The following is a 48,326-nucleotide window of genomic DNA, read 5'->3' on the forward strand; positions in this document are numbered from 1 at the left end:
CTGAGGGAGGGCGGCTACCCTCTCTCAGCGTTCCTTTCTGACCCATTCGGCAGCGAAAGTCATAAGACAAGCAATTCCAGGAAAAGTGTGAAACGGTTTTCCGTACGGAATTGCGCAAAAACAAAGAGATAGAGCGGTTCGGCGGTTCCGTGAACGATGAACCACTCTAGCCATTGTTGTAGGGGAAGAGCTTGAAATACGGCTGCGCTTCCTCGATCACACGGGCAACCGAGGGGCGTTGCAGCAACCGGTCGTGATAGCGCCTGACCGCAGGATATTCGTCTCCGAACGGCTCGACCTTGTTGGCGTAGAACAGCGCGGGGGCGGCAGCGCAGTCGGCCATGGTGAAGCTCGCACCCACCGCCCATGTCGTCGACTGCATGTCCTGTTCAATGATGGCGTAGGAGCTGCGCAGCTGGGCGCGGGCCTGCTCGACGCCGAACGGATCGGTCTTGCCCTCCGGCCGCAGCCGGTCACCAACGATCTTCTGCATCGGTTCCTGGACATAGAAGTCATAGAAGCGGTCGGCGAGCCGGGTCTGGCGAGCGAGATTGAGATCGGCGGGGATCAGTTCGACCGGCCCAGGATAATACGCGTTGAGATATTCGATGACGATCGTCGATTCCGGCACGGTCCGGTCCAGCGCTTCATCGCGCAGCACCGGCATCTTGCCGAGCGGCCACAATTTCAGAAACGCCGCGCGCGACTGTTCATTGCCGAGATCGACAACGACCAATGTGAATGGCGTGCCGTTCTCATAGAGCGCGATCAGCGGTTTCCAGCAGAAGGAGGCCAGCGGATGAAGATGCATCGTCAGGGACATTTTTGCTCCTATCTTTGGTGCTTCGTCTCGCGGGCATCCGGTGTCAAGGTTCGGCCCGCTGCTACGTGGCCCGGGCTGTGGGCGACGATCGCATCGATGATCGCGGCCCAATCGTCGGGATGCAGCTCGTGGCCGCCGCCCTCGATCCGGACCAGTCTTGCACCGGCGACCGCGTCGGCAAGAGCGGCGCCATGCTCGGCTGGAAAGATCGGATCGTCGGTGCCGTGGACAACGAGGAGCGGAATCTTCATCTCGTGCAGCCGCCCCGTCCAGTCCTCGCCGCTCCGATCTTCGCCGCCCTTGAGCATGAAGTGATTGGTCGCGCTGAGAAAGCCGCCGGACCGGTCGTAGTCCTGTTCCACGAACGCTCTCGTCCGCGCCTCATCGAACGGATGCGCGGTGCCGGCGAGCGCACGCGCGTTTTTGACCATGAAATCGACCGCTTGGCCACGGTCAGACCAGTCGACCTTCGCGCCTTCGGCCGAATGTTTCCTATAGGCCTCGGTGGTTCCGGGCAAATGCGACGTATCGATGCCCAAGGGCGAGCTGCTGATCACCGTCAGCGAAGTGACACGCGACGGGTATTTCAACGCAACGAGCTGCGCGATCATGCCGCCCATCGACATGCCGACCACGTGCGCCTTTCGGATTCCCTGGTCGTCAAGGACGCGGACGGCATCGTCCACCATGTCGTCGAATGTATAAGGCGGCTCGCCCGGCGCGTATTTGGTCGAACGGCCGGTATCGCGATTGTCATAGCGGATCACGAAGCGACCCTCGCCGGCCAGCTTCCGGCAAAACGCTTCGGGCCACCAAAGCATGGAAGCCATCGCGCCCATGATCAACAACACCGCCGGATGGGCCGGATCGCCGAACGTCTGGGATGCGATTTCGGGGTGTTCGGCGTTTTTCATGGCTTTCCTCCTTGGGCTTCCAATCCGATTGCATTTTGCAATCAGTTGCACGATATTAAAACCGATACGATAATGCAACCGGTTTTTGGAGATTCGCATGAACATCGATCGTCGGTCCGGATGCCCCATCAACCTGTCGCTCGAAGTGTTCGGTGACCGGTGGAGCCTGATCATCCTTCGCGACATCATCTTCGGCGGCAGACGCCACTTTCGCGAACTGCTCAACGGCTCGATGGAGGGCATCGCCTCCAACATCCTCGCCGACCGGCTGAAGCGGCTGATGGAGCTCGGCATGCTGACCAAGGCAGACGATCCCTCCCACAAGCAAAAGGCGATCTACAGCCTGACCGAAATGGCGATTACGCTGGTGCCAATCCTGGCGCATCTCGGCGCCTGGGGCCGCGTCTGGCTGCCGGTCAGCGAAGAGCTCTCTATCCGTGCCGAGCTTCTGGAAAAAGGCGGCCCGCCGATGTGGGATAAGTTCATGAACGAGTTGCGCCACGAGCATCTGGGTGCGTCTCCCGCCCCATCTGGACCCACCGTCCGCGCGACTTTGCAGGCCGGATACGATGCGGTAGTCGCCCGCAAGGCTGAGCGAGTTGGCTGCGATCCGGCGCCATGACCAACTTATTTTCCCAATTGCGGGCTGGCTCTGCTATCAAGGGACTGAAGATAATTTACGGATTGGATAACGCTCTTGGTCGAGAACTCTAAGGACACTGCCCGTGCGCGGGCCGATTTGCGTTTCAAGAAACAGGAAGAGGCAGCCACGGTTCGCCAGAAGGCGATGGCGGAATATGTCGCCGAGAGCGACGCTCGCCAAGCCAAGACCAACAAGCTGCGGGCGCTGCGCCTCGCCAAGGAAGCGGAAGACCTGGCCAATGCGCCTCCGGCCCCGGTGAAGAAGCCTCGCGCCAAGAAGAAATAGGCCGGCGCTTCCAGAATGCATGCTTCCTTTCGCACGCGAAACAGTTCACTCGGAGTCTGTTCTGCCGGTTGATAACTGGCGCGTTTAGGAGACGGCCATGACCGCACTGACGCTCGACAAAGCCCTTGAAATCATCGCCGCCGCCTTTGCCAAGGGTGCCGAGCTCAAGCTCAGGCCGCTTGGCGTCTCGGTGCTCGACGCCGGCGCCCATCTGGTCGCGTTCCAGCGTCAGGACGGCGCCTCGTTCCTGCGTCCGCAAATGTCGGCCGGCAAGGCCTATGGCGCGCTCGCTATCGGAATGGGCTCGCGCCGGGTGGAAGCTTTCGCCAAGGAGCGCCCGCATCTGATCGCCGGCGTCTCCGACGTGTCGGGCGGGCGCGTCCTGCCGGTCGTCGGCGGCGTGCTGATCCGTGACAACGCCGGCACGATCATCGGCGCCATCGGTATTTCCGGCGACACGTCCGACAATGATGAAACGGCAGCCATCGCCGGTGTCGAGGCGGCTGGCTTCTCCGCTGACCCGGGCTGAGTCGGGATCCTTAACTCATATTGATGTCGCGGGTGGCCGACCGCATCGACACCGAAAAGCCGGCCAGCACGTCGATCAGCGCTATGACCATCAGTGTGAAGAAAACGGAATGGGCGGCGCCCTTCACCAGCAGGAACTCGACCAGATAGGCCACAAAGACGAAGGTCGACAAAAGATGGTCCATGATCGAGGCATTTGTCGTGCGCGTCGACTTCACCACTTCGACGAACAAGAAGATCAGTGCGATCAGCACGATGAGGTCGCCGAGGGTCATCGAGAACACGCCACCCGACATCATCCGGACCGAAAACATTTCGGTGGCCCACGGATCGTCGCCGCTGCCGAATATTCCCAGAAGCCCGAGATTGTAGAGGATGAAAGGCACGATCAGCAGCGGGATGGCACCGAACATGTGGCGGCTCCGGTTGGACTGATCTTTGTAGAGTGCGCCCGGCGTTCGCCGTCAAGAATTTTCGTGCGGCCGATAAACACGGACAAAGACGGCGTGAAACAACAATGTCAGGCCCGGCTGATACGATCAGTTGTCGCAAACGCAAAAAGACCGGCCAATGGCCGGTCGTTTCGCAACCCATAAACCGTCGAAAGCTCTCTCAGCTTTCCTTCGGCTCCAGAACCTGGCGACCGCGATACATGCCGGTCTTCAGGTCGATATGGTGCGGACGGCGCATCTCGCCGGAGTTCTTGTCCTCGACATAGGTCGGGGCCTTTAGTGCGTCGGCAGAACGGCGCATGCCGCGCTTCGACGGAGAGGTTTTTCGTTTCGGAACGGCCATGGATATGCTCCACTACATGGTCAAAACGCCCCGGCGGCCCTCGTGAAAGGGCCACATCAGGGGCCGGAATCTGAGAAAGTCGGGTGCCTATACACGCCCGACGGCGTTTTGGCCAGCGTCGCCGTGTTTTTTTTTGACACTATCGCAGGCAACCGACATAGGCGCCGGCGCGGCCGGCGCGCCGTTCGATCAACGCGGCAAGCCGCCTCAGTCCCGGCCCGGGCTTCGCCGGATTGCGCACGATCGGATTCGGCAAGGTGACGGCAAGCAGCGCTGCCTGCCGGCGCGACAGGCGTTTTGCCGAGACGCCGAAATGATGCTGGGCGGCGGCCTCGATGCCGTAGATGCCCGGTCCCCATTCGGCGATGTTGAGGTAGATCTCCATGATCCGCCGTTTCGACAGCACCGCATCGAAATAGACGGCCAGCGGCAGTTCCACGACCTTACGGACCGAGCCCAACGGCCGCGACCATAGATAAAGATTCTTTACCGTCTGCATGGTGATGGTCGAGGCGCCACGTGTCATCTCGCCGGCGAGCGCATCGTCGACGACGCCGCGCAACTCGCCCAGATCGACGCCGCGATGGAAACAGAACTGCCCGTCCTCCGACATGATGACCGAATATGCCAGCACCGGCGCCACATCGTCGATGGAAACCCAGCGCCGATCGTAGCCAGAAAACGTCGCCAGGTCCTTCAGCATCAATGTCGACACCGGATGCACGAATGTCGGCAGGTACAGGAAGGTCAGCACCACCGGCACCAGCGCCAGCACGACGGCGACGGCGATGCCGCGCCGGACCCAGCGTTGAAGACCGATGCGGCTGCCGCGTCTCGGTCTCGCCATGTCCAACCCTTCGGTTTCGTGATCGACGATCGGTTCCGCCAAGCCACCCAGTCCGCGCTACTCCCTGCCCCCGGCATAATGGCGCTTGGCTTCTTGCGCAACGTCTGAGTGTCGGCTACCGCTCCCGACCATGACGAAAGACGATCAAATGGCGTTCGAAGCTGCACTTATTGCCCGGGCAGTTCCGCTCGAGGCGCTGCTGAGGCGGTTGCTCGACGGACGGACGCTTTCGGGCGAGGTCGCGCGGCCCGAACGCCTGATGGCGGCAATGCGACATGGCGTGCTGAACGGCGGCAAACGACTGCGTCCCTTCCTGGTCATGGAAAGTGCTGCACTGTTTTCAGCCGACGGCGAGGCGGCGCTGCGCGTCGCGGCGGCGCTCGAATGCGTGCACTGCTATTCGCTCATCCATGACGATCTGCCGGCCATGGACGACGACGATTTGCGCCGCGGCCAGCCGACCGTGCACAGGGCTTTCGATGAGGCGACCGCCATTCTTGCGGGCGACGCCTTGCTGACACTTGCCTTCGACATCCTTGCCGACGAGGCGACAATGCTGCCGGCCGAGCGCAGGGCAACGCTGGTGCTGGCACTGGCCCGCGCCGCCGGGGCGGGAAGCATGGTCGGCGGCCAGATGCTCGATCTCGAAGCCGAACAAAGCCGGCCGGACGAGGCCGGCATCATCCGGCTTCAGGCGATGAAAACCGGTGCGCTGATCCGCTTTGCCTGCGAAGCGGGCGCTATCCTTGCCGGCGCGCCGTCGGGCGACCGCGAAAGGCTGGCCGAGTTCGGCTCGGCGATCGGGCTTGCCTTTCAGCTTGCCGACGATCTGCTCGACCTGACCGCCGACGCGCATCAGATGGGCAAGGCGACCGGCAAGGATGCCGCGGCCGGCAAGGCGACGCTGGTCGCGCTGCACGGACCGGGCTGGGCGCGGGGCCAGCTCCATGGCCTCGTTGACCAGGCTCATGCGCTGCTCGAGCCTTTTGGCGCACAAGCCGCGCTTCTGAAACAAGCGGCGCAGTTCGTAGCGGCCCGCAACAATTAAAAGCGCTCCCTATGGCGCGCCGGAGAATTGGCGACTGATCGGCCGGACGCCCTCGCAACCGGCCGATCGGGATCATTTCCGGCGATGTCGGACCACATGGACCAGCCATACCAGTTGCCGAGCCATTCTTCAGCCTCGCGGCAGGGTTCCGCGGCTCGGGTGGACAGCGGTCAGCCTTCGCCAGTTGTCTTTTCCACCACTGGCTGCGGAACCGGTTCCATCTCGGCCGCCGCCTCGACCGCCTGCGCCTCGGCCGGCTTGCGCCGGTTGCGGATGAAGGCGGCGATGCGGTCGCGGATTTCGCCGGCGCTGAGGAACACCGGAACGCGAGCCACCGGCGCGGTCGGCTCAAAGGACAGGCCAAGGCCGGTGATCCTGCCCTTGTCGTCGACGTCGCGGACGATCAGCTCGATCGGACCGAGCAGCACGCGGTCGGCGTATTCGGCGTGGCCGCCGAGCCGGGTAGTGACCAGGTCGCCAATGCTGAGCTTGCGTTCCGCTTCGGTCAGGCCCGGCGCGTAGGCGGTCTCCAGTTCCTCGGCGGGGCGTGACGGATCGACGGCGAAGGCCCCGAAGAAATCCGCGTCCTCGGGATCGACCACGGCACGGCTGGCGAACAGCTTGTCGAGCAGGCGCGGATAGCGGTCCGGCACGAAGATGTAGACATGGTCGCCGGCCGCGAGCCGGCCCATATCCTGGAAGCGCATCGAGCGTCCGTCGCGCAGCACCAGCGACGGCCGCGCCCAGCGCGGAATGCGTTCGCCGCGCGCCACCGGGCTGCCAGGTGCCACGCGGTAGGCGAGAAGCTCATGATGGGCGGAGCCCGGCAGTTCCAATTCGACCTTGTCGAGCGGTCCCAGGCGGGCCGGCACGATAAGGCCGAGACGGCGCGCCAGCGGCCCGACGGTCCATCCCTGGATGATCAGCGAGACCAGCACGATGATGAAGGCAGTGTTGAAGATGAGGCGGCCGTTCTCAAGACCGCCGAGCAGCGGCGTGATGGCAAGCAGGATCGACACGGCACCACGCAGGCCAACCCACGAGACGAAGGCGACTTCCGGGCGTGGCAGACGGAACGGCACCAGGCAGAGCCAGACGGCGATTGGCCGTGCCACAAATACCAGGAACAGGCCGAGCAGCACTGCCGGCACCAGGATCGCCGGAAATTGCGAAGGCGTCGCGAACAGGCCGAGGATCAGGAACATGATGATCTGCGCCAGCCACGACATGCCGTCCTGGAAGCGCTTGAGGATGGTGACGGCCCGGATATCGGAATTGCCGGCAATCAGGCCTGCGAGATAGACCGCCAGGAAGCCGGAGCCGCCGACGGCACCGGCGGCAGCGAACACCATAAGCGACAGCGTCAGCACGAAGATCGGCAGCAGGCCGTGATCGAGATTGAGGCGATCGACAAGGCGCACGATGGCCATGCCGCCGAGAATGCCGATGACCGCGCCGAGCCCCATGTTGACAAGGAAGCCGACGGCAAGATCGGTGACCAGCACCTTGGCCTCGGGGTGGGTATTGGCGGCGATGACCTCGACCAGCGTGATGGTCAGGAAGATGGCGATCGGGTCATTTGTGCCGGATTCCACCTCGAGCGTGGACCGCACGCGCTCGCGCAAATTGATCTCGCCGGCGCGCAGCAGGAAGAACACCGCCGCGGCGTCGGTCGAGGCGACGGCGGCACCGAGCAGGAAGGATTCCAGCCAGGTCAGGTCGAGCAGATAATAGGCGGCGGCGCCGAAGAGCCCGGTGGTCAAAAGGACGCCGAATGTGGCCAGCGACAGCGCCGGCCCGGCCGCCTGCCGCAAGGCGTTGAGCGGCGTGCCGAAGCCGGAATCGAAAAGGATGACCGCCAGCGCCAATGAGCCGGCAAAATAAGCAACTCGGGCATTGTCGAAATGGATGCCGAGACCGTCGGTTCCGGTGGCGAGGCCGATGCAGAGAAACAGCAGCAGGAGAGGGGCGCCGAAACGGAAGGCGATCAGGCTTGAAAACGCGGCGGCAACGACAAGTGCTGCGCCAACGAGCGTCACAAGATAGATACCATGCTCCATTCGTTGGTCGCCCCTAGTCGATATGCTCCGGCATCACGGGAGAGTGGGGCGAAGACATGGCCGCTGCAAGGCAGCAGCGTGGCTTTTTGCCCCACGCTGCCGATCGTCGAAAGTTTTGGCACCCCCGAGCAGCGGAGCGTGCCTCGGCGGTTCGTGCTGCAATGAAAAACGCCCGGACTGAGCCGGGCGTCTCCAGGTCGAGAAGCTGGCTCTGCGATCAGGCGATGGTCTTGCCGAAGGCGACGGCGGTATCGCCCATGCGGTTGGAAAAGCCCCACTCATTGTCGTACCACGACAGCACCGAAACGAAGTTGCCGTCCATGACCTTGGTCTGGTCGAGCGCCACGATCGAGGAATGCGGATCATGGTTGAAGTCGATCGAAACATTGGGGTGACGGGTAACGGCGAGGATGCCCTTCAGCTTGCCGTTCGAGGCGGCGATCACCGCGTCATTGATCTCCTGGACGGTGGTCGGCCGCTTGGCGATGAACTTGAAATCGACGAGCGAGACGTTCGGGGTCGGCACGCGGATGGAGATGCCGTCGAGCTTGCCCTTGAGCTCGGGCAGTACCAGGCCGATGGCCTTGGCAGCACCGGTCGAGGTCGGAATCTGCGACAGCGCGGCGGCGCGGGCGCGGTAGAGGTCCTTGTGCATGGTGTCCAGCGTCGGCTGGTCGCCGGTGTAGGAATGGATCGTCGTCATCATGCCCTTTTCGATGCCGACCGCCTCATTCAGCACGGCCGCCAGCGGCGCCAGGCAGTTGGTGGTGCAGGAGGCGTTCGAGATGACGATGTGGTCCTTGGTCAGCTTGTCGTGATTGATGCCATAGACGACGGTGAGATCGGCGCCCTCTGCCGGAGCGGAGACGAGAACGCGCTTGGCACCGGCGGTCAGATGGGCGACGGCCTTGTCGCGGGCGGTGAAGATGCCGGTGCATTCGAGCGCGATGTCGATGCCAAGCTCCTTCCAGGGCAGTTGTGTCGGATCCTTGATCGCGGTGACCTTGAATTTTTCCTTGCCGACGATGATCTGGTCGCCGTCAACCGTCACCTCGTGCGGAAAGCGGCCATGCACGCTGTCGAAGCGCAGCAGATGCGCGTTGGTCTCGACCGGGCCGAGATCGTTGACCGCGACGACGTCGATATCCTTGCGGCCGGATTCATGGATGGCGCGCAGGATGTTGCGGCCGATGCGGCCGAATCCGTTGATGGCAACTCTGACGGTCATTGTTCTCTCCCTGGGAGTTGGAGGCCGAAGATCAAGTCCGCAGCTTCATAACGGCGGACGGGCAAAGAATCCAGCCGCCGAGGCGTGGATTTAAATCGATTAGTGCTCCACCGCCCGGCAAAACCGCTATGCCAGCCTTTGCCGGGCGGGGCTCACTTTCATTTGCCATGCAGACGGGCTTCCGCCGCCTTCACCGTTGCCTCGGCTGTGATGCCGAAATGCGGGTAGAGCTGTTCGATGGTGCCGGAGGCGCCGAAGCCGGTCATGCCGACAAAGATGCCGTCGGTGCCGATGAAGTGATCCCAGCCCTGACGGATGCCGGCTTCGATGGCAATCTTGAGCGGCGCATTGCCGATCGTCCTGCTGCGATAGTCGGCGCTCTGCTTGTCGAACAATTCGAAACACGGCACCGAGACGACGCGGGTCGCGTGGCCGTGCTTTTCCAAGGCCTCGCGGGCGGCCAGCGCGATCTCGACCTCGGAGCCCGAAGCGAAGATCGTCACCGCCGCCTCGCCACTGGCGGCGGCAAGTTCATAGGCGCCGCGGCTGGAGAGGTTTTCCGCAACGAAGTCGTTGCGTACCGTCGGCAGGTTCTGCCGGGTCAGCGCCAATGTCGAAGGCGTCTTTTCCGACTCAATGGCCAACTGCCAGCATTCCGCGGTTTCCACCGCGTCGGCCGGGCGTAAGACATTGTGGTTCGGAATGGCGCGAAGTGCTGCCAGATGCTCGACCGGCTGATGGGTCGGGCCGTCTTCGCCAAGGCCGATGGAATCATGGGTCATGACGAAGATCGAGCGGATGCCCATCAGCGAAGCAAGCCGCATCGCCGGACGGGCATAATCGGAAAAGCACATGAAAGTGCCGCCATAGGCGATAATGCCGCCATGCAATGTCAGCCCGTTGAGCGCGGCCGCCATGCCGTGCTCGCGAACGCCGTAATGAACGTAGCGCTGGCCGTAATCGTCGGCGGTGATGTTCTTGGTCTGGCTGGTCTTGGTGTTGTTGGAGCCGGTCAAATCGGCCGAGCCGCCGATGGTTTCGGGCACGGCGCCGTTGATGACCTCCAGCGCCATTTCCGATGACTTACGGGTGGCGACCTTCGGCTTGTCGGCGGCGAGCTTTTTCTTGTAATCGCCAATGACGGCGTCGAAGTTGGCTGGCAGCGTGCCACTGATGCGGCGTTCGAACTCTGCGCGCAATTGGGCATCAGCCTTGGCAAGCCGGCTTTCCCAGTCGGTGCGCGCCTTGACGCTGGTCCGCCCGGCGGTACGCCATGCGTCGACGATGTCGGCCGGGACCTCGAAGGGCGGCGAATCCCAGCCGAAGAATTTTCTGGCGCCGGCGATTTCCTCGGCGCCGAGCGGCGAGCCGTGCGCCTTGTTGGTGCCGGCCTTGGTCGGCGCGCCGAAGCCGATCGTCGTCTTGCAGGCAATCATCGTCGGCTTGTCGGAGTGGCGGGCCGCTTCGATGGCATAGGCGATCGCTTCCGGGTCCTGGCCGTCGATATGGCTGGCATTCCAGCCGGACGCCTGGAAGCGGGCGACTTGGTCGGTGTTGTCGGCCAGCGACACCGGGCCATCGATCGAGATGTTGTTGTTGTCCCAGAAGACGATCAGCTTGTTCAGCTTCAGATGTCCGGCAAGCGCAATGGCTTCCTGGGATACGCCTTCCATCAGGCAGCCGTCACCGGCCAGCACATAGGTGTAGTGGTCGACGAGATCATTGCCGAAAGCGGCATTCATGATGCGCTCGCCGAGCGCGAAGCCGACAGAATTGGCGAGGCCCTGGCCGAGTGGGCCGGTCGTCGTCTCGATGCCGGCGGCATGGCCGTATTCCGGGTGACCCGCGGTCCTCGACCCCAATTGGCGGAACTGCTTGATCTGGTCGATGGTGATGTCTTCGTAGCCGGTCAGATAGAGCAGCGAGTAAAGCAGCATCGAGCCGTGGCCGGCCGACAGGATAAAGCGATCGCGGTCCGGCCAATGCGGGTTCTTCGGATCGTATTTGAGAAAGCGGGTGAACAGCACCGTGGCGATGTCGGCGCAGCCCATGGGCAATCCGGGATGGCCGGAGTTTGCCTTCTCCACAGCGTCCATGGCGAGAAAACGGATCGCATTGGCCATCCGGTCATGTTGTTCGCGCGAAGTCATGCTTCCTCCAAAATGGGGGTTTGGGCCTTGGGAAAGCCCTTGAAAAGGGTGCGCGACACATAGCAGGCGCGGCCTTTTAGTCAACAAATCGGTGTGCTTTTGCCGGTCTTGTGATGGCCATGCGCGACTTACATTAGCGTTAGCAGGGGACAGTCGCGACAGCTTTATTGACGTGTGGTTCACACGACGCGTAATGTTTCAGGGATAACGCGTTCTGAACGTGGATGATTCGGTGATGGGCAGGGCGCAGGACGAAAGCCATGACCGGGGAAACGACCCTCAAGGAAGTCATTGCCAGGCTGGGTAAGGCCATCGAAGGGCTGGAAAACGCCGTCGCGGCCAAGCTCGAGCACGAGCGGGACTATTCGGAAGCCGAGGCCGAAGTGCAGCGGATGAACGCCGACCGCTCGCGGCTGGCGCAGGAGCTCGACAATTCCGAAGCTCGCGCCGAACGGCTGGAAGATGCCAACAAGGAAGTGTCGCGAAGGCTGGTGACAGCCATGGAAACCATCCGCGCGGTACTGGACAGGTAGGCCAATGGCACAAGTCACGGTTTCCATCGACGGCAAGCAGTATCGGATGGCCTGCGACGAGGGCCAGGAAGAGCATCTGATCGATCTTGCCGAGCGCTTCGACCGCTATGTCTCGCATCTGAAGGATTCTTTTGGCGAGATCGGCGACCAGCGGCTGACCGTGATGGCCGGCATCATGGTCATGGACGAGCTTTCGGAACTGCAGAAGCGGGTCAAGGGCATGGAAAGCGAAGTGCTGACGCTGCGCAAGACGCGCGACGATGCACTGACCAAGGCCGACAAGAACGATTCCGCGCTGACCGGGGCGCTCGGCGCGCTGGCCCAGCGCATGGAAGACCTGGCGACGACGCTGGCAGTGAACAAGGCCTGAGCCAGCGCAGCGAAAATTCCTGCGGCATTTGCCGAGAAGCAATGAAAATATTTCGCCGCCGGCCTTGATGCCGGCGCAACAGGCATTTGAAGGATGACGCCGGAGTGATAGAAAGGCAAAAGCAGCGCCGGTCAACGCCGGCTGCGATCTGCACTCACAGGGTAGGGACACGCTATGAGCCTTCGTATCAACGATATCGCACCGGACTTCACCGCTGAGACCACGCAAGGACCGATCAGCTTCCATGAATGGATCGGCGACGGCTGGGCAGTATTGTTCAGCCATCCGAAGAACTTTACGCCGGTTTGCACGACCGAACTCGGCACGATGGCCGGGCTCGAAGGCGAGTTCAGGAAGCGCAACGTCAAGATCATCGGCATCTCGGTCGATCCCGTCCAAAGCCATGAAAAGTGGCAGAATGACATCAAGACCGCGACCGGTCATTCGGTGAACTACCCGCTGATCGGCGACAAGGATCTCAAGGTCGCCAAGCTTTACGAGATGCTGCCGGCGGGTGCCGGCGAGAGCTCGGAAGGCCGCACGCCCGCCGACAATGCCACGGTGCGTTCGGTTTACGTCATCGGGCCCGACAAGAAGATCAAGCTGGTTCTCACCTATCCGATGACGACCGGCCGCAACTTCGACGAAATCCTGCGCGCCATCGATTCCATGCAGCTGACCGCCAAGCACCAGGTGGCGACGCCGGCGAACTGGAAGCAGGGCGAGGACGTCATCATCACCGCTGCCGTCTCGAATGAGGATGCCATCAAGCGCTTCGGCGCCTACGAGACGATCCTGCCATATCTCAGGAAAACCAAGCAGCCTTCCGCCTGAGCAGGCAGAGGCGGCACGGAGAATTTTCGGTTTTCCTGGTCGTGTGAGTGTGGGGTGCTTGACGGCGCCTGGTTGACGGACAACCATGCCTTTCATTTGCCGTGGCAGAGAAAGTCATTCCTGCCACGGTGAGGATCAAGGGGGGCTGGGATTGGACGCATTATCGGCCAGGTCGCAGGTCACCGGCTTCTATGACAAGCCGAGCGGGTCCGTCCAGTATGTGGTCGCCGACATGGCGACCCGCAAATGCGCCATCATCGATCCGGTGCTCGACTTCGACGAAAGGTCCGGTGCAACGGCAACGAAAAACGCCGACGCCCTGCTCGACTTCGTCAGGGAAAGCGGGCTGGAGGTCGAGTGGATCCTCGACACGCATCCGCATGCCGATCATTTCTCCGCCGCCCATTATCTGAGGGGGAGAACCGGAGCGCCGACGGCAATCGGCGAAAAGGTCATCGACGTCCAGAAATTGTGGAAGGTGATCTACAACTGGCCGGAATTCCCCGCCGACGGTTCGCAATGGGACAGGCTGTTCGCCGACGGCGCAACTTTTTCGGTCGGCGGCCTTCCGGCAAGAGTGCTGTTTTCGCCGGGCCACACACTGGCCTCGATAACTTACGTCATCGCCGACGCCGCCTTCATCCACGACACGCTGTTCATGCCGGACAGCGGCACCGCCAGGACAGACTTTCCCGGCGGCAGCGCCGAGCGGCTCTGGCGTTCGATCGAGGACATCCTGGCGCTGCCGGACGAGACACGTCTGTTCGTCGGTCACGACTACCAGCCGGGTGACCGCGAAGCGCGGTGGGAAAGCACGGTGGCGGAGCAGAAAGCCGGCAACATCCATGTTGCCGGCTGCAAGACGGAAGCCGACTTCGTCGCGCTCCGCCAAGCCCGCGACAGGACGTTGCCGATGCCGCGGCTGATCCTGCACGCGCTGCAGGTCAATATGAATGGCGGACGCCTGCCGGAACCGGAATCCAACGGGCGGCGCTATCTGAAATTTCCGCTCGATTGCCTGTGAGGAGATGGGTCGCTGCCACTACAATGCCGTTCAGACTCGGCGCTGCGCTCATCGTCCCGCGATGGTCATCCAAGTTATTGATCCTGAGTCGATTTTTGCAATGTTTGAATCCGATGATCCATACGGGGACCGCGTCGGCAGCCGGATGAGGAGCGGCGCAGACGCCAGCCAGTCCAGCGTCAGGGTTTTGTTCGGCGGGCTAAATGTTCATACGTGATTTGCCAAGGATCGCTCTCGGAAGATCTTTCCTCGCCGATCCAATGGAAGCTGGTGGCAGTGATCTCAGTGAAACGCCATCGAGTTTGCAGACCGCGCGAGTCATTGCCGAGCTGGACAATGTCCTTACCCTCGGCCCGCCCGATCTGGCGCGAGTGATCCCGGTTGAGCGGGTCGTTCCATATGATATGCCAGCCATCGATCCCAGGGTCGAAGATGCGCAAGGTCGTACCATACATCGTCGACGGCGCAGGGCGCTTGGGCCTGATCCAAACGTCCTGAATCGCGCGGCCTTCGAGCACCCAGCCAAAATGGCATTCGCCATCCCATTTCTGGATTGTGCCGTCGTCGAGGTAGTGGACCGAGTCCATTTCCCAGCTTCCAATTAGCCATCCATACAGGGCCATGTCTTTCGCTCGGTCGGCTGGCGGACCTTCGGATCCGAGAGCGGCCAGAAACGGAGAAATGGTCATCGTCACACTGCCTTTCGTTTTCAATAAACGAGCTCAACTGCCCGGCGCAGCCCCGGCGGCTCGTTGTCGCGCCGCCTGCCGCGAGCGCCGGGTTGTGGAATGCCGCGGTCGGCGCCGCAACATTGCCGCCACAGCTTGCAGTCTTGCGGTTTTCAGGGCTTGGGGAAAATTGCGGTAATGCCGCTATCGATGCGATCGTCTGGGGGCTACTGAGCAGTTATAGCGGCGGATCGGACATCCGCGAAGGCGCCGCGGAACCGGCAACCCGCTAATGCATGTCGCGCAAAAGTGTGCAGCGGTTTTGCGATAACGACACAAAAACAAGACTCTAAAGCGCGTCGCACAAGGCCGGCCGAACGCGACGCGCTTTAGAAAAAAACGGCGGCGCCAGTTACCTGACGCCGCCGTTATTTGTTTCTACCGGAAGGCCTTACGCCGCCGGCTGCGCCTCGATGGTGCGCAGCGCCTGCGTCTGGCGCTTGGCTGCGGCCTTGACCGCGTCCTGCACCTTCTCGAAGGCGCGCACCTCGATCTGGCGCACGCGCTCGCGGCTGATATCGAACTCGGCCGACAGCTCTTCAAGCGTCAACGGCTCATCGGCGAGGCGGCGCGCCTCGAAGATGCGGCGTTCGCGGTCGTTGAGCACGGCAAGAGCGCCCGACAGCATGCCGCGCCGGTTTTCCAACTCGTCCTGCTCGATCAGCATCTCTTCCTGGCTTTCGTGGTCGTCGACCAGCCAGTCCTGCCATTCGCCGGACTCGCCTTCACTGGCCCGGATGGGCGCATTGAGCGAGGCGTCGCCCGACAGACGACGGTTCATCGACACGACTTCCGCTTCCGAGACGTTCAGCCGGGTGGCAATCTCGGTGATCTGATCGGGCTTCAAATCGCCTTCGTCGAGCGCCTGGATCTTGCCCTTCACCTTGCGCAGGTTGAAGAACAGGCGCTTCTGGTTGGCGGTGGTGCCCATCTTGACCAGGCTCCACGAGCGCAGGATGTATTCCTGGATCGAGGCCTTGATCCACCACATCGCATAGGTGGCGAGACGGAAACCGCGCTCCGGTTCGAATTTCTTGACGGCCTGCATCAGGCCGACATTGCCTTCCGAGATCACCTCACCGATCGGCAGGCCATAGCCGCGATAGCCCATGGCGATCTTGGCGACGAGCCGAAGGTGGCTGGTGACGAGCTTGTGCGCAGCCGTGGTGTCCTCATGCTCGGCATAGCGCTTGGCGAGCATGTACTCTTCCTGCGGCTGAAGCATCGGAAAGCGGCGGATTTCTTCCAGGTAGCGGCTGAGACCGCCTTCGCCGGAAACGATACTGGGTAATGACTGGGCCATGATAGCGCCCCCTCTCTATTGGAGTGATGCCCCCGAAACGCGGCGGGCATGTGGCGCGAATGCCAAAGGCACATTCGCACCAACCGACATATATAGGAACAAAACCAGAAAGACAGGCATTTGTTCAACACGAAACAGTGTGTCACGTTGAAGTGAACAGCGCCGGTCAGGTTTTCAGGTGGTTGGTTCAGAGCTTGCGGAAGCCGTCGACGAGTTCCTCCATGTCCCACGGTATCGGTGCTTCGAACCTCATCGTTAGATGGGTATCCGGATGCCGAAATGCAAGGAGGCGGGCGTGCAAAGCTTGTCGCGGAAACGTTTTTACCTTGCTTCTTAGCGGCTCGGGCAACCGATTGGCCTTGGTGCGGAAAGCCTGGCCGTATTCGGGGTCGCCAATCACCGGATGGCCGATATGGGCCATGTGGACGCGTATCTGGTGAGTGCGACCGGTTTCCAGCCGGCATTCGACCAGGCTCGCCGTGGCGAATTCCTGCTGCTGCTCGCCAAAGCGCTCAACGACGGTGAAATGCGTGACGGCGTGGCGCGCATCGTCGCGGCCTTGCGGCACCACGGCGCGGCGTACCCGGTCGGCGGCGCGGCCGAGCGGCGCGTCGACCGTCCCGGTCGGCCTTGCCGGTATGCCCCAGACCAACGCCAGATACGCGCGCTCGAGATCGCCGGTCAGGCCGTGGTCGGCAAAGGCCTCCGACAACGCCTTGTGGGCGCGATCGGTCTTGGCGACGACCATGACGCCACTGGTCTCCTTGTCGAGGCGGTGGACGATGCCCGGCCGTCTCACCCCGCCGATGCCCGACAGGCTGTCGCCGCAATGATGGATCAGCGCGTTGACCAGCGTGCCGGTCCAGTTGCCGGCGCCGGGATGCACGACCAGCCCGGCCGGCTTGTTGATGACGATCAACTCGCTGTCCTCGTAGAGGACGTCCAGCGCAATATCTTCGCCTTGCGGCGCCGCCGGTTCCGGCTCCGGCACGTCGACCGACACGCTGTCACCTTGTGCCATCTTGCGCTTCGTTTCGTCGACCTGCCTGCCGCCGATCCTGACCGCGCCCTGCTTTATCAGCATCTGTACCCGGCTGCGCGACATGTCGGGGCCGAGCCTAGCCGCCAGCCATTGGTCGAGCCGCTGGCCGGCCGCATCGGCGCCCGCCTCCAGCACGATCTGTCCGGCCCCTATTAATTGTCTGACCTCTTCGTTATGAGCGCTCATCGAAAACAGTTCCGGAATCTGCTGCCATGGCCCGGCCGCTTGCCGACGAAGACGAGGAAAAGCCGCTCGACCCCGAGGTCGAAAAGGTGCGGAGGAAGCTCGTCGGCTTCGTCGCCATCAATCTCGGCCTGCTGTTCCTCGCCCTTATGGTGGTGATAGCAGCACTTGTCTACAAAGCGCGCAACGCGCCGCCTGCCGCCCCTCCGCTAAGCAGCGACATCCAGGTGCCGATCGGCGAAACGGTCAACGGCGACATCGTGCTGCCGGTCGGCGCCAGGGTGATCAGCCAATCGCTGTCCGGCAATCACCTGTCGATCGACGCCGAGCTGCCCGACGGCAGCCGCGCCATCTTCGTTTATGACATCACCGAGCGCCGCATCGTCGGGCGTTTTTCGATCAGGAACAAATGACCGGTTTTGCCGAACACCGCAGCATTGCCACGGTCGCGCTTGTCGTCGCAAATTATGACGAGGCGATCTCGTGGTATGTCGACCGGCTGGGTTTTGTCCTCACCGAAGATGTCGATCTCGGCGGCGGCAAACGCTGGGTCACGATCACGCCGGGCAACGGGCAGGGCGCGCGGCTGCTTCTCGCCGAGGCATCCGGCGATGCGCAAAAGCACGCCGTCGGCAACCAGACCGGCGGGCGGGTCTTTTTGTTCCTCGAAACCGACGATTTTGCCCGTGACCATGCGTTGATGCTCGAAAAGGGCGTCGAATTCCGCGAGGCGCCCCGGCACGAGACCTATGGCACTGTGGCGGTTTTCGCCGATCTCTATGGAAATCTCTGGGACCTGATCGAGCCAAAACGCTAGGCTTGCAGCGGATATTTCACCGGCGCGATCGGCAGCCGTAAGCCTAGTTGCTTTTTCCCAGCCGTCAGCCTATATCGCCGGTTCTTGAACGCGCCCATCGTCTAGCGGTCAGGACACCGCCCTCTCACGGCGGGAACAGGGGTTCGATTCCCCTTGGGCGTACCAAGTCTCTCCAAGCTCTCGGCAAACCATCAATCCGATCCATCGCCTTGAGTCGCGGCGGGTTTGGCTCATTGCCGCTTCTGGCGCAGCGGAGCCGATTGCATTAGCATTGCATCGTGGGTCTTGAGGCACAGCGTTAGCGGCGCGCAGAACGTCGCGCTGAACAGGGCAGTCGATGCCACGCGGGGAGGAGCCAGATACAGAAACTACAATCGCAAGGCGTCCATCACGCTGGTCGGCACTGCCTGGAGCCGACCTGAGCTACAGCTGCCGGCGGCGGATCGTTTTGGCGAGCTCGGCGAAGGCGCCTCTCCCTCGAAGGGTGGATGCCGGGAAGGCCCTTAGCACCGGCCAGCGAAGCTGCGCGCGACGCGCATGGCTGGGCTCTAAACGCGCCATACTTTAGTTGCAGTATCGTAGCTTCTTTGCCGTTCGAATTTCTCTCGGTCATGGCTTCGCACGATACCAAGATATGCTGCGAACGACACATCCACGGCGGGGCTCAACCATTCGATCTATTCCGGCAAGCCGAAAAGTGTTTGCGCGCCTGCTATTCCTCCGAGCGGATGACTGCCCATGGCGATCATCCGCTCGGTAGTTTCTGCCTCGAACACTGTCGACGCGAGCACCGTCCGTCCCAACGGCTTGCACAGCCCTTCGATGCGGCTGACAAGATTTACAGCCTTGCCGATCGCGGTGAAGTCCAACCTGCCGGCAGTGCCGATATTCCCCCAGAGTATCTCGCCGACATGCAGGCCAATGCCATATCCGAGCTCAGGGCCGCCATTGCGGCGCCGAGTTTGGTTGAGATGATCTATCCCGGCGCGCGTGGCCTTCACGGCGCGTACCGCAGCGTCACATGCGGCATTTGCATCGCGCTCGCCAATCGGGAAAATCGCGAGGACGCCATCACCTATAAACTTGAGAACCTCACCACCAAATGCGTGCACCGCGCCGGCGACGCAATCGAACCAGGCATCAAGTACCAATACGATCTCGTCTGCATCATGAACCTCGGATAGATCGGTGAAACCTCGAAGGTCCGCGCACAGAAGCGCAGCCCGTATCGTCTCTCCCTTTAATCGACGAGAATGACCGTTGAGCACATGTGCTGCACTGCGCTTTCCCAAATATGCTTCGAGCAATGCGCGTTTCGCGGACCGTTCTGCGAGTGCGGTCATCGGAGCCGCAGCAAACCGGGAGATTTGCCGCAGCAGCTCTGACTGCGCCTCATCCGGAGTATGATCGAACGCCCACACCAAAGTCGGTGCGACACCGCCCGCTCGCTCGTCGAACACGATCGCCCGCGTTGTGCCAAGCCACTCCCGCAGCACGAGCCGGGGATCGGCATTCTGGCGGTCGGCGCCTATCCCCAAACCCTCGACCACTTCACCCCCAGACGCTCGCCAGAGCCAGATACGGCGTGAAATGATTGGGTCGGGAGCATCCTGCGCCAGCGCGCCGGCGATGATCGGCAAGCCGTCTTCCAGCAAATGCGTTGAGAGCTGCAATAGAAGTCGCCCACCGTCGCCAATATGCGCGGCGTCGTCCAGAAGGAATGAAAGCGACTTTGCGAGAAGCATCGGTAGAAGGTCACTCGGCTCCGGCTTATGCTTACGCCTCGAACATCTTCTTGCAACTCCCCATATTCGCTTCAATCATGCACGGCATTCGATGCGGATGTGACCTGGAGTGAGCGATGGCGGAATCGGTTTACACAGAAATTGAGGTCGCCGCGCCACAAGCGACCGTGTTCGCGCTTTTGACGGATCCGGACCAGATCGTGCGATGGATCGGGACCGAAGCGAATTTGGATGCATCGCCGGGCGGTCTGTTCCTCGTCAATGTCGGTGGTCGCCATATGGCGCGCGGTGAGTTCACCGAGGTGATCCCGGTCCACCGTCTTGCCTACAGTTTTGGCTGGGAAGACAACGAGACAGTGCCGCCCGGCTCCAGCCATGTCGAGATCGACCTGATCGCGAGGGATGCGGGGACACTGATCCGCTTCACGCATAGCGGACTGCCGAACGCAAAGGAGCGTGACAGCCACCGAAGGGGATGGGAGCACTACCTCTCAAGGCTGAAGATCACTGCCGATGGGGGACATGTCGATCCCGATGTGCCGATGAAGAATATGTGATTTTCATCTAAGGGCCACGGATGCCCGTAATCCGAACCAGGCGCGGCATGCGTCAACGAGGCCCCTTTGACCTGCCGTCGCCAAACCGGCCGCTCGGGAAACCCAGCGACCTGCGGGCCGCCGCACCATTACAGCTGCCGGCGACGGATCGTTTCAGCGAGCTCGGCGAAGGCGTCCGCGATCCCGGTGCCGCTCTTGGCGCCTGCGTGGAGTTCTTGAAACTCAGCGCTTCTGGCGCAACGTCTCGGATTGAATTAGCATCCGTTCATCAAAGCTCCGGCCGCACTCCTGCAGGATGCGGAATGCGGAGCGCAGGCGAGCGAGGCCGGGCGCGGTCACATGCCGGGCGCCGATCCAAGCGCGACTGGGCATCCGAACTTCCGTTCGGCGGCAAGACGGCGTGGCCGGGAGGAGTCAGATGCAAAAACTACAATCGCAAGGCGTCCATCACATCACGCTGGTCGGCGCCGGACGTCAGACCTCGATCGATTTCTGGGAGGGCGTGCTCGGCATGCCTTTCATCTTCGAGCAGCCCAACCTCGACAAGCCAAGCGAAAGCCATCTCTATTTCGATCCGGGCGACGGCCGGCTGATCACCGTCTTCACCGACGAGAGCCGCACGCCGGTCAAGCGGCGCACGCCGACCGATACGGGCTGCGTCCATCACATCGCTTTCGCGGTGTCGCGCGTCACCTTCTTGCAGGCGGTCGCCCGGCTCAACGAGCGTGAAATCAAGCACAGCGGCGTCAAGGATCGCGGTTTCATGGATTCGATCTACTTCGAGGATCCGCTCGGCCTGCTAATCGAGCTCGCCTCCTACCGTTTCGAGCCGCCGGCGGGCTTCACCCATGCCGACGTGCTGATGCAGGCGCACAAGATCCGCGTCGCGCGCGGCGATTACAACATCGCCGAAGTGCACCTTGCCGATGCGATCCAGGCGCTTGTCGAGCACTTGCGCGCAACCTTGTCGGAGGATCGCGCACCGAAAAATCCATACTGACGACACGCCAAACAAAGGGAGGACATAATGGCAAAGACAGCAACGAAGAGTGCGAAAAAGCCCGCCGCCAAGGCAGCCAAACCAGGAGCGAAGCCGGCGGCCAAAGCCGCCGCCAAGTCAGCGGCGAAAGTGGCAAAGCCGGCGACGAAGGTCTCCGGCAAAAAGCCCGCGAAGGTCAAGGCGAAGCCTGCGAAAAAGCCGGCGCTCACGCTCAGCATGCTGAAGCCCAGCGTCAACAATATGAGCGTTCGGGTGTTTGCACGCGCCGCCGGGCTCGATCATTCCGAAACCGACGTTTGGGGCCTCACGCGCTCGCCCGAATATATGGCGCGAAACCCGGCCCATCTTACGCCGATGATCGAGGACAAGGGCCTGCCGAGAGGTGTCTTGTGGGAAAGCTGCGCCATCATGCAGTATCTCGCCAACAAGCACGGGCTGGAGAAATTATATCCCAAGGCGCCGGCCAAGCGGGCAATGATCGACAGCGCCATGTTCTACCTGATCGGCACGCTCTACCCCTATGTGGCGCGCGCCACATATCCTGTACTGAATTTCCCGCAATATGCCGGCGAGGTCGGCCACAGCGACGCTCATCCCGACAAGAAGTCGGAAGCCCAGAAGGCCGCTATAGAAGCGATAGCCGAGCCGCTGGAGGTGTTTCACAGCTTCTTCAGGAACGGCAAGCCGTTCATCGGCGGCAAGAACCCGTCGATCGCCGACATCCGTTTGGCGGCGACGCTCGAGTTCCTCGCCGTCATCGACTACGCGCTGCCCCAATGGGCAAAAGACTATATGGCGGCGATCGAGAAGAAGCTCGGCAAGGCCTATGCCGACCCGGCCGCCGACGTGCGCGGCTATATCGCCTATGTGCGGTCGCAGGCCAACGCCTGAGGCACAAGCCAATAGCGGTCGTCCGCACGTCTGCAGGAGCCGGTAATGAACTGGGGATTTTCTTAATCTCCCCTGTTTGCACGATGTGGGGAGCTTAAGGTTTCGTTAACCTAAACCCTTTCTACTGAATCCACCTCCAGCCCGCGACCACGGATGTACTGGCGCGGATGGAAAGCAAAGGTCGGCTGCGCGCCGGCCTTTTGCTTATTTCAGCCCCTGTCGAAGTTGCGCCAGACGGCGTTTCACGACGCCTGCATGGCTGATGAAACGCGTCGCCGCCATCTTGTCATCGCCGCTGTCGGCCCTACCATCGAAGTTCGTCCCGTCCTCGAGGGCGGTTCAAGGACAGAGGCCCTGCCATGAAAAGCATTGCTGGAATGATGGTGATTGCAGGCGCCATGCTGGTGGGCGCAACCGGTCAATCGAATGCAGCGACGCTCAACACCATGCCCGAGGTCGGGGCTGCCATCCAGGCGTGCTGGACCCCTCCGGCGAATGCCGGGAATTCCACCGTCACCCTGAGCTTCAGCTTCAGGCGCGATGGCACGCTGATCGGCCGGCCCAAGCCGACCGCCATCCGCGTCGCCGGCGAGGAGAAGACGCGCCAAGCTTTTGTCGACGCGGCGGTCGCGGCCGTGGACCATTGCCTGCCGTTGAGCTTTTCACCGGCGCTGGCTCAAGGCATCCCGGGCAAGGTGTTCACTCTGCAATTCAACTCGCCCAAACAAGAACAGGTTGCACCGCGAGTGAAGGCTTCGCCTTGATCTTTTCCGACAACCGGATTCCACTTTTCGGGACCTAATGCATGTCGCGCAAAAGTGTGCAGCGGTTTTGCGACAACGACATGCATTAGACAAGAACCTAAGCGCGTCGCATGAGGCCCGGTCGACCGCGATGCGCTTTAGTGGCGCCTTCGTCTCGCCTCGACATGTCGCGCCAGTTCCGGCATCTCGAAGACATAGTCGCTCCAGGCCGATTCCGGTATCTGGCCGGCAAGATAGCACTCCAGCAAAAGCCCCTGCTCGTGGTCGAGTGGCCTCGGTGCGCGTTCATGGTCCAACCCAAGTGAATGGAACAGATTCCTGGTCAGGTCCGCGACAGTGAAGTGGATCGACATTTGCGGTCTCCTCCTTTGGCCGCTCAACGCCGATCCCAGGGCTAAGGTTTCAGCAACGGCCGGCCGGTAACGCCGGATTGATCGCGATGCCGAACCCGCCGCGCGTATCAAACTTCGCCGTGGCGGGCGTCCGCCGGCGTTGCTGCCGGTTCGTCTCAATCTTGAAATAAAAATGTAATATTGAATTTACACGAGTGGATCTAATACACTAGAGCTAAAGTCTCTGGTGGCGGTTTGATCTACTTCAATTAGGAAAGACTGATTTAGCTAGTACTTATCCATAGTCGACAAAGAAATCCTGTTCTCGGTGCAACAAGGATAATGGTCGTTCCAGTGACACGCTTCTGGCCCCTCACGGTTCTGATGCTGGTGTCGGCAATAGCCGTTGCGCTCGGCACATCCTTCTCCTACGCGGATAGCTGCGGTGCCATCAGGAGCCAATTGCTTTCGGCGGGGCGCAGCGGCGGGACCAGCCCCGAGCTTGCCCAACTGCGCCGGCAACTCGCCGCGATTCAAAAGCTTGAGAGACAACGCAGATGCACGGCGAAAACGGCCGGCTTCTTCTTCAATCCCTGCGCCGACCTGGTCAGCAGCAAGGCGGAGGTGCAACGGCAGATCGCCAGACTGTCGAATTCGAGCAGGGACACGTCCAGATTGAAGGCCAGGTTTGTCGCGCTGGGCTGCGCCGCCCCCGCTGCCAAGAAACAGCCGGCGCAGCAACGCACGGCACCCAAGGCCCAGTCCGCAGGCACAACAATTGGCGGCAATCGGATGCTGTTTTGCGTTCGCTTGTCGGACGGATATTTCTTCCCCGCGCCAAAATCGCAGTTCGCCAAGGGCGACGATCTGAAGGAAACGGTCGATCAGTGTCGCTACATCTGCGACGATGCCGGCGTCGACCTCTATACGCTGAGCGACGCCACTCGCGAGACCGAGGAGATGGTCGCGCTCGAGTCGGGAAAACCCTATGTGGAGCTACCTGCCGCGTTCCGGTACCGCGACGACGCGAACTTCAATGCCTGCGACGTCAAGCGCTATTACCGGCGCGTCGCCGAGCTCAGGGCACGAACCGTGACACCGGCCAACATGAGCAACGCCATCATTCCGTTGCCGACGGCAAAGCCGGATCTTGGCGTCGTCGCGGAAATTCCTGAATCCGGGATCGAAACTGCCGGTGCCGCTCTCGCAGGGGCAAAAACGCCGGTTTTCGAGGTGCCAGGGATTGCCCAGCATCAGTCGATCGAGAAAGCGATCGGCGCGCGGCCGGTGAGAGTGGTCGGGCCGGCCTTTTTCCCGGCGGACTGACCAGGGCGGGCGATGTTCCGAGACGGCTGGCCGGATAGCCGCTTCAAGGCCTGGAGCCGTACGCATCGACGGACGTCGGCTGGTTATTCGCAGACCATGCGGGCCCGTTTGCCGGGCTCGCTGACATTCTTGCAAGTTAGCGGCTTCGTCGGCTCCGGCGACAGCATGGGCGGGTTGTTGGTGATCCTCCTCCGAGGCGTTGCAACGGAAGCCGCGCTCCTGCGCACCGCCGGCCTTTTCGGCGTTTGCGGCGCCACTGGAAAGACGTCGGTCTCCAGTTGCGACTGTTCGGCTTGCGCCTGCGGCGAAGGCCTGTCCCAGAAACGGCGAACATCGAGCGGCTTGGGAATGATGACGGTGCCGTCATTGCTGCGCGCGCAGCCGCTTCCCAGAGGCAGCGCCAGGCACAGGAAGACAGGCAGAATCCGTCGAGACATCAGCAATACCCCTGCAAGCTTATAACGCTGCTTCGGCCTAACCGACAACCGGCGGAATAGGGCGAAGGGAGTAGATACCGTGAAGTAGAGTCGTCGCACTTCCAGTCGAAGGCGTTGCTCGAAGATCGAGCGCCGGGTCGGGCGCGGATGGAGGTCCAGCGCGAGTTAGAACCTTGCGATTCGTCAACGCTTCCAGCGTAAGGCCATGGTGCGATCGCACCATACCAAAGCTGCGCTCAGTGGCGACAATGGGATATTCGAAGTTCCGCTCCTCCAGTTACGGGCGGGAGCAGCGACCGCCGGCAAGAAACAGGGTCAGATTTACCCCAACGGACCTGTTTCGGCGATGGCGCGGCCATGACACGTTCTGGCTGCATGCAACGCGCTCCCGTCCGGCTTTTTTCTTTTAAAGCCGGTGGCTACGATCGCCGAGCAGACGATGCCGGCCGGAATTCACGCAAGCTGCTGATTCCAGCGGCAAACCGCGGCCCATGCCGACAAAGCCCGCGGCCGCTCCTTCTTAACCCGGCTGGGCGCCGTTACCGGAGCGACATGAAACTGTCATGCGACTGTAATAATCGGGGGCTATTGGCCTCAGCGGGCGCCGGAGGAATGGCGCCGAGAGACCATATTCCGAACAGGAGCAGGCCACATGAGACATTTCATCCGCTCGGCGGCCGTTGCGATTGCAATGGCTGCGGCGACGACCACCCTCACCCTGTCCGCCGCGCTCGCCGCGGACATCTCCGGCGCCGGCGCCACCTTCCCCTACCCGATCTATGCGAAGTGGGCCGACACCTACAAGAAAGACACCGGCGTTGGCCTTAACTACCAGTCGATCGGTTCCGGCGGCGGCATCAAGCAGATCAAAGCCAAGACCGTTACCTTCGGCGCTTCGGATGCGCCGCTCAAGGGCGACGAGCTTGAAGCGACCGGACTGGCTCAGTTCCCGATGGTGATGGGCGGCATCGTTCCCGTCGTCAATCTCGAAGGCATCAAGCCGGGCGAGTTGGTTCTCGACGGCCCGACGCTGGCCGACATCTTCCTCGGCAAGATCACGAGCTGGGATGACGAAGCGATCAAGAAGCTTAATCCGGACGTCAAGCTGCCTTCGCAGGCGATCGCGGTCGTTCACCGTTCCGATGGTTCGGGCACGACGTTCAACTTCACCTATTACCTCGGCGACGTCAGCGCGGACTGGAAAGAAAAGGTCGGCGTCGACAAGGCCGTGGAATGGCCGGTCGGCATCGGCGCCAAGGGCAATGAGGGCGTTGCCAACAACGTTTCCCAGACCGGCGGCGCGATCGGTTATGTCGAATATGCCTACGCCAAGCAGAACAAGCTCACCCACACCGATATGATCAACAAGGACGGCAAGAAGGTCGAGCCCGCCGCGGCGGCGTTCTCGGCGGCAGCGGCCAATGCCGACTGGAGCTCGCAGCCGGGCTATGGCGTCATCCTCGCCAACGAGCCGGGCGCCGAGTCCTGGCCGATGACGGCGGCAACGTGGATCCTGCTCTACAAGAAGCCGGATGATGCCGCGACCACCGGCGAAGCGCTCAAATTCTTCGCCTGGGCATACGACAAGGGCGACGAGATGGCCGGCGAACTGGACTACGTTCCGATGCCCGACAAGGTGGTTGAGAGCGTCAAGGCCATGTGGGCCAAGGAAGTCGTCGGCGACGACGGCAAGCCGCTCTACTCGGCTATGTAATCTCCTCCAGGGAGGGCGTCGATGGCGCCCTCCCTGTTGCCTTTAATCGCGAGGACCCAATGACCATCGCTTCCGATGCCATGCCATCATCTGCAGCAGCCCGGGCCAGGGAAGCTACGGTGCGGCGCTTCGCGCTCACAGATGCCATATTCCGCGGACTTACCCGCGCTTCCGCAATTCTTGTGCTGGTCATCCTCGGCGGTGTCGCGATCTCGCTGTTTGCCGGCTCATGGCAGGCGCTGTCGTCGTTCGGTTTTTCTTTCCTGACGACTGAGAGCTGGAATCCTGTTACGGAAAAATTTGGCGCACTGGCGCCGATCTACGGCACGCTGGTGACGGCGGCCATTGCCATCCTGATCGCGGTTCCGATCGGCATCGGCATTGCAATCTTTCTCACCGAGCTCTGCCCGCGCCCGCTCAGGCGCCCGATCGGCATAGCGGTCGAGCTGTTGGCCGGCATTCCTTCGATCATCTACGGCATCTGGGGCCTGTTCGTGTTCGCGCCATTCCTGCAGACGACGATACAGCCCTTCATCATCAACATCTTCCATGGCGTGCCGGGACTATCCAGCCTTTTCGCCGGCCCTCCTTACGGCATCGGCCTTCTGACCTCGGCGCTGATCCTCGCCATCATGGTGCTGCCCTTCATCACCTCGATCACCAAGGACGTCTTCGATACGGTGCCGGCGGTGCTGAAGGAATCGGCCTATGGCATCGGTTGCACGACCTGGGAAGTGACCCGGCGCGTGGTCATTCCCTATACCCGCATCGGCATCATGGGCGGCGTCATGCTTGGCCTCGGCAGGGCACTCGGCGAGACCATGGCGGTGACCTTCGTCATCGGCAACGCCCACCGCATCAGTGCCTCCCTGTTCGCGCCGGGCACGACGATCTCGGCGACCATCGCCAATGAATTCACCGAGGCCGACGGCGACCTCTACACCTCCTCGCTGGTTTCGCTTGGCCTGATCCTCTTCGTCATCACCTTCCTGATCCTTGCCGCCGCCCGCTATATGCTGATGCGGATCGACGCCCGTACGGGAGCCTGACCGATGTCGACATCCTCATCGCTCCACAGCCGCCGCAAAGCCAGGAATTCGGTGATGATGGCGCTTTGCGTCGTCGCCGCCGGCATCGGGCTTGCCTGGCTGGCGCTCATCCTCGGCGCACTGGTCTATAAGGGCACAGCCGGGCTTTCGTTCGCGGTCTTCACCGAGATGACACCACCACCGGGCGAGGCCGGCGGCCTGCTCAATGCCATCGCGGGCAGCCTGCTGATGACGATCATCGCCGTTGTCGTCGGCACGCCGATCGGCGTGCTGGCGGGAACCTACATGGCCGAGTATGGACGCTTTTCGCGCATCACCACCGTCGTCCGCTTCATCAACGACATCCTGTTGTCGGCGCCGTCGATCATCATCGGCTTGTTTGTCTATGAGCTGATGGTGCGGCCAATGGGACATTTCTCGGCCATTGCCGGCGCAGTTGCGCTTGCCATCCTGGTCATTCCGGTGGTCGTGCGCACCACTGAAGACATGCTCAGCCTAGTGCCGAACGCGTTGCGTGAAGCCGGTGCCGCGATCGGCGCGCCACGCTGGGTGGTGATCCGTTCGGTCGCCTACCGCGCCGCATTGTCCGGCATCGTCACCGGCATATTGCTGGCGATAGCACGCATTTCCGGCGAGACGGCGCCGCTGCTCTTCACCGCGCTCAACAACCAGTTCTGGAGCAGCAATATCAACGCGCCGATGGCCAGCCTGCCGGTGACCATCTTCCAGTTCGCTCTCAGCCCTTACGAGGAATGGCAGCAACTGGCGTGGACCGGCGCACTCATAATCACCCTGACGGTTCTGGGCTTGAGCATCCTCGCCCGCAGCCTTACCGGACGCAGAGAGGACAGATGACACAGATGTTGTCCCCAGACATGACGATGGCCGAAACGGTAGCCGAGAAGACGAAGATCGAGGTCAAGAACCTCAACTTCTACTACGGCCAGAGCAAGGCGCTGAAGGACATCAGCCTGTCGCTGCCCGAGCGCAGCGTCACGGCCTTCATCGGCCCTTCGGGTTGCGGGAAATCGACGCTGCTGCGTGTGTTCAACCGCATCTATGAGCTCTACCCAAAACAGACGGCCGAGGGCCAGGTGCTGCTCGACGGCAAGAACATTCTCGACCGGTCGCAGGATCTCAACCTCCTCAGGACCAAGATCGGCATGGTGTTCCAGAAGCCGACGCCGTTCCCGATGTCGATCTACGAGAACATCGCCTTCGGCGTCAGGCTCTACGAGAACCTCGGCAAGTCCGAGATGGACGGCCGCGTCGAACAGGCGTTGAAGCGCGCCGCGCTGTGGAGCGAGGTCAAGGACAAGCTCAACGCCAGCGGCTTGAGCCTGTCCGGCGGCCAGCAGCAGCGGCTCTGTATCGCCCGCACGGTGGCGGTGAAGCCGGAAGTCATTCTGCTCGACGAACCGGCTTCGGCCCTCGACCCGTTGTCGACCGCCAAGATCGAGGAACTGATCGACGAGTTGCAAGCCGACTACACGATCGTCATCGTCACCCACAACATGCAGCAGGCGGCGCGCGTGTCGCGCCAGACCGCCTTCATGTATCTGGGTGAGCTGGTCGAGTTCGACCGGACCGAGAAGATCTTCACGTCGCCCCGCGAGAAGCGCACGCAGGACTACATCACTGGCCGCTTCGGCTGAGCCGTTCCGATCATGCATATGAGGACAGGACCATGGGCGAACACACAGTCGCTTCTTTCGACGAGGATCTCGAGCAGATCAGCAAGCTGATCCGCGACATGGCCGACCTCGCCGGTTCGATGGTCGGCGGGGCGACCAAGGCCCTGTTGAATTCCGACAACGTGCTGGCGCAACGCGTCGTTTCCGACGACGCCATCATGGATGCGCGTCAACGCGAACTGGACGACCGCGCCATCACCCTCATCGCCAAACGCCAGCCGATGGCCCACGATCTTCGCCATGTGGTCGGAGCGATCCGCATGGCGGGCGACCTCGAACGCATCGGCGACCTTGCCAAGAATATCGCCAAGCGCGTGAGTGCGGTCGGCCTCAGCGCCACGCCGCGGGACCTGTCGCATTCCATCGACGCGATGGCGCAACTGGTTCTCATCCAGGTGCAGGGTGTCATCGAGGAATATGCTGCAGGCGATGCGGCCGCGTTGGCCAAGCTGCGTGCCGCCGACGAGCGCATCGACGTCAAATACACGTCCGTGTTCCGCGAGCTCTTGACCTACATGATGGAAGATCCGCGCAACATCACCGCTTGCACGCACCTGCTGTTCTGCGCCAAGAATCTGGAGCGGATCGGCGACCATGTCACCAACATCGCCGAAAATGCGTATTATGTGCTGACCGGCGAGCAATTGCCGGTCAATCGTCCGAAGCAGGACGAAACGACAATGTCCGCACCGGTGACATGATGGGGGTGCCCAGCCGATGATCGCACCACGCATAATGGTGGTGGAGGACGAGGAGCCGTTGGGTGTGCTGCTCCGCTACAATCTCGAATCCGAAGGCTACCAGGTCGAGGTGGTGACACGCGGCGACGAAGCCGAGATCCGTTTGCAGGAGAATGTGCCCGACCTTTTGGTGCTCGACTGGATGATACCAGCGGTTTCCGGCATCGAGCTCTGTCGTCGGTTGCGGGTGCGCCCCGAAACCGAGCGGCTGCCGATCATCATGCTGACCGCGCGCGGCGAGGAGAGCGACCGGGTGCGCGGTCTTTCGACCGGCGCCGACGACTATCTGGTCAAACCGTTTTCGACACCAGAATTCATGGCCAGGGTCAAGGCGCTGCTACGGCGCGCCAAGCCGGAAGTGCTGTCCAGCGTGCTGAAGGTCGGCGACATCGTGCTCGATCGCGAATCGCACAGGGTCTATCGCAAGAAGAGCGAAATCAGGCTCGGGCCGACCGAATTCCGGCTGCTCGAGTTCATGATGCGGCATCCGGGCCGTGTCTTCTCGCGCAGCCAGTTACTCGATAATGTCTGGGGCGAGACAATCTACATCGACGAACGCACCGTCGACGTGCATGTCGGGCGGCTGCGCAAAGCCGTCAACAACGGCCGGATGCCGGATGTCATCCGCACCATCCGCGGTGCCGGCTATGCGATCAGGGAAGATTGACCCGCCTGGTCATGCTACGTTCTTTCTGACGCTGGGCCTCATTTGCGCGCCCGGCGCGAAAATCTCCTGGTCGACGAAGCTTAACGCCCGCATCGCGCAGCCTTCGCGGATCAGCGGCAATTCGTTCGGCTCTGTATCGAAGGAGATCGAGCCTGAATGCTGGCCGCCGGCGGTCTGGGCGATTGCCTTCCGCAAGGCCGGCTCGATCAGATCGAAGGCGGCGGCACTGGCGCCGACCATCGCGACCGGTGCCGGATCGATCAGCGCGAACAGCGAGCCGAGACCGAAACCCAGCGCTTCGCCGGCCTTGCGGTAGGCCTCGCGTTCCGGCCCATCTTTCTCGCGCGCCCGGGCCGCCAGTGCTCGCATGTCGGCGTCGCTGACGTCGGCGACCGGTTCGCTGTCTTCGCTCATCTGCCTGGCGTTGCGCCAGATGGCGTAGTTGCCGGCATACGCCTCGATGCAGCCGCGCCGCCCGCAACGGCAGAGCGCGCCGCCCGGACGATGGATCATGTGGCCAAATTCGCCGCCCGAGGAATGCGTCCCGGTGAACAGTTCGCCCTTCAGCACCAGCCCCATGCCGATGCCATGCGAAAGCAGGATGGCGATGAAGTCGTCGCGATAGCGATCCGGATTGCGCCAGCGCAAAGCCACCGCCATCATGTTGCAGTCGTTCTCCACCGTTGCCGGGATGCCGAATTCGCCCTCCAGCATGTCGGCAAAGGCGATGTCGGTCTGCGGCGTGATCGGCGACCACAGCATGGCGCGTGCAGGGGAGTCGGTAATGCCCTGAATCGCCAGGGCGATGCGGGCGACACTGCGGACGTCAAGGTCTGGATCCTGCAGCCGGCGCCGGACGATGGCCATGCATTCACGGATCAGCTCGTCGCGCGGCATGGTCAGCGTGTCCAGCCGGCGCTGTTCCTCGGCGACCACCTGTCCCGTATAGTCGATAATGGCGGCCGACAGGAAATTCAGCGACAACACCACGGTCAGCACCGCCGCCGCTTCCGGATTGAGGGCGAGGCCGACCTGCGGACGACCGCGTTTCAACGAAACGGGCTCACTTGCCTTGCTCTCGGCGAGGATGCCTTCCCGTATCAGGTCGGAAGAGATCGCCGATATGGTCGAATGACTGAGGCCGGTGGTAGCTGCGATCTCAGTACGCGATGGCTGGCCGGCCCGGCGCACCGCCGAGATCACCATCGCCCGGTTGCGCCGGCGCAAATCGTCATGGCGGATTCCGACCGACATTGTTTTGCTTTCCTCCCGGTTGCCGCGGCCGCTCATGAACCGGAAGCCGTCGGTAATGTCCGACAAATAGTGTCGGATGCAGGCAAATAGTGTCAGATGCAGGTGGCGCTGTCATCGTTTATTCCGACGCTCGAAAAAACTCGCAGACTCATCAAAATCCATCAGAATCGATGTTGACAGCAGCCGGAGATCGGGCCAGTATTTTTTCGAGGCTCGAAAAAATTAGAGCTTCTAAGCTGGTCTTTGAGCCAATTGGTCACGCCGTACGCGGCGCAGGGAGGATATGATGAAGAAATTCACGACCGCCATTCTGGCGGGTGTCGCCATGACGCTGGCGCTGGCGTCGGTGGCGCAGGCTAAAGACAAGGTCATCGGCGTTTCCTGGTCGAACTTCCAGGAAGAGCGCTGGAAGACCGACGAGGCCGCAATGAAGGCGGCCATCGAGGCCGCAGGCGACAAGTATATTTCCGCCGACGCACAGTCCAACCCCGGCAAGCAGCTCACCGACGTCGAGAGCCTGATCTCGCAGGGCGCCAACGCACTGATCATCCTGGCGCAGGACGCCTCGGCCATCGGGCCGGCCGTGCAGAAGGCACTGGACGAAGGCATCCCGGTCGTCGGCTATGACCGGCTGATCGAGAACAAGGACGTGTTCTATCTGACCTTCGACAACAAGGAAGTCGGCCGCATGCAGGCCCGCGAAGTCTTCAAGGTGAAGCCGGAAGGCAACTACGTCTTCATCAAGGGTTCGGGTTCCGATCCGAATGCCGATTTCCTGTTTGCCGGTTCGATGGAGGTGCTGAAGGAGGCCATCGACGGCGGCAAGATCAAGAATGTCGGCGAGGCCTATACGGACGGCTGGCTGCCGGCCAACGCTCAGAAGAACATGGAACAGTTCCTGACCGCCAACGACAACAAGGTCGATGCCGTGGTCGCCGCTAATGACGGCACTGCCGGCGGCGTCGTCGCCGCGCTGACGGCGCAAGGGCTGGCCGGATCGGTTCCGGTTTCGGGCCAGGACGGCGACCACGCCGCGCTGAACCGCATCGCGCTCGGCACACAGACCGTGTCGGTGTGGAAGGATGCGCGCGAGCTCGGCAAGAATGCCGCCGAGATCGCCTCGCAACTGGCCGACGGCAAGCAGATGACCGACATTGCCGGCGTGAAGGATTTCACCACGCCCGGCGGCAATACCGTCAAGTCGCTGTTCCTGACCCCGGTCGCCATCACCAAGGACAACCTCAACGTCGTCATCGACGCCGGCTGGATCAAGAAAGAAGAGGTCTGCGCCGGCGTGACGGCTGGCACTGTTCCAGTCTGCAACTGAGCCGACGATTCCGAGAAGTCCGAACGCCGCGGCCGCTCGCCGCGGCGTTTTTTCAACAAGAGTTGTTTTTCCGCTTCCGGCGGATAACTTCTAGGCTGCTTCCGGCATCCGCGGCAGACGGCAACCCGGCGGGAGAAACATCATGACCGACACGACGTCCAACACGCCGGTCGACAACACGGCAGACCGGGCACGGGAATCCGAGCTCGGCATCGTTGCCCGATTTCTCAAGGCAACCGAACTCGACACGCGCATGCTCGGCATGGTCGGCGCGCTGCTGGTCATCTGGGTCGGCCTGCATGTCATTTCTAGCGTACGGCTCGGCGTCAATCCGTTCGACTTCGACAGCCGGACCTTCCTGACGCCACGCAATCTCTGGAACCTGTCGGTGCAGACTTCGGCCGTGGCCATAATGGCCGCCGGAATGGTGCTGGTTATCGTCATGCGCAATATCGACCTGTCGGTCGGCTCCGCCGAAGGCCTGATCGGCGTGGTCATGGGTTTTGCGCAGGTGCATTTCCTGGTGCGAATGGTCGGTCTGCAATTAGGCAACCCCTGGATCTGGATCCTGGCACTGGCCATCGGCCTGGCGCTTGGCCTTCTGATCGGAGCGTTCCAGGGATACATCATCGCTTATCTCGAGGTGCCGGCCTTCATCGTGACGCTGGGCGGCCTTCTGGTCTGGCGGGGTGCCGCATGGTGGGTCGTCAGTGGGCAGACGATTGCGCCGCTGGATGCCACTTTCCAGCTGATGGGCGGCGGACCGACGGGTTCGATCGGCGCGCGATGGAGCTGGATCGTCGGAATTGTCGCGTGCCTGGCGGTTGTGTTCATGCTGCTCAACGGGCGGGTGCAGCGCAAGCGGTTCCGCTTCCCGTTACGCCCGATCTGGGCCGAGACGTTCCTCGGGGCCGTCACTTGCCTTGTCATCATGGGCGCCATATGGCTTGCCAATTCCTATCCTTGGCCGGTCGGCATCGTGAACAGATATGCGGCGGCCAACAATATAACCGTTCCCGAAGGCGGGCTGTTCATCGCCCATGGCATCGCCATACCCGTGCTGATGGCTGTAGCCGTAGGGCTGATCATGACCTTCATCGCCAAGCGCACCCGTTTCGGCCGCTATGTCTTCGCCATCGGCGGCAATCCGGAAGCAGCCAACCTTGCCGGTATCAACACGCGCTGGGTGACCATGAAGGTGTTCATGATCATGGGCGTGCTGGCGACGATCGCCGCAGCGATCTCGTCAGCCAGGCAGAACTCGTCGACCAATGCGCTGGGCACGCTGGACGAGCTCCTGGTCATCGCGGCGGCGGTGATCGGCGGCACGTCGCTCGCCGGCGGCTCCGGCACAGTGCTCGGCGCCATGCTCGGCGCGCTTTTGATGCAGTCGCTGCAGTCCGGCATGGTGCTGCTCGGCATCGATTCGCCGCTGCAGAGCATCGTTGTCGGAGCCGTGCTGGTGGTCGCGGTGTGGCTCGATACCGTCTATCGCAAACGGGTCTGAGCATGATCCCGCAAGGTGGAAACCGGTTTTCGTACAACTTGGTGCTCAAGCAGGACCTCTAGGGAGGAAGGACGAGCATGGCAGACAAAACCGCTCCCACGCCGCTGATCGACATGCGCAACATCTCCATCGCTTTCGGCGGCATTCGCGCCGTCGACGATGCCTCTGTCGACCTTTTCCCGGGCGAGGTGATGGCTTTGCTCGGTCACAACGGTGCCGGCAAATCGACGTTGATAAAAATCCTGTCCGGCGCCTACAAGCGCGATGCGGGCCAGATTTTCGTCAACGGCGAGGAGGCTTCGATCTCCAATCCCCGCGACGCCAAGAAGTACGGCATCGAGACGATCTACCAGACGCTGGCGCTGGCCGACAATGTCGATGCGGCCGCCAACCTGTTTCTCGGCCGCGAGCTGATGACCGGCTGGGGTACGCTCGACGACGTCGCCATGGAGGCCGAGGCGCGCAAGGTGATGGGCAGGCTCAATCCGCGTTTCCAACGCTTCAAGGAGCCGGTGGTAAAGCTTTCGGGCGGCCAGCGGCAGTCGGTGGCGATCGCCCGCGCCATCCTGTTCAATGCTCGCATCCTGATCATGGACGAGCCGACGGCGGCACTCGGGCCGCAAGAGACGGCGCAGGTCGGCGAACTGGTCAGGCAGCTCAAGGCCGACGGCATCGGCATCTTCCTGATCAGCCATGATATTCACGACGTGTTCGAGCTTGCCGACCGTGTCTGCGTCATGAAGAACGGTCGGGTTGTCGGAACGGCGCGCACAACCGACGTCACCCAGGACGAGGTGCTCGGCATGATCATCCTCGGCAAGTGTCCACCCGGCGCCATTCCGGGGCCGGGCGCGCTGAAGATCGCCGCATGAACGAGAATTAGCCGGCTAATCACAAGCCGCCAAAATGTGCCAGCCGTCACCATGCTTTGGCCTCGCCATTGTGTTGGCGTCGGGACTTGCCCATAAAGATGCCGAACCGTCCACGGGACGTATCAGCAATTGAAGAAGCTTTTTCCGACCGTCGCTTTTATCGCCGTCGCGCTGATCAGCCTGACGATGGCGGGTTTTGCCTATTTTGCCACCCAGGAGGCGGCCCGCATTAAATTCGAGGCGACGGCAGACGACGCGCTTAACCGGATCGAAAGCCGCATCGACCTGGACCTGTCGCTGTTGCGTTCGACCCGGGCGCTGTTCGACGCACGCAATGGCGGTATCTCGCAGGGCGAGTTCAAGGCTTTCTTCAACGCGATCGACATCGACAATAATTTCGCCGGCCTGCGCGGCATCGGTTTCCTCCGCCTGGCGAAAACTGGCAACGAGGCGGCGGTCGAGCGCGACATCCTGCACGATCACGGCGCAAGCCATCCGATCTATCCCGACACGAACTTACCGTGGCGTACGCCCATCGTGCTGTTCGAACCACTGGATCCGTCCAACAAATCCAGCATCGGCTACGACATGTTCACCGGGCCGGCGCGGCGCGAGGCGATCGAAAAGGCGATGGCCGACGACCAGCAGCACGCCAGCGGGCTCGTGCAGTTCGGCAAGGATACGGGTGCCGCGCAGACCTTTACCGGGTTCCTCGTCTTCGTCCGGCTCAATGTCGAAACCGCGCCGGACGCCGTGAACGCGACGAGATCCTCGACTGCCGGCTTCCTTTATGCGGCCTTCCGCGCCCGTGATCTGTTCCAGGCTGCGCTCAGCCGGGCACCATTGCTGCCGGTCAACACCGAGATCTATGACGGCACGGTGGACAGCGACAACCTGCTGTTCCAATCGGAAACGCCGCCTGTTTCGAGCCTCGGCGACAGGCTGCTGGTCACCCGCAAGATCACCGTCGCCGGCCGGCCGTGGGTCGTCCTGTTCAGGCCGACAAGTGCTTTCTCGCAACCTTCCTCGCGCGCCATCCCGGTGATGCTCGGATTGTTCGGACTGCTGCTTGCGGGCGCCATCGCGCTGGTGGCCCGCTATCAGGAGCGGGCCTATGAGGCGGTCTCGCTGCTTCACGAAACGACCGAAAAGAGCCTGCTGGAAAAAGACCTGATGCTGCAGGAGATGAAGCATCGCATCAAGAACTCGATCACGCGGGTGCTGGCAATCGCGCGCCAGACAGCATCGCACACCACCGACGTCCAGGAATTCTCGGCTTCTTTCTCGGCCCGGCTGCAGGCGATGGCGGCTTCCCAGGACATGCTGACGCGCTCACGCTGGCAGAAAGCCGATCTCGGCGACCTGCTGCGCATCGAGCTAGGCCAGGTGTTCGGCAGCGAGCTTCCTGAAGGGCTACTGTCGGGACCGCAGGTCCTTCTCGATGAAAAGACGACGCAGGCACTCGGCCTCGTCTTTCACGAACTGGCGACGAATGCGCTGAAGCATGGCGAAGCCGGCAATTCAGTCGGTGCGCTGAAGGTCGACTGGTCGCTCGAAGCCCGTAGCGGCACCCGGACATTGGCTCTCAACTGGCGCGAGGCCGGTCAGAAGAAGCTCGAGACACCGGCAAAGAGCGGTTTTGGCACCAGATTGATCGATCTCAACGTCACGCGCGAATTGCGTGGCACAATCAGGCGCGATTTTCGCGAAGATGGCTTGAACGTGGAAATCAGGGTTCCGCTGCCGGCCTGAAACGCCGTCTCGTGGGCCGCATCGCAACAGCGCTTTAAAGAGCAAACGCGGAGACAGGTGGCCTGCCTCCGCGTTTGCTGTTCGCCTGGAGCTCGAAACTAGTTGCAGCGAGCTGTGTAAATCCGGCCGTGACGATCTCTGTATTGGCAGTAGCCATTTTGCAGACGGCGAACGAGCAGACCGCCAATCGCACCGGCGCCGGCGCCGATCAAAGCGCCCTTGCCGCCGCCGACAGCGCCACCAATGAGCGCGCCGCCCACAGTGCCGATACCCACGTTCTCTTCCGTGGTGGTGCAGCCGCTGACCGCAACCACGGCAACCATGGCAATAATCATCTTCCGCATGGAGTCATCCTCACTTTTGTCCTCACTTTAATAAGCTCCAGCCGCCATTTAGCATGAAAGTGCGGCCTTTGCCCGCACGATTTCATTGTTGATTAAGATAGTCTTTTTCGGGGCGTGCGCCGTTCGATGCTACCACGAACCCGGAAATCTCCAAGGACGCATCGAGCGTGCCGCTGGGACGCACTTCCAGACGATCCCGTCATGGTCGTCCTCGAGCGCCGGATCGACGGCAAGGCATCTGGCGACGACATGTTGGGCCTGGCCTTGCAGGTCGGTGACCGCGAACGGGCACGGCCGAGCACTCGGGCAGTGGTTTCAAAGCGATCAAGCAGAGGCGAGTTCGATTCAGATCAGTTGGGACGCGGCGGTCAGGACGATCGCGGCCATAAGCGCGACGGCGGCGAAGCGGAGGGGCGAAGCACGAGGCGCGGGCGCTGCGGACGCGTCGGGATCCTGAAAACCGCCCATCGAGACGCGAGCGGCCTGTTCCAGTCTGTTCAAGTCGGCAGCCGTCAAGGCCCATTCCTTTCATTTTGTGCCAAACTCAATCGATGTCCGGTGGATCGGCACGTTCGCACAGGATCGGACTTTATGGTGAACAGTCGGTTAAAGTCGGCGGTGCGCTACAAGCCTTCTCGCGCCGACCGCCGTTCGTTCAATCGGTCTCGAAATTGCCGTGAGGAACGACAAGGCGGTATTCGAGGCGGTTCCCGGTGATTTCGAGTGTCGCCGTTCCATTCAATGAAGTGGGCACGACGCGTTCAAGCGCGACGCTGCCAAAACGTTTCTCGCTGCGCTGATTGTCGTTGGCTCCGATCACTTCGGCCCATGTCAGCGACAGCGCAGGCTCGCCAGCCGAAGCTGCCGTCAGATCGGCCGTCACCTCGACGAAACCGTCGCTGCGCGACAGTGCGCCATAGCTGACCGAATTGACGGCAAGCTCATGCATGGCCAAGCCGATGTGCAAGGCGGCATTGGGGTTGAGATATGGATTTGCGCCGCGGAAACGCAGGCTGTGCAAGGGATCCGCGCCGTACCTGCCGACCTGACCGGAAACCAGCTCGCGCAGCGCCGCTCCCCGCCAGTTGGATGATGTAACCAGGTCCTGCGAGGAGGCCAGCGACTGCAATCGGCCCCGGAAGCGCGTCAGGAAATCGTCAATGCTGCCGGAATAACGGCCCGTCTGGGTGGCGATGCTCTGGATAATGGCCAAAAGGTTCTTGGAGCGATGACTGACTTCGCGCAGCAGCGCCTTCAACGTCTGCTCCCGGCGTTTCTGCTCGGTTGTTTCGACCATGGTGGTCACGACGCCCTGCACCGCGCCGGTCTCGCTGCGGTCGGCGTCTATCCACACTTGAAACCAGCGGGCGCCGTCATCGGCCGGCACGCTGAGTTCAAGATGTTGAGGATTGCCGGAGACGATGACGTCGTGCTTGGCGGCGCCGATACGCTCCGCCTGCGCCGGCGGCAAGATGCCGTTGTTGTCGGAGGCATCGGAAGTCCAGGGGGCGCGCATGTTGCGCGCCCACACCGTCTTCATCTCGCGATCCTGGTACAGGACGGAAATCCCGGCATTGTGCAGTGCATGGAGAAGGGCCCGGCCAAGCTGCATCCCGCTTTCGGCGGGATGCAAAGCGATGATCTCATCACTCTGGCCGCGGTCTTTCATTTTTCCGACTCTGGAACGCATCGGTCAATTTGCTCAACCCATGTCGGGCTGAACGGTTCGCGGAAAAATGGGTTCCAAAAGGAGGAGGTTCGTATCAAGCCTTAAAAAGCGGTCCGCCGAGCGGCATCCCGTTGGAGGACACTGCCCGGCGGTGGCTGGAAACCGTTTGAGGGGTGCGGCTTCCAGTGTTCGCTTGAATGGCCGCTTGGCATTCACGCTCGTCTGATCAGGCCGGCAATAAGCGATATGATCAGGAAGGCGAGAAAGATGAAGAACAATATCTGCGCTATGCCGGCCGAGGTGCCAGCGATGCCGCCGAAACCAAGCGCACCGGCGATTATCGCCACGACAAGAAATACGAGCGCCCAGTAAAGCATGATCGATCTCCTTCCAATGCTGCGGTGAAAACGTGATTCGCCTCCGTTTGTTCCACCATTTTCCGAAAAAGACGATGCTGAAAATCTTCAGGGCCCGAATTGCCGCGGTGTGTGGAAAAGTCCAGTTGGTTGCCCCAGTTGGTTGCCAGTGAATTGAGCCGGCGTCACGCCCATCTGATCCGAGGGAGCGGCTGTCTCGGCGGACGCAGTTCGGCCGCCCGCTGTTTCATGCCGCGGCTTTCGCGTGCCGGTCAAAGAACAGGGCCTGGCTGATAAGAGCCTTGACCATGTCCGGATTGAACGGCTTGGTAACCAGGAAAGCTGGTTCCGGCCGCTCGCCGGTGAGCAGGCGCTCGGGAAAGGCGGTGATGAAGATCACCGGCACCGAGGTGGACGACAGGATCTCATTGACGGCCGCAATGCCCGAACTGCCGTCGGCAAGCTGGATATCGGCAAGCACCATCTTTGGCCGCGCCTTGCCGAACATCGCCACCGCCTCGGCGTGGGTGCGCGCCGTTCCGACGACGCGGTGGCCGAGGCTTTCGACCATTTCCTCGATGTCCATGGCGATCAGTGGCTCATCCTCGATGATCAGCACGTCGGTTGCCACCTGACGGGAGATCTCGTTGCTCGCCTGCGCGAGAAGTTCGGAGAATTGCTGTTCGTCGACGTCGAGAATCTCCGCCGCCTCGTCTTCGCTGAAGCCTTCGACCGCAACCAGCAGAAAGGCTTGGCGGGGACGAGGCGCAATTGCATTCAGATTGGCCGCGGCGCGCTGTTCCCATGCCGACTGGGCATGCTCCTGCGGAACGCGAATGGCCACCGAGGTGAAGAGCTTGGCAAAGACCTTGTAGAGCGCGATGCGGTCGTTCGATGCGTCCGGAAAGATGTCGACATCGGCAATGATGGCCTCGAGCATTGCGGCGACCAGCGCGTCGCCGCTCTCTTGCGATCCGGATACGGCGCGCGAGAAGCGGCGCAGGAACGGCAGGTGCGGAGCGATGGTTGCTGATAGGCTCATAGTGGACGTCTCCCTCATATGACGTGATTGCATGTTACAGCTAAAAACGGTTTGCAAGCCCAGCAATTGAAACGCTGGCTCCTTGAAAAAGGTTCCAATCGTGCGGAACTAATATGTGAGGCTGGCGTTTAAAGGCGGGTTGGGCAACCAGACGAGGCTGCCGCTTGCCTTGCGTTATGTGTTGAAGGGCGGCTTAAGGCTGGGACGAAGGGCGAAATGAAGAACATGACGAAAGCTACCACGGCTGGCGTTGGCAACGGGCGCCGGGCCGCTTCCCGCGACCCGCTTGGGCCGAACTCGGAAATCGGCCGCAAACTCAAACAATACTATGACGAGCTGGTCTCCGACAATGTGCCGGATCGCTTCGCCCAACTGCTCAGCCAGTTGGAAAAGGCCGAACCTGTACAAAAGAAGGACTGAAGCATGGCGGCCGTCTCTCAGGGCTTCAAGACCGACTTGCTCGGCTCGATCCCGAGCCTGCGGGCTTTTGCCGTGTCGCTGACGCAAAACGCCGACAAGGCCGACGACCTGGTGCAGGAAACATTGGTCAAGGCCTGGGACAAGCATGAAAGCTTCCAGCCCGGCACCAATCTGAAGGCGTGGCTGTTCACGATCTTGCGCAACGAATTCTATTCGCAGATGCGCAAGCGCGGCCGCGAGGTGCAGGACAGCGATGGCGTCATGACGGCCAGGCTTGCCGTTCACCCGGCCCAGCACGGCCAGCTTGACCTCGAAGACTTTCGCGGCGCGCTCGAATTGCTGCCAGAAGACCAGCGCGAAGCCATTATCCTCATCGGCGCGTCGGGCTTCTCCTACGAGGAAGCGGCCGAGATCTGCGGCTGCGCCGTCGGAACGATCAAGAGCCGCGTCAGCCGCGCCCGCACACGGCTGCAGGAAATCCTGAAGATCTCCGGTGAAGACGAGTATGGCCCGGACGCAATTTCGGCTCAGGTAACCGGGTCGACGGCTGCGTGAAGCGCCGGCGTGTTCGAACCGCTCCGCGCCTCAGCGAAGAGGCGTGCGCCTGCAGGCCGTTACCACTGCCTCGACGAGATCGTCTCCCGAATAGGGCTTGGTGACCAGCCTGACGCCGGGAAAGGATTTCTTGATCTCGTCGGTATCCGAATAGCCCGAGGCGAAGACGAACGGGATGTCCGCTTCACGCAGCCGCGAAGCAAATTGGAGCGTCGAAACGCCGCTCAGCATGAGGTCGACGATGGCCACATCGAATTGCGCGGCAACGTCTTGCTGTTCGATCTCAGTCAGATCACGGGCGATGACCACATCGAGCGCGCCGTAGTCGCGGCAAAGCTGCTCGATATCCATGGCAATCAGGAACTCATCTTCCAGGATAAGAATCCGCAAACCGTCAAGCGATGGGCGCACGCAGCAATATCTCCTTAAATTCGTCTCTATCGTGAAACGGGGGAAGTCATGATCGTTATTTGGCATGCTGTCATTTAAAAAAGACGTGCCGGCGCGGATGCGTCGGCCTCAGCCCATGCAAGGCATTTGCAACGCGCGCTGCCGGAGATAGGGTTAGAAGAGGTTCGTGCCGGAACCTTGGGGTCTGTCGGGCGTTTCGACCGAGCAAAAGCATGGAGAGTGAAGCAATGGCGACTGCCGCAGGAAAGGCCGCGAACGAAGCCCGCACGAATTCCGATATTGAGGCCGACATCGCACAATTGAAGGCCGACATCGACCAACTTACCAAGCTGTTGGCCAAAACTGGCGAACATGGCTACGGGGCAGCACGGCGAGCCGCGGCCGAAAGCGTCGAGCAGTTGCGAACCCAGGGCGAGGCAGCCTTCGACAGCCTGCGCAGCAACGCCAGGGACATCGAGGCGCAGATGATAGCGCATATGCGCGAAAAGCCGGTGACTTCGCTGGCGATCGCCGCAGGCGTCGGATTCCTCTTCGCGCTTCTCGCGCGCCGTTAGTTCTGCACGTATGGGAATGCTTGCATCGCTGATCTCGGGCCTCGCCTCGGGCGAAACCATTGCGGCGGTGCAACGCGCACGCGTCGCTGCGATTGTCTATTCGATCGCAGCGCTCGCGGCGCTGTGCGGCCTCGGCTTCCTCGTCGCGGCGGCCTATATCTGGACGGCGGCCCGCTATGGGCCGATGGCAGCTTCCCTGAGCTTCGGGATCGGCTTTCTGGCAATCGCCGGTCTCATCCTGCTCGTCTACCGGATGTCGGCCGGCTCGCGCGCCAGGCGCCGGGCGAAGCGACGCAACGCCGACATGAAGGCTATCGGCATCACTGCGGTACTCGCCGTGCTGCCGGCGCTGCTCAAGGGCAAAGGTGGCGCGGGGAAGGCCGGACTGGGCGCGATTCTCGGCCCGGCGATAGCACTCGCCGCCTACGCTATCTACCGCGAGAACGTGAAGCGCGGCTCCGATGATCCGGATACCGGCAAACGGGAATAGTTCGGAGGGATAGTTCGGGGCAAACGATTCTGGCGCCGGTCGCAAAATGCTGGCGTCACAAATCTTCGAGCGGAATCGAAATTTCGGCGACCACGCCTTCCGGCCGGAATTCATGGGTCACCTCGCTGGAAATGACCTTGGCCAGGCTGCGGCGGATCAGGATCGAGCCGAAGCCATGGCGTTCGGGCGGCGCAACCCGCGGGCCGCCGCTTTCACGCCAGGCCAGCAACAGACGCCGTGCGCCCTTCCTGCCTTGTACCCTCCAATCGAGATCGACCTTTCCGGAGGAAACCGAGAGCGACCCGTATTGCAGTGCGTTGCTTGCCAGTTCATGCAGGATTAGCCCGAGCCCGACTGCCTGGTCGGGTGAGAGCAGGACATCGGCGCCGGAGATCGCCATGCGCGATTGTCCGGCGGCTTGGAACGGCTTTAGCTCGATCTCCACCAGCTCGCGGATGCCGATACCGCGCCACTCGCGGTCCGACAGCAGGCTGTGCGCAACGCCCAGTGCCTGCAGCCTGGCGCTGAAGGCTTCGAGGAATTCGCTTGGCTGGCGGGCATGGCGAACGGTCTGCGTAGCCAGCGCCTGTACGGTTGCCAAAGTGTTCTTGACGCGGTGATTGAGCTCGCGCAGCAACAGTCGTTGACGTTCGTCGCCAAGTTTGCGTTCGGTAATGTCGTAGTTGACGCCGAAGATCAGCGTTGGCTTGCCCTCGCCGTCGCGCTCTATGACGCGGCCGCGCGTTGCGATCCATCGCGGCGGATCGAGGCCTTTGACACGGTATTCGCCAAAATAATCGTCGCTGCCAGTCAGCGCGTCGCGAAAGCGTGTTTCGGTCTGGTGAACGTCGCGCGGGTCGATGGCGGTCAGGATGTCGCGCGCCCTCAGCCTGTTCGACTTCGGCAGGTTGAACAATTCGGGCAGCAGGACATCGCAGTCGATCATATCGCTGCGGATATCCCATGCCCAGCTGGCAAGCGAGGCCGCGTCGAGCGCGATAGCGCGCCGCTTTTCCTCTCGAACCGGTGCTGCCTTGGCAATCGCCGCACTGCGGGTTGCATCCTTCAGCGTGAACAGGCTGGCGGCAAGGCCGGCCAGCGCCGACAGCTGGTCGAGCTGGACAGAGGAGGGACGTGCGTGCGGCTTCCGGTCGAGCACGCACAGCGTGCCGATCAGCGCGCCGTCGATTACGATGGGCACGCCTGCGTAAAAGCGGATATGATGCTCGCCGGTGACCAGCGGATTGGCTTTGAACCGCGGATCCGCCGCCGCGTCGGCCACCACCATCGGCACGTTGCCGGCTGCGATGGTATAGGCGCAGAACGATGTCTCGGTTGCGGTTTCGGTCTCGCCGAGGCCGATACAGGACTTGAACCACTGCCGCTCGGCATCGACCAGCGTGATCAGTGCGACAGGCGTTTGCATCGCCGAAGCGGCAAGACCGCCGATACGATCGAAATCAGGGTCGGCAGCCCCGTCCAGCGTGTCGAGGCCGTGCAGCACGGCAAGACGGTCCGCGGCGCCCACCACACGGCGAATATCGGCCGGCAGGCCCGGCGTGTTCTGGCTATTGTCGTCCACTATGCCCCCGGTGGCCGGCTCCGCTGATTGGTCAGGCCAACCGGCCCGTCTGCCGCCTTGCAGAGCCGGAACTTTCGCGGCGGGGGACCGTTACCAGCCAACGCCCCGCCAGTTACGCCTGCCGGCGCCAAATATGGAGCCAGACAATGCCAAAAACCATTCCTGAAAACAAAGCCCGTCAAGGGCGGCGGGGTCGGCATGTCCTTCGTATCCTGATCGCCGCGCTGTTGCTGGCTTTTATCGCCTGGGGCGTCGCCGAAATCTACGGCTGGATGATCGAGACGCCGAAGACCGAACAGGGCAACACGCCCAGCGGCTAGGTTCTCTCCATCGCTCGCGCCAGTTTGCATCACGCAACCCCACATCACGCATCCCACGTCAGGCAACCTTTGCCTCGGCGGCGCGCGCCGGGACGAGAACATTCAACGCGCGCGGATGGATTTCGACGGTCATCTCGCGATCGAGCTTTACCAGTTCGCCGTCCATGACGGCCTGAACTTTCCTGTTCGTCGAATGGATTTTCAAAACGGCGCGGTTTGCCTGATGGATTTCGACATGCTCGTTGCCGCGCCATTTCCCACGGGCGACGTCAAAGAGGAACCTGATCAATTCGCCGCGCCGCCGCGCCACGGTGACATAGATGCCCAGCACGCCGCCTGCCGGATTATCGGCATAGGGCAGGTGGCCCTCGCCAAACAGATTGTTGGTGATGCCGATACCGGTGATCCGCGTTCTGATCTCGGCCTCGCCGATCGTCAGCGTTACGTTCATCGCCGGTGGATTGTTGATCGTCGCCCAAGCGGCTCGCACCGAGGCGCGCATCTTCCCGAACCGCGAGCCGAATTCCATCTTCTGGCGCAGTTGCACCATCCTGGCGTGCATGCCGATCGAGAATTGATGCACGAAAGGCCGGCCGTTGGCTGTTGCAATGTCAATCGCCATCACCTCGCCGTCGGCAAACGATTTCAGTGCCGCATCGAGGGTCTGCGGAATACCGAGGCCGCGCGCAAAAAGGTTCATTGTGCCAGCCGGCAGAATTGCCAGCGCCTTCTCCCCATTCATCAAACGGGCTGCCGCGGCCGAAATGGTTCCGTCGCCGCCGCCAGCCAGCACGACGTCGATGCCGCGCCTGGAAGCTACGCCGTCCAGCGTGGCAACGATATCCTTGCCGGCGACGATTTCGATATCGATCGAGTGGCCGGCAGTCTCAAGCGTGCTGCGCATCCGACTGGCGAAGGCCTCAAGATCGATGGTGCGCAGGGTGCCCCCGTCCTTGTTCAGCACCGCTGCAAACTGCATGGCCGTTCCATTTTCCAGCACCTATCGGGCCGGGACGGAGCCCCAGCCGGGAGTGGAACGGGGCGGCCGAGAAAATGTTCCTTTCGACCAGCGTGGCGAATCCGAGAACCTTCGACATGGCACCGGGTGCGCCACGGCTTTTTTCGGAACAACAGTGTGGTCACAACGTTGTGAACATGCAGAAGACGCTGCGCCCGCAGCGACGCTATGCGGGCACGGCGTGCACGAAATCCCCGACGAGGAGACACTAAGATGATCCGCACCCTTTTAACCACGACAGCAGTCGCAACATTGATTGCGACGGGTGCATTTGCGCAATCGGCGACGACCCCGGCGCCGGCGCAAGCACCCGCCGTAGAGAATTCCGCTCCAGCCGCTCCGGTGCAACGCGCCGAGGGCAGTCTTGTCACCAATATCATCGGCGAGTCGGTTTATAACGGCACCGGCGACAATGCAGAGAATATCGGCAAGGTCACCGATGTCGTCTTCGACGAACGCGGCCAGGTAAAATCCATCGTCATCGGCGTCGGCGGGTTCCTCGGCATTGGGACCAAGAACGTCGCCTTCGACTTCAGCAAGATGCAATGGGCCGAAAGAAATGGCGATCGCTGGCTGATAGCGCAAACGACGAAGGATGAGCTGACGGCTCATCCGGATTTCGACCGCAAGCCCTATGATCCGGCGCCTGCGGCGACAGACACCACGGCTACGGCTCCTGCCGCTCCGTCGACCTCCACCGATACGGCGCAGAACGCCCCGGCGGCGCCGGCCGGTAACAACCCCGCTCCGGTCGTGAAGCGCGCGGAAGGCAATCTTGCCACCAATATCATCGGCGAGACCGTCTACAACGGTACCGGCGACGACGCCCAGAACATCGGCGACGTAAACGACATCGTCATCAACAAGGAAGCCAAGGCGCAATCGCTGGTCATCGGTGTCGGCGGCTTCCTCGGCATAGGTGAAAAGAACGTCGCCTATGATTTCGACAAGGCGCAGTGGGCCGAGAGGAACGGCGATCGCTGGCTGGTCGCCCAAACCACCAAGGAAGAGCTGACGGCGCAGCCGGATTTCGACCGCAAGCCCTATGATCCGGCCCCGGCGACCACAGCGTCGAACGATGCCGCGGCTAATGCGCCAGCCGTCGTCACGCCTACTGTGACGGCCAGCAACACTGCCACGACCGATAACACTGCGACGACCAACAACACTGACCAGGCCAGTAAGACGGCTCAAAATGCCCCAGCGCCCGCAACGACGGCAGACCAGACCAAGACCGGGTCGATCGACAAGTCGACACTGACTGAAATGCCGATAGGCGAAATCCGGGCCGAGGATCTGGTCGGAACAACCGTCTACGGCGCCAACGATGTCAATGTCGGCGAGATCGGCGATATCGTGCTGGGCGGCGACAAGAAGGTCGACGCAGTCATCATCGACGTCGGCGGCTTCCTTGGCATCGGCGAGAAGGAGGTGGCGGTCGGCATGGACAACCTGAAATTCATGACCGACAAGAACGGCAAGCGCTATCTCTACACGAACTTCACCAAGGAGCAGCTTGAGGCGCAGGCCCCCTATGACAAGGCCAGCTATGCGCAAAATCGCGAGAAACAGCGCATGATCATGCGCTAAGCTGCGCACAGGCCGACAGAGAAGCGGGCGGGGGGGCGCGCGGGGGCGGGGGGGGTGGGGGGGGGGGGGGGGCGGGCGGGGGGGGCGGGCGGGGGGGGGGGGGGCGCGGGGGGGGGGGGGGGGGGGGGGGGGGGGGGGTGGTGGGGGGGGGGGTTGGGGGCGTGGTTCTGCTCCCGAGCCGGGCCCCGCCGC

54 protein-coding genes and 1 tRNA gene are annotated in these 48,326 nt (G+C 62.0%); 32 read left to right on the forward strand and 23 right to left on the reverse strand.

From position 1 onward, the window contains the following. Positions 1-166: 166 nt before the first annotated feature. Complete coding sequence (locus tag NKI97_RS29000) at positions 167-823, reverse strand: glutathione S-transferase family protein (RefSeq protein WP_352837879.1); 657 nt, start codon at positions 821-823, stop codon at positions 167-169. An 8-nt stretch (positions 824-831) separates the two neighbouring features. Beyond that, positions 832-1,737, reverse strand: coding sequence for an alpha/beta fold hydrolase (locus NKI97_RS29005; protein WP_352837881.1), 906 nt, complete (start codon positions 1,735-1,737; stop codon positions 832-834). 97 nt (positions 1,738-1,834) lie between these two features. Here NKI97_RS29005 and NKI97_RS29010 point away from each other — a divergent pair, with 97 nt between their 5' ends. The 3 genes from NKI97_RS29010 (at position 1,835) to NKI97_RS29020 (ending at position 3,194) form a co-directional block, all read left to right on the forward strand. Further along, positions 1,835-2,359, forward strand: a complete 525-nt coding sequence (locus NKI97_RS29010; protein WP_352451127.1) for a winged helix-turn-helix transcriptional regulator — start codon at positions 1,835-1,837, stop codon at positions 2,357-2,359. Positions 2,360-2,434: 75 nt separating this feature from the next. Beyond that, positions 2,435-2,665 (forward strand): hypothetical protein, encoded by a 231-nt coding sequence (locus NKI97_RS29015; RefSeq protein WP_023678501.1) that lies wholly within the window; start codon positions 2,435-2,437, stop codon positions 2,663-2,665. 97 nt (positions 2,666-2,762) lie between these two features. Further along, on the forward strand, positions 2,763-3,194 hold the full coding sequence (locus tag NKI97_RS29020) for a GlcG/HbpS family heme-binding protein (protein ID WP_352451128.1): 432 nt from the start codon (positions 2,763-2,765) through the stop codon (positions 3,192-3,194). Positions 3,195-3,204: 10 nt separating this feature from the next. On the opposite strand, the gene NKI97_RS29025 is transcribed toward NKI97_RS29020, so the two are convergent. The 3 genes from NKI97_RS29025 to NKI97_RS29035 form a co-directional block, all read right to left on the reverse strand. Next, positions 3,205-3,606, reverse strand: a complete 402-nt coding sequence (locus NKI97_RS29025) for a hypothetical protein (RefSeq protein WP_023678503.1) — start codon at positions 3,604-3,606, stop codon at positions 3,205-3,207. Between the two features lie 199 nt (positions 3,607-3,805). Further along, positions 3,806-3,988 (reverse strand): 50S ribosomal protein L32, encoded by a 183-nt coding sequence (rpmF, locus tag NKI97_RS29030; protein ID WP_006203806.1) that lies wholly within the window; start codon positions 3,986-3,988, stop codon positions 3,806-3,808. Between the two features lie 139 nt (positions 3,989-4,127). Further along, entirely contained in the window at positions 4,128-4,886 is a 759-nt protein-coding gene (locus NKI97_RS29035) for a biosynthetic peptidoglycan transglycosylase (protein WP_352837890.1), read from the reverse strand. A gap of 79 nt (positions 4,887-4,965) precedes the next feature. Between NKI97_RS29035 and NKI97_RS29040 the strand changes: the two genes are divergently transcribed. Continuing rightward, entirely contained in the window at positions 4,966-5,883 is a 918-nt protein-coding gene (locus NKI97_RS29040) for a polyprenyl synthetase family protein (protein WP_352451129.1), read from the forward strand. Between the two features lie 170 nt (positions 5,884-6,053). On the opposite strand, the gene NKI97_RS29045 is transcribed toward NKI97_RS29040, so the two are convergent. From NKI97_RS29045 to tkt, 3 genes are all read right to left on the reverse strand, one after another. Further along, positions 6,054-7,943: a potassium/proton antiporter gene (locus NKI97_RS29045; RefSeq protein WP_352451130.1), complete on the reverse strand. Its 1,890-nt coding sequence runs from the start codon at positions 7,941-7,943 to the stop codon at positions 6,054-6,056. 217 nt (positions 7,944-8,160) lie between these two features. Continuing rightward, entirely contained in the window at positions 8,161-9,171 is a 1,011-nt protein-coding gene (gene gap, locus NKI97_RS29050) for a type I glyceraldehyde-3-phosphate dehydrogenase (protein ID WP_023678507.1), read from the reverse strand. Positions 9,172-9,329: 158 nt separating this feature from the next. Continuing rightward, entirely contained in the window at positions 9,330-11,321 is a 1,992-nt protein-coding gene (tkt, locus tag NKI97_RS29055; RefSeq protein WP_352451131.1) for a transketolase, read from the reverse strand. Positions 11,322-11,581: 260 nt separating this feature from the next. Here tkt and NKI97_RS29060 point away from each other — a divergent pair, with 260 nt between their 5' ends. From NKI97_RS29060 to NKI97_RS29075, 4 genes are all read left to right on the forward strand, one after another. After that, positions 11,582-11,854 carry a DUF4164 domain-containing protein gene (locus NKI97_RS29060; RefSeq protein ID WP_006200774.1) on the forward strand — a complete coding sequence of 91 codons (273 nt, stop codon included), beginning with the start codon at positions 11,582-11,584 and terminating at the stop codon, positions 11,852-11,854. Positions 11,855-11,858: 4 nt separating this feature from the next. Beyond that, positions 11,859-12,224 (forward strand): cell division protein ZapA, encoded by a 366-nt coding sequence (locus tag NKI97_RS29065; RefSeq protein ID WP_023678510.1) that lies wholly within the window; start codon positions 11,859-11,861, stop codon positions 12,222-12,224. A gap of 174 nt (positions 12,225-12,398) precedes the next feature. Then, positions 12,399-13,058 carry a peroxiredoxin gene (locus tag NKI97_RS29070; protein ID WP_023678511.1) on the forward strand — a complete coding sequence of 220 codons (660 nt, stop codon included), beginning with the start codon at positions 12,399-12,401 and terminating at the stop codon, positions 13,056-13,058. A gap of 151 nt (positions 13,059-13,209) precedes the next feature. Then, entirely contained in the window at positions 13,210-14,082 is an 873-nt protein-coding gene (locus NKI97_RS29075) for an MBL fold metallo-hydrolase (protein WP_352451132.1), read from the forward strand. Between the two features lie 179 nt (positions 14,083-14,261). On the opposite strand, the gene NKI97_RS29080 is transcribed toward NKI97_RS29075, so the two are convergent. From NKI97_RS29080 to NKI97_RS29090, 3 genes are all read right to left on the reverse strand, one after another. Continuing rightward, entirely contained in the window at positions 14,262-14,771 is a 510-nt protein-coding gene (locus tag NKI97_RS29080) for a hypothetical protein (protein WP_031212145.1), read from the reverse strand. Between the two features lie 430 nt (positions 14,772-15,201). Further along, positions 15,202-16,113 carry an RNA polymerase sigma factor RpoH gene (rpoH, locus tag NKI97_RS29085; protein ID WP_023678514.1) on the reverse strand — a complete coding sequence of 304 codons (912 nt, stop codon included), beginning with the start codon at positions 16,111-16,113 and terminating at the stop codon, positions 15,202-15,204. A gap of 187 nt (positions 16,114-16,300) precedes the next feature. Continuing rightward, positions 16,301-17,341 (reverse strand): RluA family pseudouridine synthase, encoded by a 1,041-nt coding sequence (locus NKI97_RS29090; protein WP_352837883.1) that lies wholly within the window; start codon positions 17,339-17,341, stop codon positions 16,301-16,303. A gap of 26 nt (positions 17,342-17,367) precedes the next feature. On the opposite strand from NKI97_RS29090, the gene NKI97_RS29095 reads away from it, so the two are divergent. The 3 genes from NKI97_RS29095 (at position 17,368) to NKI97_RS29105 (ending at position 18,320) form a co-directional block, all read left to right on the forward strand. Next, positions 17,368-17,751 (forward strand): fimbrial protein, encoded by a 384-nt coding sequence (locus tag NKI97_RS29095; protein ID WP_352837885.1) that lies wholly within the window; start codon positions 17,368-17,370, stop codon positions 17,749-17,751. Beyond that, positions 17,748-18,155, forward strand: a complete 408-nt coding sequence (locus NKI97_RS29100) for a VOC family protein (RefSeq protein ID WP_023678517.1) — start codon at positions 17,748-17,750, stop codon at positions 18,153-18,155. The genes NKI97_RS29095 and NKI97_RS29100 overlap by 4 nt, the downstream gene beginning before the upstream one ends. Positions 18,156-18,245: 90 nt before the next feature. After that, positions 18,246-18,320: transfer RNA gene (locus NKI97_RS29105), tRNA-Glu, on the forward strand. Between the two features lie 512 nt (positions 18,321-18,832). On the opposite strand, the gene NKI97_RS29110 is transcribed toward NKI97_RS29105, so the two are convergent. Further along, a complete protein-coding gene (locus tag NKI97_RS29110; RefSeq protein ID WP_031212146.1) occupies positions 18,833-19,900 on the reverse strand; it encodes an adenylate/guanylate cyclase domain-containing protein in 1,068 nt (355 codons plus the stop codon). Between the two features lie 116 nt (positions 19,901-20,016). On the opposite strand from NKI97_RS29110, the gene NKI97_RS29115 reads away from it, so the two are divergent. The 4 genes from NKI97_RS29115 to tolA all read left to right on the forward strand — a co-directional run bounded on the left by NKI97_RS29115 (position 20,017) and on the right by tolA (position 23,112). Beyond that, positions 20,017-20,457, forward strand: coding sequence for an SRPBCC family protein (locus tag NKI97_RS29115; protein ID WP_023678521.1), 441 nt, complete (start codon positions 20,017-20,019; stop codon positions 20,455-20,457). A 418-nt stretch (positions 20,458-20,875) separates the two neighbouring features. Next, positions 20,876-21,457 carry a VOC family protein gene (locus NKI97_RS29120; protein ID WP_352619700.1) on the forward strand — a complete coding sequence of 194 codons (582 nt, stop codon included), beginning with the start codon at positions 20,876-20,878 and terminating at the stop codon, positions 21,455-21,457. Positions 21,458-21,484: 27 nt separating this feature from the next. Beyond that, a complete protein-coding gene (locus NKI97_RS29125) occupies positions 21,485-22,348 on the forward strand; it encodes a glutathione S-transferase family protein (protein ID WP_352745257.1) in 864 nt (287 codons plus the stop codon). Between the two features lie 359 nt (positions 22,349-22,707). Continuing rightward, complete coding sequence (gene tolA, locus NKI97_RS29130) at positions 22,708-23,112, forward strand: cell envelope integrity protein TolA (RefSeq protein WP_352621549.1); 405 nt, start codon at positions 22,708-22,710, stop codon at positions 23,110-23,112. A gap of 137 nt (positions 23,113-23,249) precedes the next feature. Here tolA and NKI97_RS29135 read toward each other — a convergent pair whose 3' ends face one another. Then, the gene (locus NKI97_RS29135; protein ID WP_352451137.1) at positions 23,250-23,465 is read right to left on the reverse strand and encodes a hypothetical protein; all 216 of its coding nucleotides are present in this window, start codon (positions 23,463-23,465) and stop codon (positions 23,250-23,252) included. Between the two features lie 333 nt (positions 23,466-23,798). On the opposite strand from NKI97_RS29135, the gene NKI97_RS29140 reads away from it, so the two are divergent. Next, on the forward strand, positions 23,799-24,770 hold the full coding sequence (locus NKI97_RS29140; RefSeq protein ID WP_352745261.1) for a DUF2865 domain-containing protein: 972 nt from the start codon (positions 23,799-23,801) through the stop codon (positions 24,768-24,770). Positions 24,771-24,853: 83 nt separating this feature from the next. On the opposite strand, the gene NKI97_RS29145 is transcribed toward NKI97_RS29140, so the two are convergent. Continuing rightward, a complete protein-coding gene (locus NKI97_RS29145) occupies positions 24,854-25,207 on the reverse strand; it encodes a hypothetical protein (RefSeq protein ID WP_352745264.1) in 354 nt (117 codons plus the stop codon). Between the two features lie 652 nt (positions 25,208-25,859). Between NKI97_RS29145 and pstS the strand changes: the two genes are divergently transcribed. From pstS to phoB, 6 genes are read left to right on the forward strand one after another with little or no spacing between them, the layout of a single operon-like run. Next, positions 25,860-26,921 (forward strand): phosphate ABC transporter substrate-binding protein PstS, encoded by a 1,062-nt coding sequence (gene pstS, locus NKI97_RS29150; protein ID WP_352451140.1) that lies wholly within the window; start codon positions 25,860-25,862, stop codon positions 26,919-26,921. 59 nt (positions 26,922-26,980) lie between these two features. Next, entirely contained in the window at positions 26,981-27,970 is a 990-nt protein-coding gene (gene pstC, locus NKI97_RS29155; RefSeq protein WP_352634128.1) for a phosphate ABC transporter permease subunit PstC, read from the forward strand. Between the two features lie 3 nt (positions 27,971-27,973). Beyond that, positions 27,974-28,825, forward strand: a complete 852-nt coding sequence (gene pstA / locus NKI97_RS29160; protein WP_352677846.1) for a phosphate ABC transporter permease PstA — start codon at positions 27,974-27,976, stop codon at positions 28,823-28,825. Further along, complete coding sequence (gene pstB / locus NKI97_RS29165) at positions 28,822-29,625, forward strand: phosphate ABC transporter ATP-binding protein PstB (RefSeq protein ID WP_352451144.1); 804 nt, start codon at positions 28,822-28,824, stop codon at positions 29,623-29,625. Before pstA ends, pstB begins: the two co-directional genes overlap by 4 nt. 32 nt (positions 29,626-29,657) lie before the next feature. Continuing rightward, positions 29,658-30,365 carry a phosphate signaling complex protein PhoU gene (gene phoU, locus NKI97_RS29170; protein WP_023678534.1) on the forward strand — a complete coding sequence of 236 codons (708 nt, stop codon included), beginning with the start codon at positions 29,658-29,660 and terminating at the stop codon, positions 30,363-30,365. Positions 30,366-30,381: 16 nt separating this feature from the next. Further along, entirely contained in the window at positions 30,382-31,071 is a 690-nt protein-coding gene (phoB, locus tag NKI97_RS29175) for a phosphate regulon transcriptional regulator PhoB (RefSeq protein ID WP_031212149.1), read from the forward strand. A gap of 9 nt (positions 31,072-31,080) precedes the next feature. Here phoB and NKI97_RS29180 read toward each other — a convergent pair whose 3' ends face one another. Continuing rightward, a complete protein-coding gene (locus NKI97_RS29180) occupies positions 31,081-32,325 on the reverse strand; it encodes an ROK family protein (RefSeq protein WP_352451146.1) in 1,245 nt (414 codons plus the stop codon). A 286-nt stretch (positions 32,326-32,611) separates the two neighbouring features. Between NKI97_RS29180 and xylF the strand changes: the two genes are divergently transcribed. The 4 genes from xylF to NKI97_RS29200 all read left to right on the forward strand — a co-directional run bounded on the left by xylF (position 32,612) and on the right by NKI97_RS29200 (position 37,783). Next, entirely contained in the window at positions 32,612-33,652 is a 1,041-nt protein-coding gene (gene xylF / locus NKI97_RS29185; protein WP_352451147.1) for a D-xylose ABC transporter substrate-binding protein, read from the forward strand. Positions 33,653-33,794: 142 nt separating this feature from the next. Continuing rightward, positions 33,795-35,159: a sugar ABC transporter permease gene (locus tag NKI97_RS29190; protein WP_352745272.1), complete on the forward strand. Its 1,365-nt coding sequence runs from the start codon at positions 33,795-33,797 to the stop codon at positions 35,157-35,159. A 77-nt stretch (positions 35,160-35,236) separates the two neighbouring features. Further along, positions 35,237-36,031, forward strand: coding sequence for an ATP-binding cassette domain-containing protein (locus tag NKI97_RS29195; RefSeq protein WP_292655543.1), 795 nt, complete (start codon positions 35,237-35,239; stop codon positions 36,029-36,031). A 129-nt stretch (positions 36,032-36,160) separates the two neighbouring features. Further along, on the forward strand, positions 36,161-37,783 hold the full coding sequence (locus NKI97_RS29200; RefSeq protein ID WP_352451149.1) for a CHASE domain-containing protein: 1,623 nt from the start codon (positions 36,161-36,163) through the stop codon (positions 37,781-37,783). 98 nt (positions 37,784-37,881) lie between these two features. On the opposite strand, the gene NKI97_RS29205 is transcribed toward NKI97_RS29200, so the two are convergent. The 5 genes from NKI97_RS29205 to NKI97_RS29225 form a co-directional block, all read right to left on the reverse strand. Then, positions 37,882-38,127: a YMGG-like glycine zipper-containing protein gene (locus NKI97_RS29205; protein ID WP_006328050.1), complete on the reverse strand. Its 246-nt coding sequence runs from the start codon at positions 38,125-38,127 to the stop codon at positions 37,882-37,884. Positions 38,128-38,472: 345 nt separating this feature from the next. Beyond that, entirely contained in the window at positions 38,473-38,643 is a 171-nt protein-coding gene (locus NKI97_RS29210) for a hypothetical protein (protein WP_023678539.1), read from the reverse strand. A gap of 139 nt (positions 38,644-38,782) precedes the next feature. Further along, a complete protein-coding gene (locus NKI97_RS29215; RefSeq protein ID WP_352451150.1) occupies positions 38,783-39,817 on the reverse strand; it encodes a sensor histidine kinase in 1,035 nt (344 codons plus the stop codon). 191 nt (positions 39,818-40,008) lie between these two features. Further along, complete coding sequence (locus NKI97_RS29220) at positions 40,009-40,173, reverse strand: DUF1328 domain-containing protein (RefSeq protein WP_023678541.1); 165 nt, start codon at positions 40,171-40,173, stop codon at positions 40,009-40,011. A gap of 226 nt (positions 40,174-40,399) precedes the next feature. Continuing rightward, on the reverse strand, positions 40,400-41,194 hold the full coding sequence (locus tag NKI97_RS29225; protein WP_352451151.1) for a response regulator: 795 nt from the start codon (positions 41,192-41,194) through the stop codon (positions 40,400-40,402). A 216-nt stretch (positions 41,195-41,410) separates the two neighbouring features. On the opposite strand from NKI97_RS29225, the gene NKI97_RS29230 reads away from it, so the two are divergent. Together NKI97_RS29230 and NKI97_RS29235 are read left to right on the forward strand one after the other, a co-directional pair. Beyond that, positions 41,411-41,614, forward strand: a complete 204-nt coding sequence (locus NKI97_RS29230; RefSeq protein WP_023720919.1) for a NepR family anti-sigma factor — start codon at positions 41,411-41,413, stop codon at positions 41,612-41,614. A gap of 3 nt (positions 41,615-41,617) precedes the next feature. After that, positions 41,618-42,169, forward strand: coding sequence for a sigma-70 family RNA polymerase sigma factor (locus NKI97_RS29235; protein ID WP_023678544.1), 552 nt, complete (start codon positions 41,618-41,620; stop codon positions 42,167-42,169). 30 nt (positions 42,170-42,199) lie between these two features. Here NKI97_RS29235 and NKI97_RS29240 read toward each other — a convergent pair whose 3' ends face one another. Beyond that, positions 42,200-42,580, reverse strand: coding sequence for a response regulator (locus NKI97_RS29240; protein ID WP_352451152.1), 381 nt, complete (start codon positions 42,578-42,580; stop codon positions 42,200-42,202). A gap of 227 nt (positions 42,581-42,807) precedes the next feature. On the opposite strand from NKI97_RS29240, the gene NKI97_RS29245 reads away from it, so the two are divergent. After that, positions 42,808-43,134, forward strand: a complete 327-nt coding sequence (locus NKI97_RS29245; protein ID WP_023678546.1) for an ElaB/YgaM/YqjD family protein — start codon at positions 42,808-42,810, stop codon at positions 43,132-43,134. 10 nt (positions 43,135-43,144) lie between these two features. Beyond that, the gene (locus NKI97_RS29250; protein WP_352451153.1) at positions 43,145-43,624 is read left to right on the forward strand and encodes a hypothetical protein; all 480 of its coding nucleotides are present in this window, start codon (positions 43,145-43,147) and stop codon (positions 43,622-43,624) included. A gap of 55 nt (positions 43,625-43,679) precedes the next feature. Here the strand turns inward: NKI97_RS29250 and NKI97_RS29255 are convergent, their stop codons facing one another. Next, positions 43,680-45,206 (reverse strand): sensor histidine kinase, encoded by a 1,527-nt coding sequence (locus NKI97_RS29255; RefSeq protein ID WP_352837889.1) that lies wholly within the window; start codon positions 45,204-45,206, stop codon positions 43,680-43,682. A gap of 146 nt (positions 45,207-45,352) precedes the next feature. Between NKI97_RS29255 and NKI97_RS29260 the strand changes: the two genes are divergently transcribed. Continuing rightward, entirely contained in the window at positions 45,353-45,526 is a 174-nt protein-coding gene (locus NKI97_RS29260) for a hypothetical protein (protein WP_292659198.1), read from the forward strand. A gap of 58 nt (positions 45,527-45,584) precedes the next feature. On the opposite strand, the gene NKI97_RS29265 is transcribed toward NKI97_RS29260, so the two are convergent. Further along, positions 45,585-46,505 (reverse strand): diacylglycerol/lipid kinase family protein, encoded by a 921-nt coding sequence (locus tag NKI97_RS29265; RefSeq protein ID WP_352745287.1) that lies wholly within the window; start codon positions 46,503-46,505, stop codon positions 45,585-45,587. Between the two features lie 252 nt (positions 46,506-46,757). Here NKI97_RS29265 and NKI97_RS29270 point away from each other — a divergent pair, with 252 nt between their 5' ends. Continuing rightward, positions 46,758-48,134, forward strand: coding sequence for a PRC-barrel domain-containing protein (locus NKI97_RS29270; protein WP_352451156.1), 1,377 nt, complete (start codon positions 46,758-46,760; stop codon positions 48,132-48,134). Positions 48,135-48,326: the final 192 nt, after the last annotated feature.

This window comes from Mesorhizobium sp. M0296, assembly GCF_040321675.1.
In the GTDB taxonomy this organism is placed as follows: domain Bacteria; phylum Pseudomonadota; class Alphaproteobacteria; order Rhizobiales; family Rhizobiaceae; genus Mesorhizobium.

Bases quoted from the DNA above. Each gene is read 5' to 3' on its own strand.
- NKI97_RS29190 (WP_352745272.1), top strand. From the start codon at position 33,795: ATGACCGACACGACGTCCAACACGCCGGTCGACAACACGGCAGACCGG.
- pstB (WP_352451144.1), top strand. From the start codon at position 28,822: ATGACACAGATGTTGTCCCCAGACATGACGATGGCCGAAACGGTAGCC.
- rpmF (WP_006203806.1), bottom strand. From the start codon at position 3,988: ATGGCCGTTCCGAAACGAAAAACCTCTCCGTCGAAGCGCGGCATGCGC.
- NKI97_RS29000 (WP_352837879.1), bottom strand. From the start codon at position 823: ATGTCCCTGACGATGCATCTTCATCCGCTGGCCTCCTTCTGCTGGAAA.
- NKI97_RS29025 (WP_023678503.1), bottom strand. From the start codon at position 3,606: ATGTTCGGTGCCATCCCGCTGCTGATCGTGCCTTTCATCCTCTACAAT.
- NKI97_RS29090 (WP_352837883.1), bottom strand. From the start codon at position 17,341: ATGAGCGCTCATAACGAAGAGGTCAGACAATTAATAGGGGCCGGACAG.
- pstC (WP_352634128.1), top strand. From the start codon at position 26,981: ATGACCATCGCTTCCGATGCCATGCCATCATCTGCAGCAGCCCGGGCC.
- NKI97_RS29145 (WP_352745264.1), bottom strand. From the start codon at position 25,207: ATGTCTCGACGGATTCTGCCTGTCTTCCTGTGCCTGGCGCTGCCTCTG.
- gap (WP_023678507.1), bottom strand. From the start codon at position 9,171: ATGACCGTCAGAGTTGCCATCAACGGATTCGGCCGCATCGGCCGCAAC.
- phoB (WP_031212149.1), top strand. From the start codon at position 30,382: ATGATCGCACCACGCATAATGGTGGTGGAGGACGAGGAGCCGTTGGGT.
- NKI97_RS29005 (WP_352837881.1), bottom strand. From the start codon at position 1,737: ATGAAAAACGCCGAACACCCCGAAATCGCATCCCAGACGTTCGGCGAT.
- xylF (WP_352451147.1), top strand. From the start codon at position 32,612: ATGAAGAAATTCACGACCGCCATTCTGGCGGGTGTCGCCATGACGCTG.
- NKI97_RS29250 (WP_352451153.1), top strand. From the start codon at position 43,145: ATGGGAATGCTTGCATCGCTGATCTCGGGCCTCGCCTCGGGCGAAACC.
- NKI97_RS29110 (WP_031212146.1), bottom strand. From the start codon at position 19,900: ATGCTTCTCGCAAAGTCGCTTTCATTCCTTCTGGACGACGCCGCGCAT.
- NKI97_RS29260 (WP_292659198.1), top strand. From the start codon at position 45,353: ATGCCAAAAACCATTCCTGAAAACAAAGCCCGTCAAGGGCGGCGGGGT.
- NKI97_RS29195 (WP_292655543.1), top strand. From the start codon at position 35,237: ATGGCAGACAAAACCGCTCCCACGCCGCTGATCGACATGCGCAACATC.
- NKI97_RS29095 (WP_352837885.1), top strand. From the start codon at position 17,368: ATGGCCCGGCCGCTTGCCGACGAAGACGAGGAAAAGCCGCTCGACCCC.
- rpoH (WP_023678514.1), bottom strand. From the start codon at position 16,113: ATGGCCCAGTCATTACCCAGTATCGTTTCCGGCGAAGGCGGTCTCAGC.
- NKI97_RS29215 (WP_352451150.1), bottom strand. From the start codon at position 39,817: ATGCGTTCCAGAGTCGGAAAAATGAAAGACCGCGGCCAGAGTGATGAG.
- NKI97_RS29020 (WP_352451128.1), top strand. From the start codon at position 2,763: ATGACCGCACTGACGCTCGACAAAGCCCTTGAAATCATCGCCGCCGCC.
- NKI97_RS29115 (WP_023678521.1), top strand. From the start codon at position 20,017: ATGGCGGAATCGGTTTACACAGAAATTGAGGTCGCCGCGCCACAAGCG.
- NKI97_RS29220 (WP_023678541.1), bottom strand. From the start codon at position 40,173: ATGCTTTACTGGGCGCTCGTATTTCTTGTCGTGGCGATAATCGCCGGT.
- NKI97_RS29270 (WP_352451156.1), top strand. From the start codon at position 46,758: ATGATCCGCACCCTTTTAACCACGACAGCAGTCGCAACATTGATTGCG.
- phoU (WP_023678534.1), top strand. From the start codon at position 29,658: ATGGGCGAACACACAGTCGCTTCTTTCGACGAGGATCTCGAGCAGATC.
- NKI97_RS29235 (WP_023678544.1), top strand. From the start codon at position 41,618: ATGGCGGCCGTCTCTCAGGGCTTCAAGACCGACTTGCTCGGCTCGATC.
- tolA (WP_352621549.1), top strand. From the start codon at position 22,708: ATGAAAAGCATTGCTGGAATGATGGTGATTGCAGGCGCCATGCTGGTG.
- NKI97_RS29065 (WP_023678510.1), top strand. From the start codon at position 11,859: ATGGCACAAGTCACGGTTTCCATCGACGGCAAGCAGTATCGGATGGCC.
- NKI97_RS29010 (WP_352451127.1), top strand. From the start codon at position 1,835: ATGAACATCGATCGTCGGTCCGGATGCCCCATCAACCTGTCGCTCGAA.
- NKI97_RS29125 (WP_352745257.1), top strand. From the start codon at position 21,485: ATGGCAAAGACAGCAACGAAGAGTGCGAAAAAGCCCGCCGCCAAGGCA.
- NKI97_RS29080 (WP_031212145.1), bottom strand. From the start codon at position 14,771: ATGACCATTTCTCCGTTTCTGGCCGCTCTCGGATCCGAAGGTCCGCCA.
- NKI97_RS29045 (WP_352451130.1), bottom strand. From the start codon at position 7,943: ATGGAGCATGGTATCTATCTTGTGACGCTCGTTGGCGCAGCACTTGTC.
- pstA (WP_352677846.1), top strand. From the start codon at position 27,974: ATGTCGACATCCTCATCGCTCCACAGCCGCCGCAAAGCCAGGAATTCG.
- NKI97_RS29070 (WP_023678511.1), top strand. From the start codon at position 12,399: ATGAGCCTTCGTATCAACGATATCGCACCGGACTTCACCGCTGAGACC.
- NKI97_RS29040 (WP_352451129.1), top strand. From the start codon at position 4,966: ATGACGAAAGACGATCAAATGGCGTTCGAAGCTGCACTTATTGCCCGG.
- NKI97_RS29205 (WP_006328050.1), bottom strand. From the start codon at position 38,127: ATGCGGAAGATGATTATTGCCATGGTTGCCGTGGTTGCGGTCAGCGGC.
- pstS (WP_352451140.1), top strand. From the start codon at position 25,860: ATGAGACATTTCATCCGCTCGGCGGCCGTTGCGATTGCAATGGCTGCG.
- tkt (WP_352451131.1), bottom strand. From the start codon at position 11,321: ATGACTTCGCGCGAACAACATGACCGGATGGCCAATGCGATCCGTTTT.
- NKI97_RS29265 (WP_352745287.1), bottom strand. From the start codon at position 46,505: ATGCAGTTTGCAGCGGTGCTGAACAAGGACGGGGGCACCCTGCGCACC.
- NKI97_RS29225 (WP_352451151.1), bottom strand. From the start codon at position 41,194: ATGAGCCTATCAGCAACCATCGCTCCGCACCTGCCGTTCCTGCGCCGC.
- NKI97_RS29060 (WP_006200774.1), top strand. From the start codon at position 11,582: ATGACCGGGGAAACGACCCTCAAGGAAGTCATTGCCAGGCTGGGTAAG.
- NKI97_RS29180 (WP_352451146.1), bottom strand. From the start codon at position 32,325: ATGTCGGTCGGAATCCGCCATGACGATTTGCGCCGGCGCAACCGGGCG.
- NKI97_RS29245 (WP_023678546.1), top strand. From the start codon at position 42,808: ATGGCGACTGCCGCAGGAAAGGCCGCGAACGAAGCCCGCACGAATTCC.
- NKI97_RS29230 (WP_023720919.1), top strand. From the start codon at position 41,411: ATGAAGAACATGACGAAAGCTACCACGGCTGGCGTTGGCAACGGGCGC.
- NKI97_RS29120 (WP_352619700.1), top strand. From the start codon at position 20,876: ATGCAAAAACTACAATCGCAAGGCGTCCATCACATCACGCTGGTCGGC.
- NKI97_RS29100 (WP_023678517.1), top strand. From the start codon at position 17,748: ATGACCGGTTTTGCCGAACACCGCAGCATTGCCACGGTCGCGCTTGTC.
- NKI97_RS29135 (WP_352451137.1), bottom strand. From the start codon at position 23,465: ATGTCGATCCACTTCACTGTCGCGGACCTGACCAGGAATCTGTTCCAT.